60 protein-coding genes, 1 pseudogene and 1 riboswitch (2 of these 62 cut by a window edge) are annotated in these 57,671 nt (G+C 41.5%); of the genes and pseudogenes, 10 read left to right on the plus strand and 51 right to left on the minus strand.

Features of this window, described 5'->3' with window-relative positions; genetic code table 11:
- Both dapF and NSQ72_RS14605 read right to left on the minus strand, forming a co-directional pair.
- Positions 1-726 carry the 5' portion of a diaminopimelate epimerase gene (dapF, locus tag NSQ72_RS14600; RefSeq protein WP_341084381.1) on the minus strand. 129 nt of this gene lie to the left of the window's left edge, so the window shows 726 of its 855 coding nt (coding positions 1-726); its start codon is at positions 724-726; its stop codon lies beyond the left edge, outside the window.
- Between the two features lie 270 nt (positions 727-996).
- The gene (locus tag NSQ72_RS14605) at positions 997-1,233 is read right to left on the minus strand and encodes a YuzB family protein (protein ID WP_008346813.1); all 237 of its coding nucleotides are present in this window, start codon (positions 1,231-1,233) and stop codon (positions 997-999) included.
- A gap of 255 nt (positions 1,234-1,488) precedes the next feature.
- Here NSQ72_RS14605 and NSQ72_RS14610 point away from each other — a divergent pair, with 255 nt between their 5' ends.
- Positions 1,489-2,556 (plus strand): NAD(P)/FAD-dependent oxidoreductase, encoded by a 1,068-nt coding sequence (locus NSQ72_RS14610; protein WP_034282611.1) that lies wholly within the window; start codon positions 1,489-1,491, stop codon positions 2,554-2,556.
- Positions 2,557-2,606: 50 nt separating this feature from the next.
- On the opposite strand, the gene NSQ72_RS14615 is transcribed toward NSQ72_RS14610, so the two are convergent.
- Together NSQ72_RS14615 and NSQ72_RS14620 are read right to left on the minus strand one after the other, a co-directional pair.
- On the minus strand, positions 2,607-2,837 hold the full coding sequence (locus tag NSQ72_RS14615; protein WP_039181181.1) for a hypothetical protein: 231 nt from the start codon (positions 2,835-2,837) through the stop codon (positions 2,607-2,609).
- A gap of 99 nt (positions 2,838-2,936) precedes the next feature.
- The gene (locus tag NSQ72_RS14620; RefSeq protein ID WP_047203329.1) at positions 2,937-3,266 is read right to left on the minus strand and encodes a YuzD family protein; all 330 of its coding nucleotides are present in this window, start codon (positions 3,264-3,266) and stop codon (positions 2,937-2,939) included.
- A 121-nt stretch (positions 3,267-3,387) separates the two neighbouring features.
- Between NSQ72_RS14620 and NSQ72_RS14625 the strand changes: the two are divergent.
- A pseudogene (locus NSQ72_RS14625) lies at positions 3,388-3,687 on the plus strand (NifU family protein).
- Between the two features lie 199 nt (positions 3,688-3,886).
- Here NSQ72_RS14625 and NSQ72_RS14630 read toward each other — a convergent pair.
- The 6 genes from NSQ72_RS14630 to yutH all read right to left on the minus strand — a co-directional run bounded on the left by NSQ72_RS14630 (position 3,887) and on the right by yutH (position 11,741).
- Entirely contained in the window at positions 3,887-5,857 is a 1,971-nt protein-coding gene (locus NSQ72_RS14630) for a S9 family peptidase (RefSeq protein WP_341084385.1), read from the minus strand.
- Between the two features lie 303 nt (positions 5,858-6,160).
- Positions 6,161-7,093 carry a homoserine kinase gene (thrB, locus tag NSQ72_RS14635; protein ID WP_058838100.1) on the minus strand — a complete coding sequence of 311 codons (933 nt, stop codon included), beginning with the start codon at positions 7,091-7,093 and terminating at the stop codon, positions 6,161-6,163.
- On the minus strand, positions 7,090-8,151 hold the full coding sequence (thrC, locus tag NSQ72_RS14640) for a threonine synthase (RefSeq protein WP_144490160.1): 1,062 nt from the start codon (positions 8,149-8,151) through the stop codon (positions 7,090-7,092). Before thrC ends, thrB begins: the two co-directional genes overlap by 4 nt.
- Complete coding sequence (locus NSQ72_RS14645; protein WP_151284711.1) at positions 8,151-9,452, minus strand: homoserine dehydrogenase; 1,302 nt, start codon at positions 9,450-9,452, stop codon at positions 8,151-8,153. The genes thrC and NSQ72_RS14645 overlap by 1 nt, the downstream gene beginning before the upstream one ends.
- Positions 9,453-9,675: 223 nt before the next feature.
- Positions 9,676-10,644 carry a 2-hydroxyacid dehydrogenase gene (locus NSQ72_RS14650; RefSeq protein WP_144490158.1) on the minus strand — a complete coding sequence of 323 codons (969 nt, stop codon included), beginning with the start codon at positions 10,642-10,644 and terminating at the stop codon, positions 9,676-9,678.
- Between the two features lie 74 nt (positions 10,645-10,718).
- A complete protein-coding gene (gene yutH, locus NSQ72_RS14655; RefSeq protein WP_059375953.1) occupies positions 10,719-11,741 on the minus strand; it encodes a spore coat putative kinase YutH in 1,023 nt (340 codons plus the stop codon).
- Positions 11,742-11,873: 132 nt separating this feature from the next.
- Between yutH and NSQ72_RS14660 the strand changes: the two genes are divergently transcribed.
- Complete coding sequence (locus tag NSQ72_RS14660; RefSeq protein ID WP_341084394.1) at positions 11,874-12,374, plus strand: phosphatidylglycerophosphatase A family protein; 501 nt, start codon at positions 11,874-11,876, stop codon at positions 12,372-12,374.
- Positions 12,375-12,413: 39 nt separating this feature from the next.
- Here the strand turns inward: NSQ72_RS14660 and NSQ72_RS14665 are convergent, their stop codons facing one another.
- The 3 genes from NSQ72_RS14665 to NSQ72_RS14675 are packed head-to-tail and all read right to left on the minus strand — an operon-like array spanning position 12,414 to position 13,935.
- A complete protein-coding gene (locus NSQ72_RS14665; protein WP_099663641.1) occupies positions 12,414-13,187 on the minus strand; it encodes a TIGR01457 family HAD-type hydrolase in 774 nt (257 codons plus the stop codon).
- An 18-nt stretch (positions 13,188-13,205) separates the two neighbouring features.
- Positions 13,206-13,640, minus strand: a complete 435-nt coding sequence (locus tag NSQ72_RS14670) for a DUF86 domain-containing protein (protein WP_039181197.1) — start codon at positions 13,638-13,640, stop codon at positions 13,206-13,208.
- 19 nt (positions 13,641-13,659) lie between these two features.
- A complete protein-coding gene (locus NSQ72_RS14675) occupies positions 13,660-13,935 on the minus strand; it encodes a YutD family protein (RefSeq protein WP_039181199.1) in 276 nt (91 codons plus the stop codon).
- A 120-nt stretch (positions 13,936-14,055) separates the two neighbouring features.
- Here NSQ72_RS14675 and NSQ72_RS14680 point away from each other — a divergent pair, with 120 nt between their 5' ends.
- The gene (locus NSQ72_RS14680; protein ID WP_268465225.1) at positions 14,056-14,691 is read left to right on the plus strand and encodes a YhcN/YlaJ family sporulation lipoprotein; all 636 of its coding nucleotides are present in this window, start codon (positions 14,056-14,058) and stop codon (positions 14,689-14,691) included.
- 39 nt (positions 14,692-14,730) lie between these two features.
- Here the strand turns inward: NSQ72_RS14680 and lipA are convergent, their stop codons facing one another.
- Positions 14,731-15,627: a lipoyl synthase gene (lipA, locus tag NSQ72_RS14685; protein ID WP_008360456.1), complete on the minus strand. Its 897-nt coding sequence runs from the start codon at positions 15,625-15,627 to the stop codon at positions 14,731-14,733.
- Positions 15,628-15,953: 326 nt separating this feature from the next.
- On the opposite strand from lipA, the gene NSQ72_RS14690 reads away from it, so the two are divergent.
- Positions 15,954-16,901 (plus strand): M23 family metallopeptidase, encoded by a 948-nt coding sequence (locus NSQ72_RS14690; RefSeq protein WP_228280212.1) that lies wholly within the window; start codon positions 15,954-15,956, stop codon positions 16,899-16,901.
- Between the two features lie 27 nt (positions 16,902-16,928).
- Here the strand turns inward: NSQ72_RS14690 and yunB are convergent, their stop codons facing one another.
- The 4 genes from yunB to NSQ72_RS14710 all read right to left on the minus strand — a co-directional run bounded on the left by yunB (position 16,929) and on the right by NSQ72_RS14710 (position 20,433).
- Positions 16,929-17,699 carry a sporulation protein YunB gene (yunB, locus tag NSQ72_RS14695; protein ID WP_082672222.1) on the minus strand — a complete coding sequence of 257 codons (771 nt, stop codon included), beginning with the start codon at positions 17,697-17,699 and terminating at the stop codon, positions 16,929-16,931.
- A 69-nt stretch (positions 17,700-17,768) separates the two neighbouring features.
- Entirely contained in the window at positions 17,769-18,074 is a 306-nt protein-coding gene (locus NSQ72_RS14700; RefSeq protein ID WP_024425980.1) for a YunC family protein, read from the minus strand.
- A 67-nt stretch (positions 18,075-18,141) separates the two neighbouring features.
- A complete protein-coding gene (locus tag NSQ72_RS14705; RefSeq protein WP_341084397.1) occupies positions 18,142-19,515 on the minus strand; it encodes a bifunctional metallophosphatase/5'-nucleotidase in 1,374 nt (457 codons plus the stop codon).
- A gap of 66 nt (positions 19,516-19,581) precedes the next feature.
- A complete protein-coding gene (locus tag NSQ72_RS14710; RefSeq protein WP_064498081.1) occupies positions 19,582-20,433 on the minus strand; it encodes a DUF72 domain-containing protein in 852 nt (283 codons plus the stop codon).
- A gap of 305 nt (positions 20,434-20,738) precedes the next feature.
- On the opposite strand from NSQ72_RS14710, the gene NSQ72_RS14715 reads away from it, so the two are divergent.
- Both NSQ72_RS14715 and NSQ72_RS14720 read left to right on the plus strand, forming a co-directional pair.
- The gene (locus NSQ72_RS14715; RefSeq protein WP_064498080.1) at positions 20,739-21,908 is read left to right on the plus strand and encodes a PucR family transcriptional regulator; all 1,170 of its coding nucleotides are present in this window, start codon (positions 20,739-20,741) and stop codon (positions 21,906-21,908) included.
- A 64-nt stretch (positions 21,909-21,972) separates the two neighbouring features.
- On the plus strand, positions 21,973-23,130 hold the full coding sequence (locus tag NSQ72_RS14720; RefSeq protein WP_341084399.1) for an oxalate decarboxylase family bicupin: 1,158 nt from the start codon (positions 21,973-21,975) through the stop codon (positions 23,128-23,130).
- A gap of 64 nt (positions 23,131-23,194) precedes the next feature.
- On the opposite strand, the gene NSQ72_RS14725 is transcribed toward NSQ72_RS14720, so the two are convergent.
- The 3 genes from NSQ72_RS14725 to NSQ72_RS14735 all read right to left on the minus strand — a co-directional run bounded on the left by NSQ72_RS14725 (position 23,195) and on the right by NSQ72_RS14735 (position 26,804).
- Complete coding sequence (locus tag NSQ72_RS14725; protein ID WP_039181218.1) at positions 23,195-23,923, minus strand: NPP1 family protein; 729 nt, start codon at positions 23,921-23,923, stop codon at positions 23,195-23,197.
- A 286-nt stretch (positions 23,924-24,209) separates the two neighbouring features.
- Positions 24,210-25,412: an MFS transporter gene (locus NSQ72_RS14730; protein ID WP_341084400.1), complete on the minus strand. Its 1,203-nt coding sequence runs from the start codon at positions 25,410-25,412 to the stop codon at positions 24,210-24,212.
- A gap of 156 nt (positions 25,413-25,568) precedes the next feature.
- Entirely contained in the window at positions 25,569-26,804 is a 1,236-nt protein-coding gene (locus NSQ72_RS14735; protein WP_268465215.1) for a pyridoxal-phosphate-dependent aminotransferase family protein, read from the minus strand.
- Positions 26,805-26,975: 171 nt separating this feature from the next.
- On the opposite strand from NSQ72_RS14735, the gene NSQ72_RS14740 reads away from it, so the two are divergent.
- A complete protein-coding gene (locus NSQ72_RS14740; protein WP_341084401.1) occupies positions 26,976-27,854 on the plus strand; it encodes an endonuclease I family protein in 879 nt (292 codons plus the stop codon).
- 12 nt (positions 27,855-27,866) lie between these two features.
- On the opposite strand, the gene NSQ72_RS14745 is transcribed toward NSQ72_RS14740, so the two are convergent.
- From NSQ72_RS14745 to NSQ72_RS14780, 8 genes are all read right to left on the minus strand, one after another.
- A complete protein-coding gene (locus NSQ72_RS14745; protein ID WP_341084403.1) occupies positions 27,867-28,610 on the minus strand; it encodes an IucA/IucC family C-terminal-domain containing protein in 744 nt (247 codons plus the stop codon).
- A 21-nt stretch (positions 28,611-28,631) separates the two neighbouring features.
- Complete coding sequence (locus tag NSQ72_RS14750; RefSeq protein WP_039181233.1) at positions 28,632-29,669, minus strand: FecCD family ABC transporter permease; 1,038 nt, start codon at positions 29,667-29,669, stop codon at positions 28,632-28,634.
- Positions 29,662-30,678: a FecCD family ABC transporter permease gene (locus NSQ72_RS14755; RefSeq protein ID WP_064498075.1), complete on the minus strand. Its 1,017-nt coding sequence runs from the start codon at positions 30,676-30,678 to the stop codon at positions 29,662-29,664. Before NSQ72_RS14755 ends, NSQ72_RS14750 begins: the two co-directional genes overlap by 8 nt.
- A gap of 73 nt (positions 30,679-30,751) precedes the next feature.
- A complete protein-coding gene (locus NSQ72_RS14760) occupies positions 30,752-31,708 on the minus strand; it encodes an ABC transporter substrate-binding protein (protein WP_039181238.1) in 957 nt (318 codons plus the stop codon).
- 139 nt (positions 31,709-31,847) lie between these two features.
- Positions 31,848-32,756: an alpha/beta hydrolase gene (locus NSQ72_RS14765; RefSeq protein ID WP_341084407.1), complete on the minus strand. Its 909-nt coding sequence runs from the start codon at positions 32,754-32,756 to the stop codon at positions 31,848-31,850.
- Positions 32,757-32,980: 224 nt separating this feature from the next.
- Positions 32,981-33,409, minus strand: coding sequence for a phosphate-starvation-inducible protein PsiE (gene psiE / locus NSQ72_RS14770; protein WP_039181241.1), 429 nt, complete (start codon positions 33,407-33,409; stop codon positions 32,981-32,983).
- 37 nt (positions 33,410-33,446) lie between these two features.
- The gene (locus NSQ72_RS14775; RefSeq protein ID WP_341084409.1) at positions 33,447-34,760 is read right to left on the minus strand and encodes a HAMP domain-containing sensor histidine kinase; all 1,314 of its coding nucleotides are present in this window, start codon (positions 34,758-34,760) and stop codon (positions 33,447-33,449) included.
- Entirely contained in the window at positions 34,741-35,442 is a 702-nt protein-coding gene (locus NSQ72_RS14780) for a response regulator transcription factor (protein WP_341084411.1), read from the minus strand. Before NSQ72_RS14780 ends, NSQ72_RS14775 begins: the two co-directional genes overlap by 20 nt.
- Before the next feature lie 250 nt (positions 35,443-35,692).
- On the opposite strand from NSQ72_RS14780, the gene NSQ72_RS14785 reads away from it, so the two are divergent.
- Complete coding sequence (locus NSQ72_RS14785) at positions 35,693-36,895, plus strand: DUF418 domain-containing protein (RefSeq protein ID WP_341084412.1); 1,203 nt, start codon at positions 35,693-35,695, stop codon at positions 36,893-36,895.
- A gap of 83 nt (positions 36,896-36,978) precedes the next feature.
- Here NSQ72_RS14785 and NSQ72_RS14790 read toward each other — a convergent pair whose 3' ends face one another.
- Complete coding sequence (locus tag NSQ72_RS14790; protein WP_247543708.1) at positions 36,979-37,911, minus strand: helix-turn-helix transcriptional regulator; 933 nt, start codon at positions 37,909-37,911, stop codon at positions 36,979-36,981.
- Positions 37,912-37,993: 82 nt separating this feature from the next.
- Between NSQ72_RS14790 and NSQ72_RS14795 the strand changes: the two genes are divergently transcribed.
- Positions 37,994-38,638, plus strand: coding sequence for an FMN-dependent NADH-azoreductase (locus NSQ72_RS14795; protein ID WP_247543711.1), 645 nt, complete (start codon positions 37,994-37,996; stop codon positions 38,636-38,638).
- Positions 38,639-38,805: 167 nt separating this feature from the next.
- Here the strand turns inward: NSQ72_RS14795 and NSQ72_RS14800 are convergent, their stop codons facing one another.
- The 21 genes from NSQ72_RS14800 to gcvH form a co-directional block, all read right to left on the minus strand.
- Positions 38,806-40,662 (minus strand): alpha/beta fold hydrolase, encoded by a 1,857-nt coding sequence (locus tag NSQ72_RS14800; protein WP_341084416.1) that lies wholly within the window; start codon positions 40,660-40,662, stop codon positions 38,806-38,808.
- A gap of 57 nt (positions 40,663-40,719) precedes the next feature.
- Positions 40,720-41,286 carry a TetR/AcrR family transcriptional regulator gene (locus tag NSQ72_RS14805; RefSeq protein ID WP_341084417.1) on the minus strand — a complete coding sequence of 189 codons (567 nt, stop codon included), beginning with the start codon at positions 41,284-41,286 and terminating at the stop codon, positions 40,720-40,722.
- Positions 41,287-41,419: 133 nt separating this feature from the next.
- Entirely contained in the window at positions 41,420-41,794 is a 375-nt protein-coding gene (locus NSQ72_RS14810; RefSeq protein WP_341084420.1) for a RidA family protein, read from the minus strand.
- Positions 41,795-41,982: 188 nt separating this feature from the next.
- Positions 41,983-43,452 carry a Na+/H+ antiporter NhaC family protein gene (locus NSQ72_RS14815; protein WP_341084421.1) on the minus strand — a complete coding sequence of 490 codons (1,470 nt, stop codon included), beginning with the start codon at positions 43,450-43,452 and terminating at the stop codon, positions 41,983-41,985.
- Between the two features lie 357 nt (positions 43,453-43,809).
- Complete coding sequence (locus tag NSQ72_RS14820) at positions 43,810-45,069, minus strand: threonine synthase (protein ID WP_341084423.1); 1,260 nt, start codon at positions 45,067-45,069, stop codon at positions 43,810-43,812.
- 561 nt (positions 45,070-45,630) lie between these two features.
- Positions 45,631-46,302 carry a helix-turn-helix transcriptional regulator gene (locus tag NSQ72_RS14825; RefSeq protein ID WP_341085037.1) on the minus strand — a complete coding sequence of 224 codons (672 nt, stop codon included), beginning with the start codon at positions 46,300-46,302 and terminating at the stop codon, positions 45,631-45,633.
- Between the two features lie 217 nt (positions 46,303-46,519).
- Entirely contained in the window at positions 46,520-47,917 is a 1,398-nt protein-coding gene (gene sufB / locus NSQ72_RS14830; RefSeq protein WP_017368012.1) for a Fe-S cluster assembly protein SufB, read from the minus strand.
- A gap of 17 nt (positions 47,918-47,934) precedes the next feature.
- Complete coding sequence (sufU, locus tag NSQ72_RS14835; RefSeq protein ID WP_039181277.1) at positions 47,935-48,381, minus strand: Fe-S cluster assembly sulfur transfer protein SufU; 447 nt, start codon at positions 48,379-48,381, stop codon at positions 47,935-47,937.
- Positions 48,371-49,591, minus strand: coding sequence for a cysteine desulfurase (locus NSQ72_RS14840; RefSeq protein WP_107163084.1), 1,221 nt, complete (start codon positions 49,589-49,591; stop codon positions 48,371-48,373). Before NSQ72_RS14840 ends, sufU begins: the two co-directional genes overlap by 11 nt.
- On the minus strand, positions 49,591-50,904 hold the full coding sequence (gene sufD / locus NSQ72_RS14845; protein ID WP_024423399.1) for a Fe-S cluster assembly protein SufD: 1,314 nt from the start codon (positions 50,902-50,904) through the stop codon (positions 49,591-49,593). Before sufD ends, NSQ72_RS14840 begins: the two co-directional genes overlap by 1 nt.
- An 18-nt stretch (positions 50,905-50,922) precedes the next feature.
- Positions 50,923-51,708 (minus strand): Fe-S cluster assembly ATPase SufC, encoded by a 786-nt coding sequence (gene sufC / locus NSQ72_RS14850; RefSeq protein ID WP_007500355.1) that lies wholly within the window; start codon positions 51,706-51,708, stop codon positions 50,923-50,925.
- Between the two features lie 213 nt (positions 51,709-51,921).
- On the minus strand, positions 51,922-52,056 hold the full coding sequence (locus NSQ72_RS14855) for a hypothetical protein (protein ID WP_254965641.1): 135 nt from the start codon (positions 52,054-52,056) through the stop codon (positions 51,922-51,924).
- 215 nt (positions 52,057-52,271) lie between these two features.
- Positions 52,272-52,640 carry a carboxymuconolactone decarboxylase family protein gene (locus NSQ72_RS14860; protein WP_003212803.1) on the minus strand — a complete coding sequence of 123 codons (369 nt, stop codon included), beginning with the start codon at positions 52,638-52,640 and terminating at the stop codon, positions 52,272-52,274.
- A 306-nt stretch (positions 52,641-52,946) separates the two neighbouring features.
- A complete protein-coding gene (metQ, locus tag NSQ72_RS14865; protein WP_024423400.1) occupies positions 52,947-53,768 on the minus strand; it encodes a methionine ABC transporter substrate-binding lipoprotein MetQ in 822 nt (273 codons plus the stop codon).
- Between the two features lie 14 nt (positions 53,769-53,782).
- The gene (locus tag NSQ72_RS14870; RefSeq protein ID WP_079919062.1) at positions 53,783-54,451 is read right to left on the minus strand and encodes a methionine ABC transporter permease; all 669 of its coding nucleotides are present in this window, start codon (positions 54,449-54,451) and stop codon (positions 53,783-53,785) included.
- Positions 54,444-55,469 (minus strand): methionine ABC transporter ATP-binding protein, encoded by a 1,026-nt coding sequence (locus NSQ72_RS14875; protein ID WP_024423402.1) that lies wholly within the window; start codon positions 55,467-55,469, stop codon positions 54,444-54,446. Before NSQ72_RS14875 ends, NSQ72_RS14870 begins: the two co-directional genes overlap by 8 nt.
- A gap of 154 nt (positions 55,470-55,623) precedes the next feature.
- A riboswitch (SAM riboswitch) is annotated at positions 55,624-55,732 on the minus strand.
- Positions 55,733-55,834: 102 nt separating this feature from the next.
- The gene (locus tag NSQ72_RS14880) at positions 55,835-56,176 is read right to left on the minus strand and encodes an SCP2 sterol-binding domain-containing protein (protein ID WP_024423403.1); all 342 of its coding nucleotides are present in this window, start codon (positions 56,174-56,176) and stop codon (positions 55,835-55,837) included.
- A 120-nt stretch (positions 56,177-56,296) separates the two neighbouring features.
- Positions 56,297-56,599 carry a thioredoxin family protein gene (locus NSQ72_RS14885; RefSeq protein WP_024426005.1) on the minus strand — a complete coding sequence of 101 codons (303 nt, stop codon included), beginning with the start codon at positions 56,597-56,599 and terminating at the stop codon, positions 56,297-56,299.
- 13 nt (positions 56,600-56,612) lie between these two features.
- Complete coding sequence (locus NSQ72_RS14890; RefSeq protein ID WP_024423404.1) at positions 56,613-56,957, minus strand: toprim domain-containing protein; 345 nt, start codon at positions 56,955-56,957, stop codon at positions 56,613-56,615.
- Between the two features lie 131 nt (positions 56,958-57,088).
- The gene (locus tag NSQ72_RS14895) at positions 57,089-57,325 is read right to left on the minus strand and encodes a YusG family protein (protein ID WP_039181284.1); all 237 of its coding nucleotides are present in this window, start codon (positions 57,323-57,325) and stop codon (positions 57,089-57,091) included.
- 44 nt (positions 57,326-57,369) lie between these two features.
- Positions 57,370-57,671 carry the 3' portion of a glycine cleavage system protein GcvH gene (gene gcvH / locus NSQ72_RS14900; RefSeq protein WP_008347039.1) on the minus strand. Its footprint extends 82 nt past the window's final position, so only the last 302 of its 384 coding nucleotides appear in the window; its start codon lies beyond the right edge, outside the window; it ends in the stop codon at positions 57,370-57,372.

A 57,671-nucleotide genomic window follows, 5' to 3' on the forward strand; every position in this document is an offset into this window, starting at 1 on the left:
CTGCCCATTCACAATTGTGGATACAGCCGCAGCACAAGCCCCTGTTCCACAAGCCTGTGTAATGCCTGAGCCTCTTTCCCACACACGAAAATGCAGCTCTGTTTCACTGACAACTTCAACAAATTCTACATTGACGCCTTCTGGAAACATATCGTGTTTTTCAATGATCGGCCCAAGTGTATGAAGAGGCGCTTTTTCAATGTCTTCTAAATAAAAAACGATGTGCGGATTTCCCATTGAAACGGCTGTTCCATTTAAATTCGCAGTGCCAAAATCAAGCGGCTCATTAATTGTTGTGCTGGCCGGTTCACCACGCATCGGCATCGCTTCTCTTTCAAAACGCGGTTTTCCCATATCTACTGTGACTAGCTGAACATGACCATCCTGAGCGTGAACGGTAGCTTCAACAAGTCCTGACAATGTCTCAATCTGGAACGTTGTGTCCGTCACAATTTGATGCTCATACACATACTTTGCAACGCAGCGCAGCCCGTTACCGCAGTTTTTGCCCTCTGAACCATCATTGTTGAAAATGCGCATCTTCACAGGTGCAACATCTGATGGGCAAATCAGGATCATCCCGTCAGAACCGATTCCTGTATAAACAGAAGAAACGCGAATCGCTATCTCTGATAGCTGCTCTTCTGGAAGCTGTTCCTTCATCTGATTAACGTAAATATAATTATTTCCTAATCCGTGCATTTTCGTGAATTGAAATGATGTCATGAGCTTCCTCCAAAAATGTTGTTTCTTTATAGTATAAAAGGAGTCGATTCAGGAGACAATCTTATCATCCCCCGTTTTTCATACATAGAAGCTCTTTGCTGCCATGGCAAAGGGCTTTTATTATGCATATGCCTCTTTTTCTCTCGTGTGATGTTTCATATTGATGATATTTTATTAGCATAACATATTGAATACGCTTTCCATTCATTCTCCTTAAAAATGGAAGGTGGAAGAGTGAAAAAAATGCACCTCATGACCCATGTGGTGCATTTAAAACATGTCGTTTTCCTCTATAAAAGCATAAATACGCTCGACTAGCTGCTCTGCATTTTCTCCTGAAACAAATTCTCCATTCACAAGTGCAAATGGGGAGTCCATACATTTGCCGCAATAGCTTAAACAGCCGTATTCCATTACGTCTAGGTTTGGGTCTTTTTCAAGCTTCTCTTTTGCTTCTTGAGACCCTTGTGCAAGATTACTTACACAAAATTCGATCAGTGGAAACACTGTGCTTCACCTCACATTGCCTTACCATCCTACCGAAATTCCTTGTATTAGTCAAAATATGAGCTTCATCTGTATCGTTACGCCTATTCCTCGTAAAATGTTTTACTATTTAGGACTAACTGATGAATATGTAGGTTATTTTGAAACAATTATTGTGGTTTCACAGTAAATTCGATATAATTTTATTTGGTATTTTAACTTAAAGTTTTTTAGTATAAGTGTTTTTCAATGTCTACGGGGAAAAGGAGAATCGTCATGAAAAATTTAGTCTTGATCGGCGGAGGTTACGGGAATATGCGGGTTCTCCACCGCTTATTGCCAAATCAATTACCTGATGATGTCACTATCACATTAATTGATCGAAATCCTTACCACTGTTTAAAAACAGAATATTATGCACTTGCTGCTGGAACGATCTCTGATCATCACATTCGAGTATCTTTTCCAGAGCATCCGAAGCTGGATATTCAATACGGGGAAGTAGAAAAAATTGATATTGAAAACAAACAGATCTTATTCAGCGACCGTGAACCGATTCCGTATGATGATACTGTGATTGGACTCGGCTGTGAGGACAAGTATCATAATGTCCCTGGTGCAAAAGAACATACATACAGCATTCAAACCATTGATCAGTCAAGACATGCGTATAACAAATTAAACAATTTGAGCGCAGGTGCAACGGTTGGCATCGTCGGTGCTGGACTTAGCGGGGTAGAGCTGGCCAGTGAACTAAGAGAAAGCCGTGCTGATTTAAACATTATTCTTTTTGACCGCGGAGAGTTGATACTATCAAGCTTCCCAAAAAGATTAAGTTTGTATGTGCAAAAGTGGTTTGAAGAAAATGACGTAAAGATCATTAACTGTGCCAATATTACAAAGGTTGAAGAAGGTGTCGTTTACAACCATGATGACGCAATTGAAGCAGATGTCATCGTGTGGACAGCAGGAATACAGCCAAGCAAAGTGGTACGAGAGATGGATGTTGAAAAAGACGCACAAGGCCGCGTCGTATTAACTCCTCATCATAATCTTCCAGGGGATGAGCATGTATATGTCGTAGGTGACTGCGCAAGTCTGCCTCATGCCCCAAGTGCACAGCTTGCTGAGGCGCAGGCAGAACAAATTGTCCAATCTCTGCAAAAACGCTGGAAAAATGAGCCGCTTCCTGAGGCTTATCCACAGTTTAAGCTAAAAGGTGTTTTAGGTTCTTTAGGGAAAAAAGCCGGCTTTGGCTTAGTGGCTGATCGTCCACTTGTTGGCCGGGTGCCAAGACTCCTGAAATCTGGACTCCTTTGGATGTACAAGCATCACAACGGCTAAAATCATGTGAATTTTTTCTCAAAGCTCCTTCGTGACGAGGGAGCTTTTTTCTATGAAACGGCATGTGCCGATGAGTTGGTCCATTTGATCGGAGCAAGGGCAAGAATGCAGTCTTTACGAAAGGTTCTCATCGTCTTCTTCGATAAACAATACGCTTGGATAAGCTGATCTGTTTGACGGTGTACAATGATTTTTCTCTTCGTGCACTCTCCATTTTTCTTCATATAAATCATCTCAATCGGTACTTGCTGATGAAGAGATTGTTTCAGTAAATAATTCATGATGCTCACGCTCCTTTCATTTCATTATAAACGAACAAACGTTCTTTTTCAACACAAAAAGGAACATTTGTTCGTTTTATTCTTCAAAAAAAGAACAGCTTATTCACTGTTCTCCTTGTACCCGTATTTCTCCATTTCTTGATAAATGTCTTTTAATTTCGGATTGCCCTCTCCAACGATTTGATCCTCTACTAAGACAAGTGGATAAAAAAATTCATCATCAAGAATTCGTTCAGACAATTCCTTTTGTTGTTCGTTTTCTGGCGGGTGCTCAATATCAATATATGTGATGCGAAATGGCTGATTCGGATATTTTCGTTTTAATGCTGCATCTAACCATTCAAATGTATCTTTTGAAGAAGGCAGATTCACGCAGCTAGCGCACAGTACATCTCTTCCATATACATAAAGATCGACAGTTTTGTTCATTTGACAAGCCCCCTATTCTTTCTTCATTTTAGCTGAATTTTCTGGATGAAAAAAGTCAAAATCACTTTTTGTTTCAAGGTGAGATTGTGCTATAATGAGAAGGAAACTTTGAAACCAATCAATAGATTTTTATCGTCCAGATGAATATAATGGTGATATGTTGTGAAAGGAGCGATTATATCTAATGACTGAAGTCGAAATGAAAGACCAAGTACAGGAAGTACTGGACAAACTTCGTCCATTTCTATTACGTGATGGTGGAGACTGTGAGCTTGTAGACATTGAAGATGGCATTGTGAAATTACGTCTTCTTGGTGCATGCGGCAGCTGCCCAAGTTCAACCATTACATTGAAAGCCGGTATTGAGCGCGCATTATTAGAAGAAGTGCCTGGCGTTGTAGAAGTTGAACAGGTTTTCTAATTCATATATGACATGAAAACGACCCAATTAGGGTCGTTTTTTTCATGATTGACAAAGGCTTTAGCCCTTTGTCTTCTTTTCAGCGTGATAAGAAAAGGACGAGTACTGGCGCGGAGCGAATTTTCTATTCGTGAGCACCAGCACGCAGGACTGATACCGAATGCGAGGGTTTGTCAGCACGCTGAAGGGTCGTTTTTTATTAGGCTAGCTTTTCTCTAAACCATTCCTTTATAAAGGTCAGTCTTTGAATGCGCTGTCCCGGGTGTCCGCTTCTGGACAAATCATGAGATGCCTTCGGGAATTTGACCAATCTTGTGTCTTTCCCAAGCTCCTTCAATGCCACAAAAAGCTGTTCTGCTTGATCAACTGGGCAGCGATAATCTTCATCGCTGTGCAGGATGAGAAGCGGCGTGTTCATCTGCTTCACATATTTTAGCGGCGAACGATCCCATAGCTTATCGACAGAATCATAAATATCCCCATCAATCTGCCACCTTGTAAAGAAATAACCGATATCACTAATGCCATAAAAGCTAATCCAGTTTGAAATGGAGCGCTGTGTGACAGCTGCGCGGAAGCGGTCGGTCTGACCGACAATCCAGTTGGTCATAAAACCGCCATAGCTCCCGCCAGTCACGCCGAGTCTTGTTTCATCAAGGAAATCATAGGCTTTGAGCACATGATCAACAGCCTGCATAACATCGTCATAATCAACGTCACCATAACTTCCTCTCACACGGTCGGTAAACATCTGTCCGTATCCATGACTTCCGTGCGGATTGATATACACGATGGCATAGCCTTCAGAAGCAAGCATTTGAAATTCATGAAAATACGTATAACCATACATCGCATGCGGTCCGCCATGAACCTCTAGAATAAGCGGATATTTCTCCCCCTCTTCCATCTTGGAAGGCTTCATAAACCAGCCATGCACCTCGTCGCCATCTTTTGACTGAAAAGAAAATGGTTCAGGTTCGGATACGACATACTCCTTTAGAAAATCATGATGCTCAAACGTGATTTGCTTCAGTTCTGTCTCCCCTAATGTCAGCTCATATAGCTCGCTTGGTGAAACAGGTGAAAGCCGGCTGAGCAGCAGTTTGGATTCATCTGGATGAAGGCTGAAATTGGTGATATGTTCCGCCTCTAGTCGAACTGGATAGGCTAAACCTTCAATAGAGAAATAATAAATCCCTGTACTGCCTTGATCAGAAACAAGCGTATAAAATCCTTGGCTGTCTTTTGTCCACTGTGGAACTTGATAGGCCTCTCCCATCACGCTATCTCCTGCCATACAGTTTCCAACATACATATCGAGCATTTCTGATAGCTGAACCGCCTTGTCTTCTTTCAGATCATACAGCCATAATGATGGGAAGGTGGCATTTTGGAATTCACGCTCATGTCCAATATACAAAAGACTCTCTCCATTTGGAGAAAAAGATACGGTGGAATAAGCGCCGTTTGCTTGTGTGATCTTTTTTGTCTGACCATCTTCTAATGACAGAAGACACACGTCACTTATGTAAGGTATCTGTGGATTTAATTGAATAAAGGCAAGCCATTTTCCACACGGGGAAACGGTATGATTCATATGATGAACCTGCTCGCTCGTGATAGGCTCTACCTCTCCTGAACGGATATCCACTTTCACGATCTGTGTGACACGCCCATCTAAAAAGCCTCTTCCATCTGCTTTATAGGTCAAATCATCATATACCGCTGGAGCAAATTCATCTTGCTCTTCCTTTTTTTCATCATGAACAGATTCTGATTGTTTCAATGACACAGCCGCATAAATGAATGCTCCGTCGGGAGAAAAGACAGGGTGAGATACTCCGTATGGAATCTTCGTTAAAGTACGCACGCCGCCTCCTTCGCTCTTTATGAGTGCGAGCTGAGGGACTTCCTTTGGCTTTTGCAAAATAAAAGCAAGCTGCCTGCCGTCCTTTGACCAAACTGGTTGATGATGCTTTCCATCCTCAAATGTCCATTGTGCCAGCTCCTCTGTCTCTTCATCTCGAACCCATAAATGGATATTGTAATCGTCCTTTTTCTCATTCACAGTGACTTTTGTAAAGACTGCCTTTTTTCCATCTGGTGAATAAACCGGATGAGAAACAGAAACAATCTTCGTTAAATCTTCTGCCGTCATCAATTTCTTCATGAATGAATCTCCCCCTTATATGCATAAAAAATAGTTCGATCCTCTAAATAATAATCCCTGCTTCTTCCCATAAAAACAAGCATAAAAAAGAACGTGCAGATTCACAGCACGTTCTCAGATTGCTGAAAAAGGGCTAAAATGATCTTTATTTTAGCTCTTTTTCTTCTTTTCAGCGTGATTGAAAACCCTTGAAGTCTAGGAAGAACGAGCACTGGCGCGGAGCGAATTGAACATTCGTGAGCACCAGCGCGCAGGACTGACAAAGAATGCGAGGGTTTGTCTACACGCTGGGAACGTGCAGATTCACAGCACGTTCTTTACTTGATTAACAGGATGATGCTGCACGACAACACCTTCTACAGGTACCGTCAGCAAATCGACTTCGCAATGCGGGAAGTTTTGGGCAAGCTGTTCTTTCAGTGCTTCTCCCTTCCCTTTTTCCACTAATGTGAGGATCGTCGGTCCAGCACCGCTCAAAGCCGTTCCATACGCTCCTTTGAGCGAAGCGACATGCTCTACCTTCGACAGCTCTGGAACGAGCATTGTGCGGTAAGGCTGATGAAATAAATCCTTATTCATCATTTCTCCAACAAGCGGCCAGTTTTGCGTCATTAAAGCGGCAACAAGGACGTTGCTTACAGCACTCGCACTAACAGCATGCTTATAGGAAAAATCCTCTGGCAGGACATCACGGGCATCCTTTGTGAGCACTTCATAAAAAGGAATGACCACGACAACATCTACATCCACATGCTGCACTTTAACGGCATGGGTTTTGTCTTCTTCATGAAGACCGATCAGTAAACCACCGAATAAAGAGGCACCCGCATTATCTGGATGACCTTCTACCTCACTTGCATAAAAGAGCTTCTGATCATCTGTCATATTTAATTCAAGAAGCTGATTGGCGAGTTCAATGGCGGCAACGATGGCAGCAGCACTGCTGCCAAGCCCCCGTGCCAATGGAATATCACTCCACACTTTGACATGAACAGGCGGGAGTGTTTTTCCAAAGTCATCTGCGACCTTTTTGGCTGTTTGATAAATCAGGTTGTCGGTGCCTGATGGAATTCCAGCTACGACATCTGTTTCTGCTTCAAACAGCCAGCTATCATGGTCATAGACCGATAGCTTTAAATAGCGGCTGAGTGCCATTCCAACTGAATCAAAGCCTGGTCCTAAATTGGCAGTGCTTCCCGGTACTGTGATTGAAAAAAGCATGGAGGCTTCACTCATACGCGTGCGGCCTTTTCTAAGTGTTCAAGAATTTGATCTTCATCTGCATCGAGTGTGACCGGCTTAATTTGCGAAATATCAATAGCCGTATTTGGATCTTTCAGTCCGTTACCTGTTAGTACCGCAACAACTTTACTGCCTGGCTTGATTTCACCAGATTTCACCTGCTTTAACACGCCCGCAATCGATGCACATGAGCCCGGTTCTGCAAACACACCTTCTTCACGTGCGATCAATTGATACGCATGAAGAATTTCCTCATCAGTCACTTCATCAATCTTTCCGTTTGATTCATCTGCGGCTGCCACAGCTTGTTTCCAGCTCGCTGGATTTCCGATACGGATAGCTGTTGCCACTGTTTCTGGCTGCTCAATCACTTCATTTCGAACGATTGCCGCTGCACCTTCTGCTTCAAAACCACGCATGACAGGCAGTCCAGTTCTTTTTTTCTCGTGATATTCCTTGAAGCCTTTCCAGTAGGCTGTGATGTTCCCGGCATTTCCAACAGGAATCGCCAGTACGTCCGGAGCAGAGCCTAGCTGCTCACAGATTTCAAATGCTGCTGTCTTTTGTCCTTCAATTCGATAAGGATTGACGGAGTTCACAAGGGCGATCGGCGCTTTTTCACAGATACTGCGGACGATTTTCAGTGCATCATCAAAGTTGCCGTCAATGGCAATGATCTCTGCTCCGTACATGACAGCCTGTGCAAGCTTACCGAAGGCAATTTTCCCGTCTGGAATGATGACAATACATTTCATATCAGCACGGGCTGCATATGCCGCTGCTGCTGCAGAAGTATTCCCTGTTGAAGCGCACATGATTGTATCATTGCCTTCTTCTTTTGCCTTAGCAACGGCCATGACCATTCCTCGATCCTTGAAAGAACCTGTTGGATTCACGCCTTCTGTTTTCACATGAAGCTCGATTCCCAGCTTTTCTGAAAGCTTGGCGAGATGGATCAGCGGTGTATTCCCTTCATTTAATGTTAGTTTAGGTGTAGATTCGTTTACTGGTAAGAATTCTTGAAATTCTTCAATGAGTCCATTCCATTTCATTAGCTTAAACCGTTCCCTTCTACTCGGTACGTGCTCTTCACTTGAACCACCACGTCGAGGTCGTTTAATTTTTGCAGGATATTTGAGAAATCTTCTTGTGAGGTCTGATGTGTAATAATTACAATTTCAGCCAGCTCATCGTGTCCTTTCACAGGAAGCTGAAGGATCTTTTCAAAGCTGATGCCTCTTTCAGAAAAAATAGATGTAATGCGGGAGAATGCCCCGACTTGATCTCTGACATGAATTCTTAAGAATTGCTGAGCAAATACTTCTGATGACGATTTGATCTTCTTCTCAAACTGCGGTGCGATAAATCCGCTTCCGTTCACGCCAAGGCGCATGTTTTTCATTACTGCGACTAAGTCTGATACAACAGCTGTTGCCGTTGGCAGACTTCCTGCTCCAGGTCCGTAAAACATCGTTTCTCCTACAGCACTTCCGTAGACATACACCGCATTAAATTCATTGTTAACGGATGATAATGGATGATGATCAGGAAGTAAGGTTGGCTGAACGCTGACCTCTACTTTCTCTCCGTCCCGCTGAGCAATTCCAATCAGCTTCATTGTATAGCCAAACCGCTTACTGAAATTAATATCCTCATCAGAGATATCAGAAATACCTTTCACCTTGACGTCCTCTAAATCTACATTCATGGAAAAGCCGAGTCTTGCAAGAATCGCCATTTTCCTTGCTGCATCCAGTCCTTCTACATCAGCTGTCGGATCCGCTTCTGCAAAGCCAAGATCCTGTGCTTCTTTTAAGACATCCTCATATGCGCTTTTATCGACATTCATTTTCGTTAAAATAAAATTCGTTGTACCGTTCACAATCCCCATCATCTTGGTGATTCGGTCAGAGGCGAGCCCTTCCTCCAGCGTGCGCAAAATCGGAATTCCTCCGGCAACACTTGCTTCATAATAAAGATCACAGCCATTTTCTTTCGCTACATGTAAAAGCTCCGTACCGTAAAGCGCCATTAAATCTTTATTGGCTGTAATGACATGCTTCTTCTCATTCAACGCATCTATTAAATATTGTTTTGTCTCTTCAATGCCGCCCATCACTTCAATGATGACGTCGACCTCTGGATCTCTAATCACATCGTATACTTCAGTTGTGAAGACCTCTCTTGCGACATCCACATCTCTTTTTTTATCGGGATTGCTCACAAGCACTTTTTGTATTAATACCGGACAGCCGATTTGGTGCATTAATTTATCCTGATGGTCTTGGATAATTTTTACGACACCGCTCCCCACTGTTCCTAATCCTAATAGCCCAACTCGAATTGCCTTCACCTGAAATTCCACCTTTCTCCGTAAATGTCCTCTCTAAAAAGACATTTGTTAACCTTACACAGACATTCAATGTACACACATTATAAAGGGGTATCCTCATTTTGACAAGGTAATAAAATAAGAGATTGTCAGAATGAAACCGCTTAACAGCTATTTATATCAAGATTCTATATTTTCAAAATATTTTTGTCAGAAAAGCTCCCGAACACCGGGAAGCTTTATATTATGAACGAACCGGCGTTTTGGCTGGCTTGTCTTGTAAGACAAGTGCAATATTCTCAGCACATAAACGCATCATCGTTTTTCTCGTTTCGACACTAGCACTTCCAATATGAGGGAGGACTGTGACGTTAGGTAATGTCGTTAATGGATGAGATGGACTGACAGGCTCTTGTCTAAATACATCTAGACCTGCTCCGGCAATTTTTCCTGTCGTGACAGCCTCGTATAAAGCATCCTCATCCACAGTCTGTCCTCTTGATACGTTAATGAAATAAGCAGAGTTCTTCATCAGATCAAATGCTTGTTCATTAAACATGTCTTTTGTTTCCGGGGTTAACGGCGTCAGACAGACGATGAAATCAGACTGTTTGAGCAGTTCCTCAAAATCCGCATATGTCACACCAAGCTGCGCTTCTGCCTCGGGTTTTCTGGAACGATTATGATAAAGGATATTCATATTAAAGCCTTTGGCCCGCTTGGCTAGTGCTGTTCCAATGCTACCCATTCCGACAATCCCGAGCGTTTTGTGATGAACATCCGCACCGGCAAGAAGAAGCGGCCCCCAGCCTGTCCAATTTCCATCCTTAATCCAATCACTCGCCTCAACAATGCGTCTAGCTGACGCCATCAGTAGGGCAAAGGCTAAATCAGCCGTCGATTCTGTTAAGACATCTGGTGTATGACATACGGTGATTTCGCGCTTTTTGGCTGCTTCAACATCAATATTGTCATAGCCAACAGCAAGGTTTGCGACCACCTTGACATTAGGGGCCTTTGATAAAAGGGGCTCATCTATTTGATCTGACAGCATGGTGAGAAGCGCATCCGCTTTAGCAGCCTGTGTTTCTAACTCTTCTCTTGGACACGGCTCATCCTCGCTTGGCCACATCTCAACATGAGCGACTTCTTTTAATGGTGTAAGTGATGCTTCATCAAGCTTTCTTGTGATATAGACATAAGGTTTCGTCAAGAAGAACACTCCTTTAATCGATTTCTTTAAGCATAACGAAAAACGTCTCAAGAGAAAAGAGACGTTTCGTCTGTTCACTGAAACTTCAAATCAGCTGCAGGCTGAATCCAGCCAATAGCCGGAATGGGGCTACCACCGCTTCGCATGGCGCTCATTTCTTGAAAAACCTTTAGAAAGTATTCATAACGATTGGCATCATTTAAAACGTAATCTAACCTCTCTTCATAATATGCTTTTTCATTTTCTCCAGACATGTAGTAGCCCTCTACAATTTCAAAATAATGAAGCGGGAACAGCAGACGGCTGTATAATAAACGCTTTGAAAAGGAGGAAAGAGGTGTCACCTGTTCATATTGCTGAAGAAAGGAAAAGCCCTCTTCAATTAAATCTTCCTTATGCTGCACAAAAGTCTCTCTTAAGTATTCGGCAATATCGCGGGTTGGATGATCAAAGACCCAATCCACAGGTATACGAAGCGGCTGCTCATGCGGCCATGTCATACGTGAAAAGCGCTGATGACAGACAGTGCCTGAGTCACCTTCTTTCGGTTCATCATCGAGCTCAGTATCGACTAAATATTGAATGGCATTCTCCGTTAATCCAAGATAATACGGAAACGATTCAATGAATTTTTGTTCAAACCGTTCCAGCGGTTTTTGATGCATTTGCTGCATCCAAAAGCCTTCAAGCTGATCTAATCGTTTTGCCCATAATTCCTTCCAGGCACCGACACGTTTTGTTTCGGATACTTCATATGGAAAGCCTCTTCCCCTAACATGAAAGGCCGCCAGCTCTGACGCTTGCTGAAACGAGCGGCTTGAGATCGGAGGCGCTGCTTTTAATAAAGCGTACTGCTCCTTCCCATGAGTAAAGGTGGGCTTTTCTTCATTTGTTAATTCAAACACAGCGACGTATGGGTCTCCAGCATTCAGTAAATACTGACTGATATGATACATCTCTGCGAGTTCTTCTTCTCGCAAATGAGACACAGGAACAATGAGGAAGAGAGCCTCCGCCGTTTGAAAGCTCTGATAACTGCCATATGGCATAAACTGACGAACATCAATACCAAATGTGTGATAAATGGTTTCTTTCATGTTTTCACCTGCGTTCCTATGATCAATCTCTTATCATATCGTAGTCGCAGGTTGAGGGATTTATGAATACTATTTACTATCCGAAGCTTTTTACACGTTGTGGACAAATTAAGAGGATTGGGTGAGGAATACATGCGGCATCATCATGAGATGAACGAAGTAGAAAAAACAGCAAGACGCCGTTTACAAGAACGAGGCGTAACCATTCAAGATATAGCAGACCTTGTCTACTTTTTACAGGAAAAATATCATCCTGGCTTAGACATGACAGAGTGCATCCACAATGTGGAGCGTGTCATCGCAAAACGTGAAGTCCAAAATGCGATTTTAACGGGCGTCGAACTAGACGTACTCGCCGAGCAAAAGAAGCTGACTGAGCCGCTTCAATCAATACTTGAAACGGACGAAAGCCTGTATGGCGTTGATGAAATTTTATCCTTTGCTATCGTCAATATTTATGGTTCGATCGGCTTTACGAATTACGGATATATCGATAAAGAAAAACCGGGAATTCTCGGAAAACTCAACGATAAATCCACAGGCGAATGCCACACCTTTTTAGATGACATCGTCGGCGCTATTGCTGCTGCCGCATCAAGCAGGCTGGCACATAGTGCGAGAAATGCAGAATAAAGAAAAAGAGGACGCGCGCGTAACGCTTGTCCTCTTTTTTTATGATAATCGCTCAATCCACTCGGATAATGAATCAATGACATAGGTTGGCTGCTTTTCATACTGCTGAAGCAGCTCTTTTGTTGTCACACCTGTATGGACGAGTAATGTGTCCATCCCTGCATTCATTCCTGCCATAATATCCGTATCATAGTTATCACCCACCATGAGCGTCTCAGACACATCTGTTCCAAGCACACGCATCGCTTGTTCCATAATAATGGATTCTGGCTTTCCGATAAATGTCGGCTGAACTGTTGTTGTCACGGTCAGTACAGATGTTAATGAACCGTTCCCTGGCAAAAGCCCTCTTTCTGTTGGGATAGCAATATCTCCATTTGTTGAGACAAATTGTGCGCCTTGACGGATGGCAATCGCACCTACTGCTAATTTTTCATATGTAATGCCCCGATCAATTCCAACAACAACAAAATCTGCGTCTTCCTGACCAAACGTCAGCCCTTTTTCTTCAATCGCCTGCTTGATTCCTTCTTCACCGATCACGTAAACTGACGCATCTTTCTTTTGCTCAGCAATATAATTGGCCGTCGCCATACTTGTTGTGAAAACTTGTTCTTCTGTGGCTGGAATATCGAAGGAAACGAGTTTTTCCGCTACCTGCTTTGGCGTGCGTGATGAGTTATTCGTGACAAACAAGTAAGGGATGTTCAACTCATTTAACTTCTGAACAAATTGACCTGCTTCTTCGATCTTTTCTGTTCCTTTATACATTGTCCCGTCTAAATCAATTAAATAGCCTTTGTATTTCATGATGCTCACAACTCCAATGGTTTATTTAAACGCTGATACTGGGCCAAGCTCCTGCTCCAAGTAGGTACGGATGCGGCTTGGAAAGACCTCTAGCGCCTGCTCTACTTCGCTGATGACCTGCAATAAGTCATGATGATCCACTTCCTGATATTGCTGCACAAGTGTTTTGCGGGATGAGACAAGCTTTTTCAGCTGACTGCCTTCACCTTCTGGTACGACCTTTTCATCAACAAGGATATCCATGATGTCATCATAGCTTCCTGGGTCACGCATAATAAAGCCATCAATCATGTCATTTCCAGTATCAAGAATACATTCGACGAGCAAATGAACAATTCGTTCCAGTGCTTTTTTTTCTAAAGGGCTTGTCCATGTTTGATGACTTTGCATCAACTCATATTGCTCCTCGAAAAAACGTAATGTCTCTTCAATCTTTTTTCTGTCTACGAAATACATTATGACGCTCCCCTTTGCGTTATTTTCTGATTCGTTTTAAGACAAAATAGGCACAGCCAAAATTACAGTATTCATAAATGTATTCATCGAGTGTGCTGATTTTAGTATCAAATGTGGCCTTTTGGTTTTGGTCATCAAAGAACCCTTTCAGCCTGAGCTGATTATAGCCCCAGTCCCCCACAATATAATCATACTTATTTAAAATATCTGAGTACCTTGCTTTAAACGCTTCTTCATTAAAGCCGTCTTTGATATCTCTTACAAGATCAAAGGTAGCATTCTGAATGACGATCATCTTCTCACCTCTTTTTAAACGATCCATCTTTAATGATAATTCATTGGAAGAACTCCATCAATTGCTAAAGCATGTTTTTTCCGATTTAGCCGAAGCTAAAGGAAAAAGGAGGTCACATTTATGAAGAAACAACTGACAGCCGCGATTCTCCTCAGCATACTTTTAGGCGGGTGCGGCTTTCAATCAGGTATGAACCGGCAAGTGGATGAAGATTCTTCAAGTAAAACCATCCGTCTGTCGGATCGTCATGAAGGAAATAATTCCAACATGCCAGAAGCAGACACAAACAAAGCAGGATATGTTCGTTATCAGCGCCAGCAAGTAACGGATCAGAAAGAAAGAACCCCTGCTTTAAATCGTGAGCATCTTGCCCACGTGATTACAAGTTTAACGGTGCAGCTGCCAAACATCAAAGATGCAGCGACACTTGTGACAGATGAGGATGCACTCATCGTGTATCGAACAGGAAACAAAAACCGTGATGAATCTGCCGATCAAGTAAAGAAAACGGCGGTTTCTGTTCTCCCTCGTTATTATCATGTATACGTCTCTGATAATCCAGAGCACTTTCAATCCATTGCCAATTTTTCACGTCTTCAAACCAATTCACGTGATTTTGACCAGATTTTAACCAAAACGATTCAGCAAATGAAGTATTCCCCTCAAGGTGGAGATATTTCAACGAAAGAAGATGCAAATGGGATGACGAATTCCGACCGTACGATGAGAAGAAACACCCCTTATGGCCAAAATTAATATGAGAAAAAACGCCAGAGAGCTCTGGCGTTTTCTTTGTTATGCTTGCGCCTGACGCTTTTTAGACGCTTCGTTTACTTGTTCATCTGCATGGTAGGAAGAGCGCACAAGCGGCCCAGCTTCACAGTGGCTAAAGCCTTTTGACATCGCAATTTCCTTCAGCTCTGCAAACTCATCCGGATGATAGTATTTTTGAACTTTCAAATGCTTTTTCGAAGGCTGTAAGTACTGCCCAATCGCCATAATGTCCACGTTATTGGCAAGAAGATCATCCATGACTTCAATGATTTCTTCCTTCGTTTCACCGAGTCCAATCATAATGCTTGATTTTGTTGGAATGTCAGGCTGCATTTCTTTTGCACGACGCAAGAATTCTAATGAACGATCGTATGTAGCACGCGCACGAACTCTTGGCGTTAATCTGCGCACTGTTTCAATGTTGTGATTTAAAATGTCAGGACGAGTGTCCATTAACGTCTTCAAGTTATCATAATTACCGCCCATGTCTGAAGGGAGAACTTCAATTGTCGTGAATGGGCTTTTTCTTCTAATCGCACGAACGGTTTCAGCGAACACACCTGCTCCGCCATCCTTTTGATCATCCCTTGCAACCGCTGTTATGACAGCATGCTTTAAGTTCATTAATGCTACTGAATCTGCCACGCGTTCTGGCTCTTGTAGGTCAAGCTCAGTTGGAAGTCCAGTTTTCACCGCACAGAAACGGCATGCGCGCGTACAAACAGATCCAAGGATCATAAATGTAGCGGTTCTTCTCACTGCCCAGCATTCATGAATATTCGGACATTTTGCTTCCTCACAAACGGTATGCAGGTTGTTTTCCCGCATCATTTTCTTCAAACCGGTATAGTTTTCATTCGTATTCAGCTTAATTTTAAGCCAGTCCGGTTTTCTTACGTGCTCTTCCTTCTTTGCCAATTCCATCATCTCCATATGAATTCGTTAAAGGTGCATCTACAAAAATCTTCCTGCTATATACGATGGATGCAGCCAAGAAGCTGCAAAAAATTGAATCTTCGGCCTAAAGCCTTTTCTTTAGACACTTTAACATAGTACAGATTGAACAACAAGGGAATGAGCTGCAAAAATACCCAAAAGCCTCCTAAAAAAACCGAAGAAAATTACTAACATTTTCTTCTTATGAAATAGAGTGATCTAACCACACTAAACGGTAGAAGACGATGCTCGATGAAAGGAGATGGACGTTTGTGAAAGTGGTTTTAGCCATCATGATTGCTCTTTCAATGCTCCCTTTACCTGTTCATGCAGAAGGGACCGGCAAGCAGCCAGATGAATTGAAGCAGAGAATGGCCCTATATGAAAAAGTCTCCATCACAACACAGGTTCCATGGTATGTACTTGCTGCAGTTGATCAGTATGAACACAATATTCGAAAAAGCAGAAGAGATTTACCGAAACAAAAAGGCGTCATTGGCATCTACATTCCCCGGGAAATGTGGATTGGACCAGAAAACCCGAATAAACAGGATACCTCTCCTTTAAGCATTAAAGTGTTTGATGGAATTGGGCTTGATGGGAATGGGGATGGCAAAGCAAGCAGCGATGACGATGAGGATGTATTATTCACGTTTGCTCAATACTTGCTTCACTACGGCAGCAGCATTGATCAATTAAAAATTGGCTTATGGGACTATTATGGACGTGATCAAACCGTTGGAATCATTTCATCTTTTATGAAGCTATATAAGCACTACGGCCATCTTGATCTTGGAAAGCATGCTTTTCCTCTACCAGTTGGAGCTGACTACAGCTACCGAAGTACATGGGGAGATGCGAGAGGATTTGGAGGAAGAAGAATTCATGAGGGAACCGATTTATTTGCCCATTATGGACTTCCCGTTCGTGCGACATCGTATGGCGTGATTGAAATGAAAGGCTGGAACCGCTTTGGCGGCTGGCGGATAGGCATTCGAGATATTCATAATCATTATCATTACTTCGCTCACTTAAATGGCTTTGCAAAAGGACTTAAGACAGGTCAAATAGTTGAACCAGGTCAGGTGATTGGATCTGTCGGAAGCTCCGGTTACGGCCCTCCAGGCACCGCAGGAAAATTTCCGCCGCATCTTCACTATGGCATGTACAAAGACAACGGCAGAACGGAATGGTCATTTGACCCATACCCTCATTTGAGGGCGTGGGAAAGAGCTGAACGGAAACGAAAATCGTAAAAAAACAGCCCAATCATTGTTGGGCTGTTATTCCTTTTTCTCCTTTTTCTCTGGGAGAACAATTGGTGGAGCACCTGAGTTTGTTCCGCTGCCATTATAATAATCTGGTACGTCTCCTTGAACGGCTTGTATGGAGACAGGAACAGAGTTTTTGACTACGATTGTTTCAGAAGCAAATGGGATAATGACTCTTACCTTAACCTCGATCAGAACACTAATATCAATCAACGCATTGTTGATGCCATAAGGCTTAATGTTTTTCTCAACGTCCGTGTGCGGATCACCAATCACACTAAAGCGTACAGGTACTTTTGGTCCGAGGTTGGCGATGAGTGCATTTCCGGATGCCTGACCGAGCGGAATGTTATATATAATGCCGTCATGTCCATCTGCTTGATCCTTTAACGCTTCTTTTGCCTCTTTTTGAAAGTTCCCCTTTTCAATGTCCTCTAAATTTTTCTGAAGATGACGTGATAGGTCAGCCATGGCTTTCGATGTTGCTTGCGCATTAAAATCGATGGTCGTCACTTTTCCGTTCTCACTTGTATTCATGACCACCATATCCTTCATATTCTCCTGATCGTCTGCAAAGTCTTGCACTGAATATTGTATGAGGTGATTGGCGATGCGCTCTGTTTCTAGTTCAGCAATGTGAATAAGGGTTGGTTTAATGGATCGGTTGATAAAAAACAAACTAATCACGGTTGAGAGCACAAAGAATACGATGGCAAGCAGCATGACGTAACGAAATGGCAAAGGGCCCTTTTTGTAGGGGCGATAACGGCGGTTCATTCTCAATAAAAAATCCCCCCTTCTCCATTACATGTGTATGCAGACAGGCGGGGGGATAGGAATCATCTCTCTATTTTATTTCACCATTTTTAATAATGCATCTCTTCCAATTGTTCCAGCTGAGATGCCTAGCGCTTCTGCGGCGTATGTCACAGATTCTAAAGGAGCATCGAGCAATTGCTCAATGGTTCTTACACCAACTGCTCTTCCTGCAATAATTCCTCTATCTGCAAGCTTTTCATTCAAGAGCCCGACATCAAGTGCACCGCACATGATATACCCGTGTTCATTTGTTACTGCCATGAAATTTGTCTTCGGCAGTTTGACGGTGACCGCTGTAAAGGAATGGCCATCAATTGTAATAGGTGTTAAATTCACCAAATCCCTTCACTCCTCTCATCACAATCTATGTGAAAAGAGGGCGCGTGTTGTTAGGCTGAAGCGGATTTCATGTGGCTTCCTTCAAGCGCCATGTCAGAACATCACGTAAAAATTCAGGCATGAAATATTCAATGTGTTCGTGATCACGGATATGCGGAAAAAGAGAGCCTAATGTATACATATCGACTGTGCCAACTGTATAGGAGGCGTCTTTTTTGATCAATTGACCATGTACAAAGACATCCTTCACCCGTTTGGCCTCGCCTTTTTCTAACGTATAGCTGAGTCCGCTATATAGCATTTTCCCCATCAGCTCACCTCTAAAGCCGAAGCCTTTAATGCGCAGCTGTTCCATTTTTTCTTCACAGCCCCGCCGAACCGTTTCGATGAGCTGTTGACCGGTAAGCGTCACCCGAATGGGATTAATAGGATGCGGACATATCCGGTGGATTTCTTCTCTTGTGACGATCCCTGCCTCTAATGAATCAAGCACCATACCTGCATTCATCATGCCAATATCTGCTCCGCACCAATCTTTAATGGCATCTGTTAAGAGCTGCGGAAGCGGAGATTCGTCGAACCACTTCGTTTCTAGCTTCGACTCAATTGTTGTGACTTTTTCCTGCATGAGTGCTTTCGCTCTTCTTTCTGCCTGCTGTAAGGTGGTGATGGCTTCATCTGATTCACTGATGAGCTGATCCACTGACTGCACTGTCGCCTTTTTCTCTATCAGCTCTTTGCGCGCTGTATCGATTGTCAGCTCGACGCAGCCAATATAATGCCCATACTTTTCAGCGCATGCAAGAAGCACCCCATTGTCCATTTCGCCCTGTTCTAACAGATGATGCGTGTGTGATCCTAGGATGACGTCGATTTCAGGGAAATCACGAGCGACCTCCCGATCATGGATAATACCGAGATGGGATAAGAGCACAATGACATCTGCCTGCCCCTTCACTTCCTGCAGCATGTCCCGTATGCTGTCAAATGGATCAGTAATGTTCCAGCCCAGCTTTTCATAAACAGGTGTATACGCAATGGTCACGCCTAAGAGACATATTCTCAGTCCGTTTTCCATTGTGATCATATGATAGGGCTTTGCCCATGATGGCCTTTTGCCTTTCTCAAATAGATTAGACAGGACCACAGGAAATTGTGCATTCTCATATAGGTGATCCAGCTGATCATGAGGCAGCGTAATGCCTTCATTATTCCCGATCGTAACTCCATCATAGCCAAGCTGATTGAGGAGCTTGACATTTACCTTTCCATAATCAGCTTCGGATACGAGGTTCACTCGATCCATATGGTCGCCAATATCAAACAAGAGCATCTGATCGTGAACTTGACGCTTTTCTTCAATATAAGCTGCAATTTTTGGCCAGTTCTCAAAGTGGCTGTGCAAGTCGTTTGTATGATATAACCATAGCTTCTGCAGCATGTTGATCTCTCCCTCAAGTTGTCACTGACCGTCTCATTCAGGTTGAAAGCTTCAGTCAGCTCTCGGTTAACTAAATAAATCTAACTGCTTCGGAGACAGGCTTGAATACGTGATATCCAGCAAATCAATCATCTGCTGTCCATTTGCCGCTGCATCTCCGCCGGAGTTATTATTAAACACGACATAGACATCTTTCGATTGCTGATGCAGGATGTCGAGATTCTTTTTCCACTCTTTTAATTCAGCTTCATTATATAAATATAAGTATCTCACTTCACGCCAATTCTCATGGTCTGCCGGGTGAAGCCAGCCCTGTTTATTCCTCCCGTGAAATCGGACCAATGTTTTATCACGGTGTGTAGCTTGTATGACTGGCGGAATGGAGCCTTCTCCGACTTGCGGTTCATCACAGACGGAATGAATCCATCCTTCCTTTTCCATAAAGGATAAAGTCTGCTCATAAAATTCCTCTGAAAACCATGTACGGTTTCGGAATTCGAGAGCACAAGGAATATCACCCATCTTCTCCTTACACCATCTTAAATAGTGGACGTGCTCTTTTTTGCAATCAAACCAAGGTGGAAATTGAAAGAGCACCATGGCGAGTTTCCCTTCACGAATGAGCGGAGTCAGCGAAAGAATAAATGCATCAAACATGTCCTCCTTCGAAGCAAACGGAATCTCCCCCCTTTGATGTCCAGTCATCCCTTGGTATGCTTTCACAACAAACTGAAAGTCATCCGGAGTATCCTTTATCCATTTTTCATGATTACGCTCAGGCTGAACCGCATAAAAGCTGGCATCTAGTTCCACAATGGGAAACGTTGATGCGTAGTGAAACAGCTTTTGCGCGCTGCCAATTTTCGGCGGATAAAGACTGTCATGATCTCCCCAGCCAGTTAATCCGATATAAATCATGTTTCTCACCTCTTGCCACTCTCATGTATAGACGGCTTCCTCACATCAAAGCCTTTGTTCCTTGTGATACCCATATTTCTGAAAGAAATTCTTCTGTCTACAACATATCATATTTGCTCGTAATTCTGAATGAAGATGACTGGCGGCACGTGATTTTATCCTGACGCTCTGTTTGTTTGTCATATTAATTAACAACTTTCTATCTAAAATGATTTTAGCTGATAACATAAAATGCATATCAGAGATGTTGACAGTGATTGTCCATTTTTTTATTCATCTTCACCAATAAAGGAGATTGAGTGGATATGAACATAGACGATAACCAGTTTGACATATTACAAAAAATAGCCAGAAATATTCACGAGCCTGTCTATTTGTTTAACCAGTATGGACGTATACTGTATACCTCGAACTCCATGACGACGAGCCCAGAATGGATGCACATTCTCCCCTTTTTTCGAAGCAGGACAACTCATTCTTTTTCGATGATACATGCTAAACAAACCTTTTCCATCTTCCCGATTGATTTAAACGAACAAACATGTGATTACCTCGTCATCCTTTCTTTCATTCACCCGCAGAATAAAGCATTGCATGGGATGCTTGCAAAAGCAGTGAACGAAATGTCGATTGCTCGTATGAGACAATATGCCGCCCTGCAAACGGCCAAGCGTGCTAGAAATGAAGGTTTTCGCAGATGGATAGAGAGGGCATCGTTTTCCCAGCAAGATCATTTACATTTCGCTCAATCGTTTGGATTAAGCGCCGAATGCCGCTATCTATGTATGATCTGTCAGCTTGACCAGCGTAGTGATACCACATGTTTTATGGAGCAGCAAATGGTTTTAGATCATGTGATTGATCTGCTCGAAAGTGCACTTCTAACCTGCCCATTTCCTGCCTTTCTGTTTGTCAAAGGTGATATGGGTGTTGTATTGATGGAGGAGACTGGCAGTTGGCCGGAGGTTAGCGGCAGTCTCATCTCTTTTTTAAAACAATTGCAGCTGCTTGTTAAACTGCAATTGAATTACACCATTTCTTTTGGGGTGAGTTTGACCGCCTGCCTAATCCACCATCTGTCTGAGGGCTACAATGAAGCATTAGAGGCTCTTCAAACCGGACATCTCTCATCGCGAACTGATTATATTCAATTTTATCAGGCGAAGGATGTACCAGATTTACTAAGGCTTATTCCAAGAAAGGATATGATCACGTTTCACCAGCTGCACCTACACCCGTTATCTGAACCATCACAAGTCGATCAAAGTCTTCTTCACACCTTGTCTGTCTATTTAGAAACCCATTGCCACATTTCAGAAACAGCCAAACGATTGTCTATTCATCGCAACACGGTCATTTATCGCCTTGAGAAGTGTGAAGAATTGCTTCGAATCAGCTTAAAAGATCCTGACGCAACATTGCGGCTGCGCTTAGCCTTCCGTATTCAAAGGTTTCTCACATCCCATCCTGATTGAATTTTTTCTTCCGAAGCTTCATATAGTTTGGAAGAGAAAAATGAGTCTCGAGGAGGGATGACAAATGGATGATGAGCTCCGTCACATCCCGCAGCCCATTCGAAAGGATGGCGCGGGTGCCACCGACTTAGGCCCGCGTGATGTCCTTCGAGATATAGAGAACCCAGATATGCTCGTTCCCCCTAAAACCGATGCCGGAACCATTCCTAATTTAAAATTTTCATTTTCTGATACACACATGCATTTGAATCACGGCGGCTGGTCGAGGGAAATTACGAAGCGGGAACTGCCTGTTTCAACAACGATTGCAGGTGTCAACATGCGGCTCACACGCGGAGGTGTTCGTGAGCTTCATTGGCATAAACAGGCGGAATGGGCGTATATGATTTTAGGCAAAGCCCGCATCACATCTGTAGATGAAGAAGGGCGAAATATGATCGCTGATATAGAAGAAGGTGATTTGTGGTATTTTCCACCTGGTATCCCGCACTCCATCCAAGGGCTTGAGGATGGATGTGAGTTCCTTCTTGTATTTGATGATGGCGATTTTTCTGAATTTGATACATTCACGATCACAGACTGGTTTGCCCATACACCGAAAGAGATTCTATCCGCCAATTTTGGTGTTCCTAAGAAATTGTTTGACCGTATACCGAATAAGCAGCGCTATATGTTTCAAGGCTCACCGCCGGCATCTTTAGAAAGCCAAATGGTATCTGATCCATACGGGAGCATTAAGCCGCCATTTACGCACCAGCTTCTTCGTCAAAAGCCGCTAACGACCTCAGGCGGAACCGTCCGAATTGTCGACTCACAGAATTTCCCGATTTCAAAAACGATTGCGGCTGCACTTGTCGAAGTAAAACCTGGCGGCATGAGAGAAATGCACTGGCACCCTAATAATGATGAGTGGCAATACTATTTAACCGGCACGGCCAAAATGACGGTCTTTGGAGCAGGAGGTACTGCCCGCACCTTTAATTACAGAGCAGGTGATGTTGGATATGTTCCTTTTGGTATGGGGCATTACATCCAAAATATCGGCCAAACGAGCCTTTGGTTTTTAGAAATTTTTAAAAGTGACCGGTTTGCAGATATTTCGTTGAATCAGTGGATGGCCTTAATCCCGCCTCAATTAGTGAAAGAGCATTTACACGTAGATGATGCGATGATTCGTGCGCTTCATAAAGAAAAATCACCTGTCGTGAAATATGAGAGATGATGCGATTGTATTGATAAAAAAACCGATCATTTTTTAGATGATCGGTTTTTTATCATGGCTACCCTTATCGATACCATGCTTTTGCTAAATTGTTTTTAAAGTTACTATCTTTGAAAGGTACGTTTGCACTACCAAAGTCTGTTGTATTCAATGCATGTCTTGCTGCCGGCGTTAGATCATCCCAGCCAATTAAAGGCTGCATCCCTTTACCGCTCACATTGCCGCTTACATCCAGCTCGTGGTTCAATGGCCAGTTGCTATCATAACCAACCAAAGGATTTGTTCCTAAAATACTTGCGGCACTCGGTGCTGCTTTCTTATATTGCCCATGACCTGAGTAAGCTATCGATTGAACACGCGGGCTCGCTACAGCTGGGTTGTCAATCCAAACGACAATGGATTCCCAGTCATGACGGTGACCGAAGCCTGGTGAAGGATTATCTTTTGGGAAATACCAAGCATACATAATTGCCCAGCTGCCATTGTACCAATCTGAACGTGAATATACTTGACCGATATTACTGCTGCATCCACCATTATGTGAACCGCTCGTTTTTAACCCTCTACTTGTGTTTCCAGCAGCATCTACAGCTGGGAATGGTACACATCCATGCCATACTTTCAAATAAGGCTGAAATTTTTTCGCCGCTTTTTGTGTAACAGTTGTTGGATTGACTTCTCTAAAACCAACTACCTTGTCATGATCAATTTCTGCCGCATGAACTGCTGATGGCACTGCTGTACTAAACATGGTGACGATAAAAAATATAATGGCAAACATAAACTTCTTCATTTTCTATCCCCTTTTCTCTTGATTATCTCAGTTACCTCATGCTGTCGAGATTGATGTTACCATTGCGGAAAAAACCAATCAATCACTTTTTACACAAAATGTATATTTTAGTATTTTATTAACAAGTTTTTATTGATCTCAAAGACCTAAATTTATGGATTTCTTCTCAGTAAAAGGTGTAAATATTGATAAACTATACTATTCATTTAGATAAAATATAAAACATATACTATTTCTAATTGGAATTTTTCTAAATGTATTTCATTCAATAAAAAAAGATTGTAGATCAACTACAATCTTCCTTGCGCTGCATGAGCATGCTGCACTTTTTCCCCCACACGATGGATGCAGCGAAGCTGACGCAAAGCACCAGTGTTCCAAACATAAAAGGAAACTCAATATTCACATCAAATAATATTCCCGCAAGACTCGGTCCGACGATATTGGCAAGGCTCATAAAGGATGTATTGAGACCGCCTGCTATCCCTTGCTGATTGCCTGCCATCTTGGACAGCAATGTATTGAGGGCTGGTCTGACAAATGACGTAGCCGATAAAAATAAAATCGAACCTGTAAAGATCAACCAAAAGGAAGGCGCATAACGGCAGGCGATCAGCATGAAAGCCGCACCTAACAGCGCATAACGCACGACTCTCATCTCTCCAAATCGTTTCACACAGGCATTCACTAACGCACCTTGGACAAGCACCCCAGCGAGACCCGCAACCGTAATCACAAAGGCAATATCCTTCGGTGAAAATCCGTGTTTTTGGTCTACATATAAGCCGAAAATCGATTCAAAGTGAATGATCCCGAAATTGAGGACAAAGGCCAATATAAACAAAAAACCGTATGATGTCTTTAGAGCCTCGATCATTTGTACAAAAGGATTGAAATGAATGTCCTTGTTGAGCCGCGCCTCTTCCTGCTTTTCCTTTGTTAATGTTTCAGGTAAGAATAGGATGGATAACAAAGTAGAAAGGGCAGCAAAGGAACCGGCAATGAGAAATGGAAATGCGATCCCGTACTCAGCCAAATAGCCGCCTACGCCCGGCCCAATGACAAAACCTAGTGTCATCGCTGCACTGAATAGACCCATTCCTTTCCCTCGGTCCTTTTCACTTGTGATATCAGCGATGTATGCAAACATGGCCGGCATGAGCAAAGCCCCGGCAGCACCGCCTAAAAACCGAGACACAAACAGCATCCAAAGCTGATCAGCAAAAGCAAAAATAAACTGAGCAATCGTAAAGCCGGCAATCCCGGCAATGATCAATTTTCTTCGTCCAAATCGATCGGTCAGTGCGCCGGCGATCGGCGATAACGCAAATTGTGTGAGGCCTGTTGCAGCGACAAGAAAACCGAGTGTTTTTCCTGTTGCGCCAAAGGCTTCGATGTAACTCGGCATAACAGGTACAATGAGGCCAAAACCAAGCATGGCAATAAAAATATTGAGCATCAAAATGTATAATCTGCCCATCTTCTTCATACAAAAAACCTCTTTCTGCAAAATAAATGAAAATGATGACAAAAAGGATGAGAACTTCTCCAGTATAGCGATAACCTTATCTATAAGTCTAGTTTTTCAAAAATTAGCGTTCTTTTCCAAATAAAAAAATACCCGCCAGTGGCGAGTATGATGTATCTATTCAGCATGTTCATAGATAGAAAGAGCCGCCTGAAGCCCTGCTCCGCAATGGATAGATGCACCGTGTTTGATGAGAATCGCTTCCAGCCCTGCTAACACAAACAGCACATTTTCCTTTCGGCAGCTGTAGCCCATTGTCCCAATTCTCCATATACGGCCGGCAAGCGGTCCAAAGGAGCTTGCAATCTCAATTCCAAAATGATGAAGCAGGTCGAAACGGACCGCTTCTCCGTCAATACCCTTTGGAATGACAACACAGGTCACAACCGGCATTTTACAATCTGGATCACCAAACAATTCAAGCCCCATCGCTTCAAGACCTTTCATCAAGGCTTTTTCATGATACGTGTGTCTTTGAAAACGTTCAGACAGCCCTTCTTCCAGCACAAGACGAACCCCTTCTCGCAGTGCATAGAGCATCGTTGTCGCTTCTGTATGATGATTTAATCGTCTTGGGCTCCAATAATCCTGAAGCTGGCTTAAATCAAAATAATTGCTTTTGATTGGAGAAATATCGATCTGTTTTTGTAATTCATCCTGTGTCGCTATCCCTTTTTCTACTTTCTTTCTCGATTCAATGACAGCTGCGACTCGGTCATTATATGTAATAGGTGACATGCCTGATGGAACAGATAAACATTTCTGCGTGCCGCCAATCGCCGCATCAATTTCCCATTCGTCCACTTTTACCTCGACACCGCCAATGGTCGCCACAGCGTCTACAATGAACAGCGCATCAAGAACCCGGCATGCTTCACCGATTTGCTTGAGCGGCTGCAACCGTCCGGTGGATGTTTCACCATGAACCATGGCAACGATTTTAGGCTTGACCTGCTTTATTTCTTGGATGATGTCGGCAGGATCAAAAACCGTCCCCCATTCACATTCCATAGTATGTACCTCAGCACCGTAGCGCTGCCCTATTTCAATGAGCAGGTGACCGAAGCGTCCAAAGACAGGCACAAGCATCGAATCTCCCGGCTCAATCACACTGGCGAGCACAGCTTCAAGCCCTGAACGGGACGTACCGTCAATTGGATAAGCCCATTTGTTTTCTGTTTGAAAAAGTGACCGCAATAAGGTCATTGTTTCGTTCATTATGTGTGTAAATGCTGGATCAAATTGACCGAGAATAGGGGTGCTCATCACACGGAGCACTCTCGGGTCTACTTCTACGGGCCCCGGTGTCATTATCGTTCTCGAAGGTGTTTGCAGTTCTTTCACGTTATCCATCCTCTCCCTTGCTGTCCATCCTTATAAGCCCACTTATACAGGAATGCTCCTAAAATAGCAATCTCTTTTCCTACGAACTCATTACATAAAATTTACGAGAAATCCATTTATTTCTTCATGACAATATGATAGAAATAAAGAGAATACATTCCCTATCAAGGAGGAAATCGAATGAAAAGAACTTTATTTGGAACTGTGGCCGCCGGAATCATGATATTCGGCACATTCGCCGCCCCGCTGCCTCCAGCTGCAAACGCTCAAGGTTTCAATCTGAATGAACCTAGTCAAACGATCACCTTTTCCCCGTTACAGCTTCAAAACGAAACATCTGCACAACAAACGCAAACTGCCGCCACAAGTCAAATCGATTCCTATTACCAATCTGCTGCTGGCAAATCAGGACCCGCTCTTAAAAAGGCTTTACACGATATCATTGATGATCATACGCAGCTATCCTACAGCCAGGTTTGGGATGCATTAAAGAAAACAGATGAAGACCCCAATAACCCAAACAATGTGCTGCTGCTTTATAGTGGTGCCTCCCGCTCAAAGCAAGCGAATGGCGGGAATGTGGGCCAGTGGAACAGAGAGCATGTCTGGGCAAAGTCTCATGGCAATTTTGGGACAAGTCAGGGGCCTGGGACAGATCTCCACCACCTTCGTGCGACAGATGTGCAAACGAACAGCACACGTGGAAATTTAGATTTTGATACAGGCGGTAATGAATACAAAGGGGCGCCGGGCAATTTCTACGATAGCGACTCCTTCGAACCTCACAGCCGGGTCAAAGGAGATGTTGCGAGAATGCTCTTTTATATGGCGGTTCGCTACGAAGGTGATGACCGCTTTCCAGATTTAGAATTAAACGACAAAGTGAATAATGGAAGCTCGCCTCTTCACGGCAAAATGTCTGTGCTTCTCAAATGGCACAAGCAGGACCCAGTCGATCAAATCGAACGGAACCGCAATGAGATCATATATCAAACGTATCAGCACAACCGCAATCCTTTTATTGATCATCCTGAATGGGTAAGTGAGATTTGGGAATAAAAAAAGGCACTGCTATAAACAAGCAGTGCCTTTCTTTTGTTCAAGAGGACAAACAAGACAATAATCAAGACTCTCTGATTTTTTCTCAAGCTTATAATACATACAGCAGGTTTTCCGGTTGGATGTTTCAAGTAAGCCGTCGTCTAGGTTTAAACTGTGCTGAAATGGATTTTGCTGAGCTCTAAATACATCCCCAGCCGCCTGCTTTAGATACAGATAATCCTCCCGCACGCGCTGCTTCACCGCAGGTTCTTCCGCTTCCCGCATCATGCTTCGATAAAGAGAGTTGATTCGAACGGCTACATTTTCCCATAAAATACGATAAGAGAGTTTTGATGTGCGGTTCAGCACGTCTAAAAGAGGCGTGACACACTCCGTAAACAGCGCACGTACAACCTTCTCTCTCCATTCATGCCGATCTCCTTCTAGTGGAACAAATGAACACGCCGCCTCATCAACTTCAATTTTCCGATCCTCTCTAAATGCACATGCTGCTGGTGAAAACTGATAGACACCGTCATACAGCGTCATCAAATATAAAGAGGAACTGACGGCTAAATAGGCATACCGCTTTGAAAACATAGAAGCTGCTACCGCAAGATTGGGTGCATGCATCGCTTCCTTTTCAGCTTCTAATAAACGTATGACGGCTGCTTCTGAAAAAAGCGCAGCAAGTGTGCGATCAGATGTCATTGGTCCATTTGTGATGTGTACCCCGAAATCAAGTAATTCTCTCTCAACCCACTCTGGCCTCATATCAAAACCCCCATCTTCTATTTATCGATTGCGCTGTTGATATAACAAATAAATAAAGAACGGTGCACCAATAGCTGCCGTAAATACACCTGCTGGGACATCTAACGGTAGAAATGCGGTTCTAGCCACAAGATCAGCCAGCATCACAAGAATACTTCCAACAAGCGCAGATGCTGGGACAAGTGCTATGAATGAACGTCCAATGATCATCCGTGCAACGTGCGGCGCCATGAGTCCAACAAATTCAATGCCGCCTGCAAATGCGACTGCAACACCAGCCAATGTCACACTCATCAGGAGAAAGAATAATCGTTTCGCCTGCACTTTTACCCCGAGACCTGTTGCAAGATCATCTCCAAGTTCTTTTACATTCATCGTTCTTGCTAACACCATGACAATCGGTAAAATAATCATCACCCAAGGAAGCATCGCCGTGACGTCTTTCATCGTAGAACCATATAAGCTGCCCGTCAGCCAAATATATGACTTTGTCGTTGTCATCGTATCACTAAGAACAAGCGTAAACGTCACACATGCCTTCATAATGGCAGAAATTCCTATTCCCATTAGGACAAGTGTGATCGGTTTGACCCCTTTTTTCCATGACAGCAGATAGATCAGGCACGATACCGCAAAAGCACCTGCAATCGCCCATAAGGATTGATAAGCAATAGGCACAGTGCCCATCCAAAAGACGATGAACATAATCGCACCAAACGAAGCACCACTCGTAATCCCAATAATGTCAGGTGAGGCCAGCGGGTTGCGAATCAATCCTTGCAAAATAAGCCCTGATACCGCAAGGGAGGCTCCGACTAAGACAGCCAGCAGCGTTCGTGGAATCCTCAGCGTATTTAACACAAAGGAATTGCCCTCTCCCTGACCGATTAAATGAAGCAGCACATCCACCGGCTGAATGAACCGGCTTCCCATACTGAGACTGAGAATAAATAAACCAAAGGCAATGGCCGTCAATAAAAGTAAAATCAAAAACGTCCGCTTTGAAAATTGAAATGAAATGCGCCCGCCTTTAGAACGCACTGTATATGTTTTAGCCACCTGTCTTCAACCCCTTGCGCACGAGATAAACAAATAGAGGCGCTCCTGCTACCGCCGTCATGACACCAATCGGCACTTCCTGCGGCATGATCAGAAAACGAGCCGCCAGATCCGCGGCAAGTAAAAGCGACGCCCCCACAACGGCACAATACGGCAGTACCCAGCGGTGGTCAGGTCCGACAAGCTTTTTCACAATATGCGGCACAAGAAAACCAACAAAACCAATTGAACCGGCAACAGCGACCGAACCACCTGCTAAAAAGACGACGAGTACACCCATCGTGATTTTCAGCAGCAGTGTACGCTGGCCAAGTCCTTTGGCAATATCATCTCCTGACAAAAGAACATTAATAGAACGTCCTAGAAGCAGCGCCACAATCGTCGCACCTAAAATATAAGGCAAAACAGGGATTAACATATCAATGCTTCTTCCAGACACTGAACCCGCCATCCAGAACAAAATACTTTGAATCGACTGCTCATTCACGATTAAAAGACCTTGTGTAAAAGACGCAAACAGTGCAGATATCGCCGCTCCTGCAAGGACAATTTTGACCGGCGTCAATCCATCTCTTCCAATGGAACCCAATAGAAAAACGAGCATCCCTGCAATCGCTGCGCCTAGAAAGGCTGTCCACATATAGCTTGTTAACGACTCTGTTGAAAAGAAAACAATCGAAATCACGATAAAAAAGAGTCCACCTGCATTAATTCCTAATAAATCAGGCGCCGCAAGCGGATTTCTCGTCAATGCCTGCATGAGTGCACCTGAAATCGCCAGGCTAGATCCAACGACCGTTGCGATTAAAGCTCTTGATAATCTGGATGTCATGACAATGACACTGTTTGGATCCGATTCATCAAATTGAAGAAAAGCATGGATGGTGGCTTTGAGGGAAATTGAGGTTTGCCCAAGGGAAATACTGAGCATAAAAAAGACCAACATCAACAAAATGAATCCAGCAAAAAGCAGTGCCTTGCTTGAATCCTTTTTTAATAAACTTCTCATCTGATTCCCGCTTTCAATCTGTTATGGAAAAAAGGAGAAAATGGTATGTTCACATTTTCTCCTCTGTTATGACTTATTTATCAATTCCTAGACGATCATAAATATCATCAAGCATCATGTTTGCAGCGATAATACCGCCGCCCATGTTCCAAGTGATTTCATCTACTTTATGCACTTGTTTCGCTTTCACTGCGTCAAGCTGCTTCCATAAAGGATGACTCGTCCACTCTTTATATGCTTTCTCAACCGCCTTATCTTGATCATCCATGAAGTAATAGATCACATCTGCATCCATTTGCGGAATGCTCTCTTTGTCTGTCAGTGTAATAATGTCTTGCTTTTTATCTTTGACATTCTTAGGTCCTTTAAAGCCTAACTCTGTTAAAATCGACCCTGCGAAACCAGTTTGATAGATTCTAGCATGGTCTGCACGGAAGTTCACCACAGACACACTCATTGGCCAGTTTTTGATGTCTTTTTTCGCTTTTTCTTTGAAGTCAGCGACGCGGTCATCCCACTTCGTCAGCAATTCTTTTGATTTGTCTTCCTGATTTAACGCTTCACCCATCAACTTCACTGTATCTTTAAAGGTGAACACTGTTTCTGTTGCAACAGTTGGAGCGATTTCTTGCAGCTGATCAAAAATTTGCTCGTGGCGGATTTTTGATGCAATGATCAAATCAGGCTTAAGCTTTTCAATTTCCTCTAAGTTTGGCTGTGTTTCCTGCCCAACAATTTTAACATCCTTTAAGTCATCTCTTAAATATTTATACGTAGGTGCTTCAAGCCAAGATTCTACAACACCCACTGGTTTAATGCCCATAGCGACTGCTGCATCCGTTGCTCCTTGGTACAGCGTCACAATACGCTTTGGTTTATCCTTAATATTGTCAGTTGAACCGATAGCGCTTTCAACAGTCCTTGTTTTCTCTTTATTACCTGACTTGCCGTCACTGCTATTGCTGCCGCAAGCTGCAAGTAAAACGATGGAGAGCACAACTAATAGCGACCAAAAAGATTTCTTGAACATGTACCTCACCTATCCATTCTATATGTAGTCATATCGTTTGATAACGATTCTCATTATCACATTATGATTTTATCATAGAAAAGGATGGTGTCAATGTAAATTTTTAATTAAATGGGAGAGTATTGACTAGTTGTTCATACTAAATAGAAGGATTCCACATTTGGATCGTCCTGCCAATCTGTTTTCCCGCTTCTAATAAAATCGACAAATGGGTATGTCCTTCCAGCACTTGATAGACTGATTGTTTTTTGATTGATTCCTTCGGCAGCTCATGATAGGCGAGAAATGTCTCGACGTCATACAGCTCATCCTTGCTGCCTACAAACATGCCATACGGCCGATCCACCTTCGCAAATTGTTTTTTAGGTGCAGATGGGGTTAAGGCAAGAGATAGATTGACGGTGATAGCCGTCAATAGAAGCGGATCCTGCTCAACTGCCCATGCAGGATAATGAAAACGTACCGCTTCAGAATGACTCATCAGACTCCCTTTTGTCATCGCAGACAGAATGAATTTCCATACTTGAACGGTGGCAAAGGGAATTTGATCAGCCCTTGCAGTACCTGATTTATAGCCAAATTCAGGTGCGATGAAAAAGTAACCGTCCACTTCTCTTTTTTTTGGCCAAGACAAGTAGTTAAGCAGCAGGCCTGCTCCCGAAGAATGCCCACAAAGGTAGATGGCACCTTTATGATCCTGTTTAATGGCATCCACAACCTGCGACATATCTTTCCATACATCCGTGACACTAGGTGTATCCCCTTTTTTTCCTTGTGAATGGCCATGGCCTCTTAGATCAAGTAAAAATACATTTACGTGAAAATCATGTTGCAGTGTGTAAGCGATATGCTCATAACCAGCCAAACTATGAGCACCACCGCCATGAATCAAGATCACATTGGCCTGCGTGTTCTTTTCTGATAAAAATGGATAATACGCAAGGCTTGTACCATCATGTGATGAAATGAATTGTCTTTCTGGAATATGTACAGGGGCTGCCTGCTGCATACTTGTAAACGAGAATGCTTCTGTCTTGGTGTGTGTCAATTGATTTCGCTCCTTTAGCCAGAAATGAGAATGACTAAACCGAATTAGTCATCCTCCTCTGCATCCTATTCATTCATATCTTGCAGAGGGAAGGCCTTACTTTTTCTAAAGCATACCATAAGAACATGTCAATGAAGTCGGTGCTTTGTCAAACGCCTTTCATCATACTGTACATCTCTTTATGAATGAACAAAAGACGAACGTCCATCGTTCGTCTTCTTTCCTTACTTCACTTCCTCATGCTCTTGAGCAGCATCTCTTTTGCTCGCGATAAAGAGTGCACAGGTCATAGCAAGAATGGCCAGCGCCCACCAGAAGGTCGATACCGCCTCTTCATGATCAATGATAATTAAACGGATGACTGCTGTGATCCCTATATAAATAAAATAGCGAAGCGGAAAATGAAAGTTAGATTTAAAGTATTTAATAATTAAGGCAATAAACTCAAAGTACATAAAGAAGATCAGCAGTTCCCCAAGCATTCCATAATAGCTTTCTCCTTTATTGAACAGTGTCTTATAAACAAATTGGACAATGTACCATGTTTCACTGATTAAGAGAACACTTAAAGCGATGGCCAAAAAGAACAGACAGATATTGAGAAGGCCTTGTAAGAGATCAGGTATCTTTTGGAAGTTGTTGAATCGTTTCATTGAGTTGTCTCTCCATTCCAGTATATTCATTTGTTTTCTACATTTTGATGTTCCAAAATCGCAGCACGATGTAGTAAACATCGTTCCTTTCTATACTTTCAAACTGCCCGTGCATGCGGGACATCATTCGTTTGATGCTTCGTTCACCAAGTCCAGTACTTTCCTGCGTGTCATTTGTCTCGTTTATCGCATTGCTGATATGGATCTCAAAGATTTCTTGATCGGATAAAAACGTGAGGTTGATATCCTTTTTAGGATCTGCGTATTTCCTTAAATTGGACATCACATTATCAAATACTCGGCCAAGCAGCTCGACATTCACATTGATATAGCTGTCAGGCAGCTCTCCTAAAAGATGAACCTTAAAGTTCTCTTGATGCAGAATGGCCACTTGATCTGACAGGAGATCGTAAATCACCTCTTTGACTGCAACGGTCTCAAGCTCAGATTCATGTTCTTTATCCAGCAGAAAATAGGCAAACAGATTGTCAGACAGATTTTTTAATTGCAGTGCTTTCCCGTAGGCACTCGCTATATATTGATCTTTTTGGGTATCCGCTCCAGTCTCTTCTTTTTTCGCAAACTCCAGATTCATCATCAACGACGTCAGCGGTGTCCTCATATCATGGGACATTTCGGTGACCAAGCTGCGGCTCTCTTCTTGCAGGTCATCAATGGCTTGAAGCTTGTCCAAAAAGGCTTTTCGCAGATCCTCAATACTTTTGGCAATCATCGCTAATTCATCATGCCCTTTTACCGTCATCTCATAGTCCAGCTCTCCGCCTTCAAGAATGTGAATCTCTTGATGAATCGTTTGCAGGTAGCGCAGACTTTTGCGAATGCCAAGAAGAACTATGAGGAGAAATATAAGCGTCGCCCCGAGCAGCTCGAGTGTAAAGGCAAGATCGTGGTAACGAGATGAATAGAAACCATCCACCATGACGCGGCCATTACCGTCGCTAAACTGAACCCGATACGAATGATGCTTAGCGTACTGGGTCATCCTTTCTTTTCCGTACGCCGATTCATCGGCAGCGGAATAAATAGAGTCATATTGCAGCACTTGATCCTTGAAAATGGTCAAATTAATGTAATTCTCTTTTTTCACCCACTCACCAAACGCTTTTCGATCCGTTGAAGACAGCTCATTCTCAGACACGTAGCGGCTGAATTTTTGTATATACTTGGCTGACTCCTGCTCGTAATACTCGTCTGAACTCAAATATCCATCGATCAAATCATTGGTGATCTTTTGCAGTGTCAAAAAGACAATACCACTTACGATTGCAGCCGCCAAAATCAACAGTGCCAGCTTTTTGGCCAGTGTATATTTACGATGTGGATGTGCCAAATCGATATCCTCTTCCCCATTCAGTTTTGATATATTCAGGACGTGCAGGATCATCTTCAATTTTGGCACGAAGCTTTCGAATATGCACCATCACCGTATTATTGGAACAATAGAAATAGGGCTGCCCCCACACGCTTTCATAAATATTTTGAGCAGAAAATATTTTGTTTCGCCTGCTCATGAGCAGCTTTAACATCCGATATTCTAGATCAGACAGCTTAATTTGCTGGTTTTCTTTCCATACTTCATTAAATTCTTCACTTACCCTCAGCTTACCCCCAACTAGAAAAGTCTCTTCCTGCTCTTTCTTTTCCTGATAGACGGTATACCTGCGTAATTGTGCAATGACTCTAGCATGAAGCTCCTCTTCTGAGAAGGGCTTTGTCATATAATCATCCCCACCGGCAAGTAATCCTTCAGTTTTATCGAATGTACTCGACTTGGCTGTCAGAAATAGAATCGGAACGTTAGATGAGGATCTTATGTGCTGGCATGTTTCGATGCCTGAGAGCCCTGGCATCATCACATCTAAAATCACCAAATCGAGCGAATCATCCACAAGCTTCAATGCTTGCTCGCCATTCATCGCTCTTAGCACCTCATATCCTGCACGTGTAAGGGATTCCTGCAGAAGTTCACCAATATCCTGATCATCTTCTACGACTAATATTCGATGGGTCATGTCTCTCACCTCATGAAATGTGATGCTCTTTCTTTTATGTCTTTACTATATATCATCTAGCTATGTGAAAAGATACAGCATAAACCTTAACAGTTTATGAAGTTGAACATACGCCATCAATTTGTCACATTTATTTTCAAAAAATTGGATCTTCATAAATCGTTAAGAATTGGGCCGTATATTGATTCATAATAAGGATCAATGAATTGATCCGAATGACATTTATCATAACAAGAAAAGGGGCACGGATATGAATGCAAACAAAGTAGCACACGGACAACCGATGAGTCTGCGAGAAAGGGTTCATTTCTTGGACATCGTACGAGGATTCGCCTTAATGGGGATTATTCTAGTCAATTACTTTTTGATCGTGGATTCGGCCAAGGGATTTGACATGGAGTCAAATGATGTCTTTCACAATGTGGTGAATTGGTTTGCCTCGGGGAAATTCATTACACTGTTTTCCTTTCTATTCGGGGTTGGTTTTATGATTTTTATGGACCGAGCTGCTCAGAAGGTGGACAGCCCAACCAAGCTGTTTGCACGCAGGTTAACCATTCTCTTAGGATTTGGCCTTCTGCATCTGACCTTTGTTTGGATTGGTGACATTTTGGCCTATTATGCAGTCGCTGGCTTTTTATTGCTTTTCTTTTACAAACGAACAGCCAAAATCATCCTATACTGGCTGATCACACTCTTTGTGATTCAATTGCTCACACCTATTTTCACGATGCTGTTCAATACCATGAACACAGCATCAGGCAAGCAAGATTTTGCTGATTTCGAGCTGACCAGCCACAACAGCCTGACTTATTTAGCATCTATTGGTGATCGGTGGACAGATATGGTCACAATGGCTTCCAGTTCTTTTTCTACCGTCTATTCTATGTTCTTCATGTTTTTACTTGGTGTTTATTTTGTGAAAATGGAGTTTTTCAAAAACATGGAGGCGAAAAAAGCGATTTGGAATCGCATTTGGATCATTTGTACAATCGCGTTTCTCATCACACAAGGCAGTACGATCATTACAGCGGTCAATCCTTTTGAAAATACGCTCTGGATGAATATTGCCTCTGCCCTTGAACAAAACGGCGGATTAACTGGCAGTATGTTCTATATGAGTACACTTGCAATGCTGTTTCTGCACGTTCCTCAGCTGCGAGGTGCTTTGATGATCTTTACCAAAGTTGGACGGATGTCGTTGACCTGTTATTTGCTTCACTCCATCATTGGCACAATGCTATTTCTGAGATACGGAGCCGGACTTGCCAATCATCTTCAGCCAGCTGGCACGTTTATGATTGGGCTGGGGGTTTATGTCTTCCTAGTGCTCTTCAGTACGCTATGGTTAAAGCGGTTTAAATATGGCCCGATGGAGTTTATTTGGCGTCAGCTGACGTATGGGAAGGTCGATGATAAATCGAAAACAAGCACGATGCATGTGGCGAAGTAACTGACATCATAGTAGTTAAAAAGAGTGAGAAAAGGCGAACTTTAATGGTTCGCCTTTTCTGTAGTATATTAGTTTTTTGTGATTTAATACTGGTCAATCACTTCTCGCAATTGATTCAAATAACTTTCTTTCAATTCATCTGGGTATTCAATTTTCACATGTTTCCCGAATGACATCAAATAGTGTGTCATATATGATAATTCTTCTTGATTGTACCCACCCACAATATAAGGAATATGATCAACGATCTCCAATTTCATATTCGGGTAATGATGCTTCAAAAACTTTTCTTTTCCTTGTTCCGTTAATCGACATTTAAAAGAGATATCATGATAAGTTTTTTCGTACGCGAGTTGCAGTTCTTTTAATTCTTCCTTCGTAAATGTATCTCTGATTTCTTCTTCAATCACCATGTCCTTCATAAAGTCACATCTATAGATGCCCCACTTTTTATTTTGAACATCATATGATTGAGAAAACCAAATTCCATTTCGATAAAACAACTCAAGAAATTGCAGCCTGATCCTTTTATTTTCATATTGAGTGTACGTCATCTTCACGATTTGATCTTCCATCATCGCCTGTAAAATCAATTCCAAATGATTTTGTTCACTAACTGGTGCGACATTATAGTAATGAATCACATCCAAAGTCTCCGTAATCATTTGCTTTCTCTCATCAGACATTGTGGCAAACAGCTTTTGGCGAATTTGTGAGTAGGATTTTTTAAATGGTGTTGCTGACACCAGGTCTAGCGCTTTAAGAGCGAAAAAAATAGCTTGGACTTCTTCTATATTGAAATAAATAGGAACCAATGGAGATTGATTAACCAATCGATATCCTCCGTGTCTGCCATTTTCAACGTAAAAAGCTAAGCCCATTGACTCTAGCTCTTCTATATCCCTTAAAGCCGTCCTTTTAGAAATGCCAAATTCGGATTGTAAATCCTTTAACTGAAAAGAGTGTTTATCACTTAAAAAAATAAGTTCTTGGTTTAATCGTTCTGATTTTTTCATTTGTATTCCCTCTTAAAAAGGTGACTTATTTTGTCACCTTTATCATTTATACTCAGCTTATCAAAAGAAAAGGAGCATGTACATGCAAACATTAATCATTAACGCACACCCAGATTTCACTCATCGAGAAAGTTATTCAAACAAACTGCAAACACTATTTTTAGAACAGTTTAAAGAAAGGTTTCCTCATGAAGAACCAACCATTTTGCATTTATATGGAACTGAAATTCCTCGTATCGAAAAAGAACAGCTGCTAGGTATTTGGGATAAGCAAGCATCCGAACAAACATTAACGGCTACCGAAGAAAAAATCGCCGCTGCGTCATCTGCTTTATTGGCTCAATTCAAAGCACATCATCGAATTGTGATCGTGTCACCTGTTCATAATTTCAATGTGACTTCACGAATGAAAGATTATATAGATAATGTCTTTATTGCGAGAGAAACGTTCAAATATACAGAAAATGGTTCTGTTGGTCTGATGACTAACGATTATCGTGTACTTTTGCTTCAAGCAAGCGGCTCAATTTTCACAAATAACGATCGATATACACCTCTGGAATTTTCGCATCATTACCTAAAAGAAATATTCCAAAACTTGATGGGCTTTCAACAATTTCATATTGTCCGAGCACAAGGAACAGCCATTTTAGAGCAAGATGCGATCTTACAATCTGCATCTGATGATATGACGAAAACCTTAGAGGAGTTTTATGCACCTAGTTAACTTCTATTTAATCAAAAAGACCCAAAACGAAAAATCGTGCATTTTTTGATAAAAATCACCTTTTTCGTTTTAGGGTGCTATAAAATCTTTCAGTTGATGTACATCGGCGAGACCCCAAGCACTGCGACTTCATTTCAATTACGACATACTTTATTTATCCCACATTCTCAACTGCTAGTAAGACTATTTTTTATAACCAATACTGCCGTTTCACGCGGATGGCTAAGAGGAAAATGATGGCCATACGGAACTAAATCAACCTTACCAAGATGCGATGGAGCAGAATAGCCTTTGTCATACTCCCCCCAAATCATGTGAAGATTATGCTTTGTTGCTTCATTGAAATCACCGTGATCGTTTTTCAATAGTAAATGGCTAAGCTGAACCGTCGTATTTAAAATTCTAGGAGAAGTAAAGCTGTTTCTGATTTTTTCAATATAATGTTCCGGGATGCTCTCCGTGCTTTCAAACAAACCGTTACTTAATAAATAACGCTCTATCATTTTAGAAGTTGCTAATTTTAATGTCCATTTGTTCATCCATTGTGGAACATTTAGCGATTTAGCATTTTCTTTAGCAACAGGCGGCTGAAGTAAAGTGATTGAATACTTCTTATCTATGTACCCTTGTCCCAATGCTTCCAGTAAGATAAACGCACCGAATGAATGACCAATGAGATGTGCACCATTTGTCGCTTTCTCCAATAACTTTTTCACTACATTTAAATAGATATCTAGAAGATGTTTCTCTCGTTTAAAAGGGGAACGCCCTAAACCAGGAAGATCCAAGATCCATATAGGCTGACCCGTTTTTTCATGAAGCTCTTCTGCTAAAGGGAATAAATCCTCTCCATCACTCAATAAACCATGTAATAAAATAAACGGTTTCCCCTCTCCGTGTAATTGGTAAACCGTAGTGTTATCGCATAATGTTCGCTCAAATAAATGATGCTGCTCACCATGTTGATCCATCATTCGATAATCCAGATCAGCTACTACGGCAGGTAAAAATTTCATGACGCTCGTCTTCTTAAACCAATTCCCTCCCATTATGTTTTTCACTGAAGCATTTGAAAATGTTCGTTTAGTCATAAAATTGAGCCCATCAGAAGGAATGTTTGTTATTTTACTTACTCCACTTTTCATCATTGCTTTCATAAACGGCATTGGGACAGAGATTTTTGGTGCTCTCATATTCATACTTTCTGACATCACACTTAATAATTCAGCAATGTTCGGATCGTTCTCTTTGTCGTCAACAAGTGTATATGTTTGAATAGTGGGCTGTTCGATCCTGAGAACCTGCACAATAAATTTTGCAAACTCATCGTTTGAAATCAGTGGCAGTCTATATCTTTTACCTCCAGGAATCACCGGCATGAGTCCTCTTCGTATACTTGTCACAAGCAAACCTAATCCTGCTATCTGCTCTGTACTCCCTGTTTTACTACTGCCGACGACAGTTGGCGGATTAATGACAGACAGCGGATAACCTAGTGCTGTTGCCTGTTGACGGATATAAAGGTCTGCTAAAAATTTTGTTCTCTCATATGGATTTTTGATTTTCAAATAATTGTTTCCTTCTTTAAACACATCAATGACAATCTTGCTATTCTCATCATCAAAGGGACTCATATAACCGACAACATGAATAAATTGCTGCAAGCCCTTCAATTGATGAATATTTTTAGCTAATTCACCAATATATTTGGCGCCATTTAAAAAGACAGAAGCTGCCTCGTTACTTGTCGCTTGAATATCCATGGGGCCTCCTGCGTGAATCAGCACATCCGTTTTCAACACCATCTCCATATCTTTAGCACTTAGACCTAAATCTATTTTCGTCAAATCACCTTCAATAAAGTGCATCACTTCCTGTTTTAAGATGCCCCTTTCTTGAAAAATGCGTGTCGCTTTACTTTTCGACCTCACTAAAAGAAGAATGTTCACATCCTCTTTGGCTAATTCTTCGACTAATTGCTTTCCAATAAAGCCTGTTCCACCTGTTAAAAATACTGTTTTCATATAAAGTCTCCCTTTTAGTACTAATTAGTACTAATTTGATGTAAAAAAAATGCTTCTTTATCGAAGCAAGTTAAATAAATGATCTGCTGTTTTTGTAATGACAGTGGCATCCTTCAATGTTTCTGAAATAAATAACGCTCCTTCAAGATTTGTAATAAAAAGTGACGCCACCTCATCAATATGAATCGTATTTCTGAATTCTCCATTCTCTACCCCTTGTTTCAGCAATAGAGAAACTTTCTTTTGTAATCCTGTGAAAAAAAGACCTATTTTTTCTTTTATTTGCGTGGCCTGTGCAGGACTTTGAATATAAAGAGTAATAAATGGACAGCCGCCCTTATACTCTCTCGACTGAACTCCTTCTGATAATTGCTTTAAAAACAATTGGATACGATCTTCAACTGAAAATTGGGTCTGAGACATTACGTCGTCTATTGCAGCTTGATACATGTCAATCCAATAATCAACGACCCCTGCTAATAATTCCTCCTTATTAGAAAAGTGATAATACACATTCGACTTTGATACTTTGCTTACACGAACTAATTCATCCATACTTGTATAAGCAAACCCTTTTTCCAAAAATAATGTTGCAGCTACTTCAAGCACACGTTTTTGATTCATTAATTTTACCTTTGTCATAATTAGAACTATACAGTACTAATTTAAATGTTGCAAGTATTTATTTTGAATAGTGTAATAGGTTGGACTCAAACTTTTTTCAAATCCAACCTATTAGCTCAGCCCTGCCTTTTCGCTATTTTACACATGCAATTACTTCTACTTCTACTAAAACTCCTTTGGGTAACTGCTTTGCAGCAACACAAGAACGGGCAGGATTAGATACAAAATAATTCCCATAAATTTCGTTGAATTCCGCAAAGTTCGCCATATCAGTTAGAAAACAAGTTGTTTTAACGACTTCTTCTAAAGAAGAATTTGCAGCTTCAAGTACTGCACCTACATTTTTCAAGACTTGTTTAGTTTGTGCATTGATTTCCTTTCCCACAACTTCCCCAGTCAATGGATCTAAAGGAATTTGCCCCGATAGATAAGCCATTCCGTTTACCACCTTTGCTTGGGAGTAAGGTCCAATTGCTGCAGGAGCCTGTTCTGTACTAATTGTTTTCATAAGTAAAACCACCATTCTATTAGTATGACTATTCCGAAAACAATCAATATTCTGAAATATTAATTGTTTATAGAATATAGTTTTTATGACTATATTTTATCTAATGAAATATAGTTTAGTCAATGTATATTATTTTATTTGTTGGTATTTTTTATTGAATAATATTTTTTAGTCAGATCAATTATTTGTTAAGAGTTTGCTACATCTTTAAGTATTACATTCGGATCGTTTTTTAAACGCTCTGAAACATCTACATATTTTTCATCAGGGTAAATTTTTAGCATTTTAAATTTTGTAATTGCAAAGATCATGATAATTATAGGTGTAATATACACGATCACAAGATATGGAATGAACTCTCCCGCTGAAACTCCAAGAACTGATGCGGCGAAAACGGTATTAACATTCCATGGGAAAAATAATGCACCATATGTTCCGCCCGCCTCGACATCTCTGCAACACACTAATAATTTGAGGTTATATTTTTTGTATACCGGAGACATTAAAGTTCCTGTCATGACAATAGCAAAGTTCTGGCTTAACGCTATTGCGTTTCCAAGGAATCCCATGAAAAGATTTAAAAATGTGAGACCTACAGTTGTACGTACACGTTTTACCATTGCCTCTGCAAGCTTCTCTAATACCTTAATGTGTTCCAACATCCCGGAAACTGCGAAACCGAACAAGGTGATTCCTGCCAATGACCACATGCTTTCAATGCCTCCGCGATTTAAGAGAGTTTCCATCACTTGGCTTTGAGTTTGAAAACTATATCCACTATAAAATGTATTAAATGCACGAGCCACTGGAACACCCTGATAAAAAATAGCAATAAAAATTGCTGAGACTGAACCTGATAATATCGAAATCAAAGCAGGCTGCTTTTTAGCCAGGAAAATACCTGTGACCACTAATGGAATAAGCGTAGGAAGTCCAAGGTGGAAGTTAGTTTGTATCCCTTCTACCATCTCCTTTGTAGTAGATGAATTTATGCTTCCCCCATACTTGAAACCGATTACAAGAAAGAAAATAACGGAAATAAGATATGCTGGGACTTGATCATACAACGCAAATTTAATATATTTAAAAATATTTACTCCTGTAGTTGCAGAAGCAAGAACTGTCGTATCCGCCATTGGAGACAATCTATTTCCAAAAAAAGCTCCACAAATCACAGCACCAGCAGTGATTGCCGGTGGAACCCCAAGACCTCCACCAATACCCATCATTGCAATTCCAACTGTCCCAATTGTTCCAGCAGCAGATCCAGTAAACAAAGAAAGGGCAGAAGCTAATAGCAATGTTGTAACAAGGAAAAAATTAGGGTTAATAAATTGAATCCCGTAATAGATAACTGCCGGAGTTGTACCAGCGGCAATCCACGTTCCTATAAGTGATCCAGCTGCAAGCAAAATAAATACAGCAGGAAGAGATTTTTGTACAAAATTAAAAGAAGCCTTCATCAGATCATTGCTATTGTATCCAAAAAATGTTCCAATTGGGATCAGGAATAGCCAACAAATAAAAAACATGGATCCCATATCGCCATTAAACACGACCTTTTGTACAGCAATAGCTGCACTGAGTAATAAGAATATTAAAAGAGCCACACCGGCAGAAATCTCGCGTTTTTTATTTTGATTTTTGTTTTCTTCCATATAAAGTTGACACCCACCTTTTATTTAATTTAATGATTATCCCTTTTACTTAGAATGATATATTTCAAGAATAAATGTTTAGCAATAATGGATACTACTAATTGTTCTTGAAAGGGAGTTTAGTATTTTCAGCTACCAACAAATGATCCTCATTTCTTTCCAAAAAAAGTTCTCAACAGAAGGAGCTTGTCATGATCACCTCTTTTCATTGAAGTGGTCTAGCGGCTATTGCCTGTGAAAAGTGTGGCCACGATTGGTCTTTTGTGAAAAAATTGAATTCACTTATAAAATCGCTTGTCTTAAGCATCATAAAATTAGACAAGCGATTTTTCATTTTAAATACTACATAATATCATTTCAAAGCGATACACCATACTTTTTCTGCAATAGTTTGCCGAACTCTTCCATGGTTGCTTCACACTCAGGTACTTCACCCACATATTTAGAAGTAATTGTCGTATCTTTTACCCCGCTTGCTGTTATCAGCATCACAACTTTCTCCCCTCTCTTTATTTGTCCAGATGCAAGTAAATTCTTTACACCAACCAAAGTTGTCGCAGACGCAGATTCGCAGTAAAGACCTTCCTTTTGGGCAAGCTCTAACTGAGCTGAAGAAATTTGTTCATTATTATTCATAACAGCTGTTAATCCATTGTAATTGCGCACGGTATAAAGAGAATGATAAGTTCCATAAACAGTTGACATAGATGATGCAATACTTCCCCATGATTCAGTAGGATGAATGATTTTAGAATTTTCCTTTACCGCATTATGGACTGGGCCATAATCTTCTACAGCAACCATCTGTGGTAATTTTTCAATAAATCCCATGTTCTTTAATTCTTCAAAACCTTTATTTATACCGAATAATGCATCTCCAAAACAAATAGGCACTACAATTTTATCTGGTAGCTCTTCCATCTCAAGAAAGAGTTCATAAGCAATAATTTTGTAACCTTCAATAGCCCAAGGATTACTACCTACGATTGGAACTGTATAATTAGTTGCAGGGTACCATCCAAACTTATCAACACATTCTTTTAAGATGTTCCATCGTTCTGAAGTAGTTTTTACTCCAATTACACAAGCTCCATATGCCTGCATAAAAGTTTCCAACGTCTTATTAACACCTTTTACAGTTAAAACAATGCATGGCATACCTGCTTTTGCTGCATAAGCTGCGCCAGATGCTCCGTTATTGCCAGTAGATGCATAAATTACTCCTGGCGCCTTATGTTCAAGTGCTTTATTAATAAGAATCGCATTTAGACGATCCTTATGTCCCCAGGTTGGATTTCTTGTTTCATCTTTCGCATATAACTTGATATTCAATTCGTTGCTGATTGAATTCAAGTATGTAAGAGGTGTATTGCCTTCATTTAAGGTAATTAAATTTGTGCCGCTCTTAAATGGTAATACTGGAAGATATTTTTGAATTCCTTTACCTGAAAAAATATGATTAAATTCCTCCATTGTTCCATTTGTTTTGGGTAACTCATAAATAGGTGTTATATTAGAGACAAAAGAGTCAGTTTTGCAGAATGGGCATCCATCAAATATGGATTCATCCTCGAATACGTGCCCACACTTCAAACATTTTGATTTTCCTGTATACATATAAATTCCTCCTTGATATTTCTTACATCTACTTTCAAGCAATTGCCTCTATTTCTATATGTGCTCCCTTCGGAATTGCTTCTACCTGAACTCAAAATCGTGCTTCATTTACTTCCACAAAATCCTTTAAATCTGCTACAAAATAGTGGTTTTTACGTTCTTATTTATCTCCGTTTAGGCTTCTTTTAAAATAACTGAAATATTGTCCATGTATCGCCTTATCAAATTCCCAATATTACCATACGATAAATCCCGCGTTGTTGGATTTATATGGTCCAATTGCTGCAGAAGCCTGTTCTATACTAAGAGTTTTTATGATTATAACCACCCTTCCATTAGCGTTATTATTCAGAAAACAACTAATTTTCTGAAATATGAACTGTTAATGGGATAAGTTTTTATAACTATATTTTATTGCTGAAATATTGTTCTGTCAATGTATTTTATTTTACTTAAAGGCATTTTTTTTATTGAATAATATTTTTTTTAGTCTTTTCATAAAAATGAACTCTAGATTGTCAAAATCTAGAGTTCATTTCTTAAATTCGATTTAAAGCGTAACTATTTTTGCTTTGAGTCAGATGAATTAATTGCTCTTAAATGCATATATACTGTATTTTTCGAAATACCTAGAATATTTGCAATTTTAACTACGGCGTCTTTGAATTGGAAAATACCTTGATGATAAAGCATTGTAACAATTACTTTATTTTTCAATAAATGTGAAACACTTTCATCCATTTCAACCTCTTTCTGCACCTGACTCACTGCTTGGGAGATCAATTCTTCTACATTTTCTACAAATGTCTCTGATGCATATGTTTCTGCCGAGTCGCTGGAGTTACTTAAGTTTGAAATTAGCTCTGACAGTGGTGTATTTAAATAAAAGTTGATACATAAAAGCCCAATATTTTTATTATTATCACCTTTTATAAGAATAGTTGTTGCTTTTAGTGGCTCGCCTTTTTTATTTTTAACATTATATGAGATGTATCCTTTTTCGCCATCTCGTTGTAATTTTGAAAGCATGGATAATGCCAAATCTGTTACAGGAGCTCCTATTTGTCTGCCTGTATGATGTCCATTTATTATTTTAACAACAGATTCATTAAGATTTTCAAGACTGTGCAAGACAAATTCATAACCGCTGCCCAAATAATTTGCTAAACCTTCAATCATCATTTTGTATGATTCTAAAATAGCTCTATCATTTTCTGTAAAGGTAACATTCATTTCTTCCACTCTATCACCTAAATCATATTTTCTAATGAAATATTTTTCATTGCATTAAGTATAGCAATCAAATAAATTATTTACAAGTAGGTTCCTATTTTGGTTATAATTTTATCTATATGAATCAGCATAGTTTAGCTCAATAAGAAAGGCTGCTTGAGATGACAGCTAAGATAAAGAAAAACCCTTGGTATATTGTACCAAGGGTTTCTTAATATTAACCAATAGAACCTTCCATCTCAAACTTAATCAAGCGGTTCATTTCAACGGCGTATTCCATTGGCAGTTCTTTTGTGAATGGCTCGATGAAGCCCATGACGATCATTTCTGTTGCTTCTTCTTCAGAAATTCCGCGGCTCATCAAGTAGAATAGCTGTTCTTCTGATACTTTCGATACTTTCGCTTCGTGCTCTAATGAAATGTTGTCGTTTAAGATTTCATTGTAAGGGATCGTATCAGATGTTGATTTGTTATCCATGATGAGTGTGTCACACTCGATGTTTGAGCGTGCACCTTCTGCTTTGCGTCCGAAGTGAACGATTCCGCGGTACGTTACTTTACCGCCTTGTTTCGAAATTGATTTCGATACGATCGTTGAAGATGTGTTTGGTGCAAGGTGAATCATTTTCGCACCTGCATCTTGGTGCTGACCTTTACCTGCAAGGGCAATACTTAATGTCATACCACGAGCGCCTTCACCTTTTAGGATGACTGCTGGGTATTTCATTGTCAGCTTAGAACCGATGTTTCCATCAATCCATTCCATTGTTGCATTCTCTTCACAAATCGTACGTTTTGTCACAAGGTTGAAGACGTTGTTTGCCCAGTTTTGAATCGTTGTATAACGGCAGTAGCCGCCTTTTTTGACGATGATTTCAACAACCGCACTGTGAAGTGAGTTTGTTGTGTAAACTGGAGCTGTACAGCCTTCTACGTAATGCACATGTGCGCCTTCGTCAACGATGATCAGTGTACGCTCGAACTGACCCATGTTTTCAGAGTTGATACGGAAGTATGCTTGAAGTGGAGTATCTACTTTTACGCCTTTTGGTACGTAGATAAATGAACCACCAGACCATACAGCCGAGTTAAGCGCAGCAAATTTGTTGTCAGTCGGAGGAATGACTTTTGCCCAGTGCTCACGGAAGATGTCTTCGTTCTCTTTTAATGCGCTGTCTGTATCTTTAAACACAATGCCTAGATCTTCAAGATCTTGTTTCATGTTGTGATACACAACTTCAGATTCATACTGAGCAGATACACCTGCTAAATATTTTTGCTCTGCTTCTGGGATACCAAGCTTATCAAAGGTTTGTTTGATTTCTTCTGGTACTTCATCCCAAGAACGCTCAGAGCGCTCTGATGGCTTTACGTAGTACGTAATTTCATCAAAGTTTAATGCATTTAAATCTCCGCCCCATTGTGGCATCGGCATGTTGTAAAAGTGCTCAAGAGATTTCAAACGGAAGTCGAGCATCCACTGAGGCTCTTCTTTCATACGAGAAATTTCTTCAACGATCTCTTTTGTCAGTCCGCGCTCTGAACGGAAAATGGAAACGTCTTTATCAGAAAAGCCGTATTTATATTCACCAACATCTGGCATTTTTTTAGCCATCCATTTTCACTCCAATCTTATGATTTGCCGTTATCTTCGGCAGATGCGCCTTTTTCAAGCGCCTTCCAGGATAATGTTGCACATTTGATGCGAGCTGGGAATTTTGCCACTCCCTGCAGCGCTTCAATGTCACCAAGATCAATGGAATCGTCGTATTCTTTTCCTTGCATCATATCGGAGAAAATCCGAGACATTTTCAAAGCAGTTTCAATATCTTTCCCTTTAATCGCCTGCGTCATCATTGAGGCAGATGCCATCGAAATCGAGCATCCTTCTCCTTCAAATTTCGCATCAGTGACTTTTTCGTCTTCGATTTTCATCGTAAGACGAATACGGTCACCACACGTTGGGTTGTTCATATCGACGACAATACTGTCGTTTAACACACCTTTGTTTCTCGGATTTTTATAATGATCCATAATCACTTGTCTGTACAGTGTGTCTAAGTTTACATTAAAAGACATTCGTAAAATACTCCTTTGTCTTACGGAGCGCTGCAATAAGTTGGTCAATCTCTTCTTCTGTATTATACAGATAAAAGCTTGCTCTTGCAGTCGCTGATACACCAAGCCATTTCATGAGCGGCTGTGCACAGTGGTGTCCAGCACGAATGGCGACACCTTCCGTATCCAGAACAGTTGACGCATCATGCGGATGGACGTCGTCTAAGTTAAACGTCACAAGCCCAGCTCGGTGCTGCGGTCCATAAACAGTCGCACCTTCAAGCTCCTTAAAGCGCTCAAGCGCGTAAGTGGCAAGCTGATGCTCGTAACGGCTGACTTCCTCCATACCAATGTCATTTAAGAAGTCAATTGCTTTTCCTAGTCCAACTGCTCCAGCAATAATCGGTGTTCCCGCTTCAAATTTCCACGGCAGCTCTTTCCATGTGGAATCATACAGATCCACAAAGTCGATCATTTCACCGCCAAACTCAGCAGGCTCCATATTATTCAACAGGTCCTTCTTCCCGTAAAGCACACCGATGCCAGTCGGTCCACACATTTTATGCCCAGAGAATGCGAAAAAGTCACAATCTAGATCCTGAACATCAATTTGCATGTGCGGAGTGCTTTGTGCACCGTCGACGACAATGATTGCCCCATGTTCGTGGGCAATTTTGGCGATCTCTTTAATCGGGTTGATGGTTCCTAATACGTTTGAGACATGTGTGACAGCGACGATTTTCGTTTGATGTGTGATCGTTTGCTTCACATCTTCAAGCGATAGCGTGCCGTCTTCCTGTAACGGAATGTATTTCAATGTGGCGCCAGTTGCTTTCGCTGCTTGCTGCCAAGGGATGATATTCGCATGATGCTCCATATGCGTAATGACAATCTCATCGCCTTCTTTGAGGTTGGCTCTAGCATAGCTGATCGCCACTGTGTTTAGTGCAGTCGTTGTACCTCTAGTAAAAATAATCTCCTGGACAGATGAAGCACGGATGAATGCACGAACTTTCTCTCTCGCACCCTCGTATGCGTCCGTTGCTCTTGTGCCAAGGGTATGAACACCCCTGTGGACGTTCGAGTTGTAAGACCGGTAATACTCATTCATTGCATCAATGACCACTCTTGGTTTTTGAGAAGTCGCTGCACTGTCCAAATACACCAAATCATGTCCGTTCACTTGCTGATGAAGGATTGGAAATTGCTCACGAACGTCTTTGATATTCATTATTTTACTTTCCTTTCAATTACAGAAATCAGCTGCTTTTTAACTCCTTCAATCGGCAGTTCTTTCACAACTGGATTTAAGAAGCCGTAAATCACAAGTCTTTCTGCATCTTCTTTGGAAATTCCACGGCTCATGAGGTAGTACAATTGAATTGGATCGACACGTCCAACAGAAGCAGCGTGCCCTGCTGTCACATCATCTTCATCAATTAATAGAATTGGGTTTGCGTCACCGCGTGCTTTCTCACTCAGCATGAGGACACGTGATTCCTGCTCTGCATTTGACTTTGTTGCGCCATGCTCGATTTTGCCAATTCCGTTAAAGATAGAGGATGCTTGATCCTTCATCACACCATGCTTCAAAATATATCCTTCAGAGTTTTTACCGAAGTGGATGATGCTTGTTGTGAAGTTTTCAGTTTGGTTTCCTCGGCCGACAACAACTGATTTCGTATCACCGAATGTACCGTCGCCCATCAGTTTTGTGATGTTTTCAGACACAACGTCTCCATCATTCATCAGGCCAAGCGCCCATTCGATTTTACTGTCACGGCCATTTGCCATACCACGTCTGTTCACATATACTGTGACACCTTCTGCAAGGTTATCTACAGCGCCGTATGTGACGCGGGCGTTTGCGCCTGTGAATACTTCAGAAACGATATTGAAGATTGCTTCTTCTGGTTTTGCTGTACTGATGTAGTTTTCTACATATGTCACAGCACTATGATCGTCTGCTACGACGATGACATGGTTGAACAATGTCGTTTCGTCATTTTCATGAAGATAAACAGCTTGAATTGGTGCTTCAAGCTCAACGTTTTTCGGAACATAGAGGAAAGCTCCGCCATTGACTAAAGCAGCGTGTAAAGCTGTTAGTTTATGCTCATCCACTTTCACTGCATCTGTCATGAAGTATTGTTTCACTAAATCTCCATGCTCACGAATCGCTGTATGAAGATCAGTGAAGATCACACCTTTGTCTTTCGCTTCAGCTGAAAGAGACAAATAGGCCGGCGTTTGATCACGCTGAATGTAAACTGTCTTATCTGTGTCCTCTAAATCAATAAGAGATTTCACTTCTTCTGGAAGCTCTTCTAATGATCCAAATGGTGCACTTTCGACTGTATGCTGTTTGAAATTCGTTAAATTCCATTTTGAAATATTCGTTTTGTCAGGCTTTGGCATTGGGAGGTCTTCTGCTTTTTCAAGAGCCTGTAAGCGAAGGGAGCTCATCCATGCCGGTTCCTGATGCTTCTCGGAGAAGCTTTTGACATAATCTTGATCTACTGATAATTTCGTTTCTAATGTCATCAATAATCCTCCTAACGCTTACGCTTCTTGACCAACAGTTTCGTCTTCAATTCCTAACTCTTTTTTAATCCAATCATAGCCTTCTGCTTCTAGACGCTGCGCGAGTTCTGGTCCGCCAGATTTCACGATACGACCTTGCATCATAACATGAACGTGATCTGGTGTGATGTAGTTCAGTAGACGCTGATAGTGAGTGATCATTAAGCAGCCGAAGCTTTCGCCGCGCATTTTGTTAATTCCTTTAGAAACAACTTTCAGGGCATCGATATCAAGACCAGAATCGATTTCGTCAAGGATGGCGATCTTTGGTTCAATCATCATTAATTGAAGAATTTCGTTGCGTTTTTTCTCCCCGCCTGAGAAACCTTCGTTTAAGTAGCGCTGTGCCATATCTGGGTCCATTTCAAGGAACTCCATGTTTTCGTCCATTTTGCGGATGAATTTCATAAGAGAGATTTCATCGCCTTCTTCTCTGCGTGCGTTAATAGCAGAACGAAGGAAGTCAGCATTTGTGACACCGCTGATTTCAGATGGGTATTGCATCGCAAGGAAAAGACCAGCTTGAGCGCGCTCATCTACTTCCATTTCAAGGACATCTTCGCCATCAAGCAAGATGCTGCCTTTTGTTACTTCATATTTAGGGTGACCCATAATTGCAGCAGATAAAGTAGATTTACCTGTTCCGTTTGGTCCCATTACTGCGTGGAATTCTCCACCTTTTATCTCGAGGTTTACACCCTTTAAGATTTCTTTCCCTTCAATCTCAACGTGCAAGTCCTTAATTGTTAATGTCGAAGCAGTCATATATCGATACCTCCAAAATAATCATTATTCTCAATTTATTCTCATTCTAATTTTATAACAAATTAAAACTGAATACAACACATTCACGATAAGCGTGAGAGGATGCTCTCAAAATTCTAACAAAAAAAGCAGGTAGATAAAAGGATTTATGTCGAAAAGACTGTTTTCATAAAGAAAGGGCGGGAAACTGTTCTCCCCGCCCCTCAGCTATTATTAGCCTCTTATATTCATTTTTGCGAGCTGTCTTTTCTCATCTCGATAGGACTGCTCTCGTTTATATTCCACTTTCATCCTTAAGTCATGGTCTCTTTCGTACTCTGCATAGCTCATGCCATGAGCTTGATGCATGGCCTTTTCCATCTCGGCGGTATAATCCAATCCCAGTGTACTATGGTCCGAACAAATAATAAACCATTCCCTTCCTTGAGTGTAGCTTTATTGTAGCAAACGTATGCGGCTTCACTCAAAAGGGATATGACGCTCTATGACGGCATATTTTCTCACACATTCGGATGAGAAGTACTCAACTCCTTGATATGGAAAAATACCTTGTTTTCCTTCTTTTAATGCGTCTGTCCTCCAAATTCATCAATACATTGCTGAACGACAGTGATTCCTTGGCTTAGTGCTGCCCCGCCGCCAAAAGCTGCCGCCACGCTCACAACCTCTAGCAGATTCTCTTCTGTCGCCCCTTGATCGAGCGCTCCCTTTGTATGATAAATCATGCAGTATTCATCCTGCGCATGAATACTGATGCCGAGGGCAATCATTTGTTTTTCCTTTTGCGTTAATGAATCGCTTTGAAAGCACTGCTCCGTAAATTCATTGAATTTCTTTCCAAACACCGGCATTTTCTTCTGGAATTCACCCATTGCGGTTTTATAATCAGTCAGTGATTGCTGCATGGATCCGCTCATATGCTGTTCATTCATTTTGATTCCATCCCTTCAGGTCATTTGTACGTTTTTATTATGAGCGAGATTTGAAAAAATACACAAAAAACCTCGCTTTGAAAGAAGCGAGGTTGCAGATTGTTGACAAAGGGCTAAAATGATCTTTATTTTAGCCCTTTGTCTTCCTTTCAGCGTGATAGAAAACCTTTGCATTCTAGGAAGGGCGAGTACCGGAGCAGAGCGAATTTGACATCCGTGAGCACCGGAGCGCAGAACTGACAAAGAATGCGAGGGTTTGTCTACATGCTGAAACCTCGCTTTGAAAGAAGCGAGGTCGAAATGTTGTTATTCAGATACAGGCAATACTGCACCGTCATATTTTTTGTCGATGAATTCTTTGATTTTATCAGAGTGAAGAACTTCCATTAATGCCTTGATCTTATCTGATTTTTCGTCACCTTTGCGAACCGCAACGATGTTTGCATATGGGTTGTTCTTTGTTTGCTCAAGTTCGATTGAATCTTTTTTCGGATTCAATTTATTTTGGATCGCATAGTTGACGTTGATAAATACAGCATCGCCTTCACTGTTTTCATAAGCTTTCGCAGTTAATTCAGGCGCGATTTTTTTGAATTTTAGGTTCTTTGGGTTTTCTTTAATGTTCTTTACTGTTGCGTTGATTGTATCAACCTTTGGATCAAGTTTGATGACACCAGCATTTTGCAGAAGGGCAAGCATACGGCCTTGTTCAGCTACGTTGTTTGTCATGATGATTGTGCCGCCGTTTGGAATATCTTTTACTGATTTGTATTTCTTAGAGTAGATACCGAAAGGCTCAAGGTGAACCGCACCAGCACTCACTAGGTTATAATCTTTGTTTGATTTATTTTCTTCGTTTAAGTAAGGGATATGTTGGAAAAAGTTCGCATCCACTTCTTTTTCAGCTAACGCTTTGTTGTACATTTTATAATCGCTAAGCACTTTCACTTTTAAATCGTAGCCTTTTTCTTTTAGAAGTGGTTTTGCTTCTTCAAGAATTTCGGCATGCGGCGTTTTTGATGCGGCAACCGTAATGGTTTTGCTTTCACTTGCGTTATTAGATGAACCGCACGCAGCTAAAATACCTGCAAATGCTAGAAATAGTGCACTTAAAATCAATTTCTTCATGAATAAATCCTCCCTTAACGTTTATCAATTTTATTTGTAATCAAATCACCGATTATTTGAATAATAAAGACGATGATCAGAATAAACACAGTGGCTACAAGTGTGACATCTGTATTACCAGATTGGTACCCTTCCACATAGGCGAGGTCACCAAGTCCGCCTGCTCCAATTGCACCTGCAATCGCAGTAGAGCCAATTAGAGCAATCGCTGTTACGGTAATACCTGAAATAAGGGCTGGCAATGATTCTGGCAGCAATACTTTGAAAATGATTGTCGACGTTTTCGCTCCCATTGATCGTGCTGCTTCAATGACTCCTTTGTCTACCTCACGCAGTGCAATTTCGACAAGACGTGCATAGAATGGAGCTGACCCTATGACAAGGGCAGGGAGTGCTGCATTTGGACCAAGAATCGTATGCATTAAGAATTTCGTGAACCCTAGTAAAAGAATAATTAAAATGATAAAAGGAATCGATCTGAAAATGTTGACGACAGCGCCGATGACAGCATTAATCGGTTTATTTTCCCAAAGACCGCCTTTTCCTGTAAGGAAGAGCAGGAGCCCTAGGATAATCCCGATGACAAAGGCAAATGCCAATGAAATCAGTGTCATATACACCGTTTCACCTGTTGCACTCCAGATGACGTCTAAATCAACGTTCGGAAACCATTTCTCAAACATGTGTCATCACCTCGATTTCAACCTGTTTGCTTTGGATATAGGCGATGGCTTTTTCTACCTCAGTCTCTTCTCCATTAATGTGGATAAAGAGTGTTCCAAACGCGCCTTCCTGCGTTTGAGAAATCTTCCCTTGAAGGATATTCACATCGACATTGAAGGATCGAATGATTTCAGTGATCAGCGGCTGCTCGGCAGAGTCTCCAATAAAGGACAACCGTACGACCTGACCTTCTTTTACTCGTTCTAAGACGTGCTCGATTGTTTCTTTCGCTTCCTCTGGTTCCGCAAGCTGTTTCACAAATCGCTTCGTCATTTCTTCCTTTGGCTGTCTGAAGACGCGTAATACTTCGCCTTCTTCAACAATACGTCCATTTTCCATGACTGCGACGCGATGACAAATTTTGCGAATGACGTGCATTTCGTGTGTAATGAGCACAATCGTGAGCCCTAGTCGTTTATTAATATCGGCCAAAAGCTCAAGGATTGAATCGGTCGTTTGCGGATCTAGCGCAGATGTCGCTTCGTCACATAGAAGAACCTTTGGATCATTCGCTAATGCTCTCGCAATGCCTACACGCTGTTTTTGCCCGCCGCTAAGCTGAGACGGATACGCATTTTCTTTTCCTTCTAAACCGACCAATTTAATCAGTTCATTCGCACGCTCTCTCCGTTTCGATGTCGGTACACCTGCGATCTCAAGCGGGAACATAATGTTTTGTCTCACCGTTCTTGACCAAAGTAAATTAAAGTGCTGGAAGATCATGCTGATTTCTTGTCTTGCTTTCCGAAGTTTCGCATTCGATACTTCATTGATCCGGTTGCCTGCCACTTCAACAATTCCTTCTGTTGGCAGCTCCAGACCGTTTAATAGGCGAATAAGCGAGCTTTTTCCTGCACCGCTATACCCGATAATTCCGAATATTTCACCTTTATCAATATCCAAGTTGACGTCTTTCACGGCATCAACATTTCCGCTTTTTGAATGATACGTTTTTGATACATTCTGTAAATGAATCACAGTCTGATCACCTGCTTTCTTGCTGAATCTATAGGTTTCCATCACATACGTTATTTATTCTTCTTTCTGTCATGACTCTAGCCTGACGTCAGGTCAGTAAAAAAGACCTAACTGCAACGCAAGCAGAAAGGCCTTTTATGTCAATTACGCCTTTCTCTCATCTTTCAAAGCGCTGCGGCTTTGAGTGAATTGGCACCAATTTCAGCTATGCTGACGGTTGCCGGGTTTCATAGGGCACGTCCCTCCACCTCTCTTAATAAGAGAAAATATGTTGTTTTATGTGATGTTCATGTTTTTACTAACGTAGAATATCATGCTATCTCAGATATGTCAACGCTGTAAATCGCTAATTTCCAAGTAAACAACTACGTTATCATTTTTCGAAAAAAACCGTTCGTCAGCCAAAGCACTGCCTCTAGTCTAAGGAGCGCACGGAATGACCCTTTGACTTTGACTTGTCCTCTGCTGATTAACTGCTGTAAGGACATATCTCCATCTAATAATTGTAGAATCTCTTTCCTCTCACCATAAAAGATGAGATCCGATAACTCAATTGCAGGTAGTTTCTTCACTTCACCACGTTCATCCACAATCAATGTACAAGAGTCAGTTTCCGCCTCAAATGTAATCTTCAAGGATGATGATGAGAGCAGCGGTTTTAATAGTAAACGCTGCCCTGTGTTACCATGGGCTTTCACATTTTCCACATGTATAACCTCCCTGTCATTTGGTTATACATAACATTTCTCTACAAACATCTTCTTGTCCTTTATAAATAACTCGACAAATTTTCAAATGAATTTCTTGAAATATGACAAAAAACCGCTTTATTTAGCGGTTTCAATCATTTCATGAAGATATGGAACTGAGTGAAAGGCATAGCCTTTTTGCACCAATTCTCCTTTTTTAAACAGTAGAAAGCAAGGAACACTCTCGATCTCAAATGCTTTTGCAAAGCCTGGTGAGTAGTTTAAATTGTTTTCGTAAAATGGTACATCCGGCTGCATGGCGTCTACGACTGCCAGCATTTTCTTTGCCAGCTGGCATGTTCCGCAAAACGGTGTATATAAGTATAAAAGAAATAAATCGTCCTCTATCTCTTTGAATTCGTGTTCTTCAATCTCTTTCATAATACGTCCACCCTCATAAATATTTCGAATGAACATCAATGTTTGCAGCTAATAGGATAGATGCAATGTGGGCTGACGGTGAAGCGGCCACTTCGCGGTACGTTCTGTCGACAAAAAGATGAAGTGCTTCAGGGAATTCTTTTCGAAATTGCTTCCGCAGTTTGTCGCCTGCATCGTCACTGTCTGCTAATATGTAAACGTCTTTCCCCACTAAATCGTCCACAAGCTGGTCCAGCTTCGATGTACTGATCGTGCCATTGGTGCAAATGATGGTAACAGGTTCACTTATGACTTCTTTCAGCTTTTGTTTGTCTGTTTTACCTTCTACAATGATGACCTTTTCTATCTCGACATTCATCACGATCACCCGGCCCTTTTGACGTTGATTCACTTCTTCCTTAGATTACAATCTTTCATTCAGGTTGTAAAGATTGGGCGCCTCGTCATCAAAAAGACTGCAGTTTTTGTTCACTGCAGTCTCCTCTGTGATTAGCACCACCCATTTTCATCGTCACAGTCTACATATTTTTCTGTCCCATCGGTCAATGTATCCGTTAGACGATAAAAACGATTTTGATCATAGGAATATCCCGATTTCAGCTCATATTGGTTTTCACTAATCATTGTGCCAATCTCTTCATTTTGATGATAAAGCACCATGCCGCTTTCTTTGAATCGTCCAGTGACATGCTCTGTTATATCCACCTGTTCTTTTTGAAAAGACAAATTGGACACCCCCCATAAAGGTAGAGTGTCCAATTTCACATGAATTAGTCTTCTTTTGTCATTTCTTCATATTGCTCAGCAGTCATTAAGTTCTCGATTTCAGATGCATCAGCTGGTTCTACAACGATCATCCATGCTTTTTCATATGGAGAGTCGTTGACGAATTCTGGGCTGTCATCCAGCTCATCGTTCACTTCGACGATTGTGCCATTGATCGGTGCATAAAGTTCAGAAACTGTTTTCACTGATTCTACACTTCCGAAAGGCTCGTCCGCTGTGATTTTGTCTCCTACTTCAGGAAGCTCAACGAACACGATATCGCCAAGCTCAGATTGAGCAAAATGCG

Source organism: Bacillus sp. FSL R5-0659 (assembly GCF_038008785.1).
GTDB lineage: Bacteria > Bacillota > Bacilli > Bacillales > Bacillaceae > Bacillus > Bacillus safensis.

Excerpts from the sequence above, each read along its gene's own strand:
- NSQ72_RS14885 (WP_024426005.1), bottom strand. The coding sequence starts at position 56,599 with ATGAAAGAGATTGAAGAACACGAATTCAAAGAGATAGAGGACGATTTA.
- thrC (WP_144490160.1), bottom strand. The coding sequence starts at position 8,151 with ATGAAATGGAATGGACTCATTGAAGAATTTCAAGAATTCTTACCAGTA.
- NSQ72_RS14735 (WP_268465215.1), bottom strand. The coding sequence starts at position 26,804 with ATGGATAACGTGAAAGAACTGCAAACACCTTCGAGAACGATAATGACA.
- NSQ72_RS14720 (WP_341084399.1), top strand. The coding sequence starts at position 21,973 with ATGGATGATGAGCTCCGTCACATCCCGCAGCCCATTCGAAAGGATGGC.
- NSQ72_RS14725 (WP_039181218.1), bottom strand. The coding sequence starts at position 23,923 with ATGAAGAAGTTTATGTTTGCCATTATATTTTTTATCGTCACCATGTTT.
- NSQ72_RS14890 (WP_024423404.1), bottom strand. The coding sequence starts at position 56,957 with ATGAATGTCGAGATAGAAAAGGTCATCATTGTAGAAGGTAAAACAGAC.
- NSQ72_RS14705 (WP_341084397.1), bottom strand. The coding sequence starts at position 19,515 with ATGCTGCAGAAGCTATGGTTATATCATACAAACGACTTGCACAGCCAC.
- thrB (WP_058838100.1), bottom strand. The coding sequence starts at position 7,093 with ATGAGTGAAGCCTCCATGCTTTTTTCAATCACAGTACCGGGAAGCACT.
- NSQ72_RS14800 (WP_341084416.1), bottom strand. The coding sequence starts at position 40,662 with ATGAAAACAGTATTTTTAACAGGTGGAACAGGCTTTATTGGAAAGCAA.
- NSQ72_RS14675 (WP_039181199.1), bottom strand. The coding sequence starts at position 13,935 with ATGATCGTCATTCAGAATGCTACCTTTGATCTTGTAAGAGATATCAAA.
- sufC (WP_007500355.1), bottom strand. The coding sequence starts at position 51,708 with ATGACTGCTTCGACATTAACAATTAAGGACTTGCACGTTGAGATTGAA.
- psiE (WP_039181241.1), bottom strand. The coding sequence starts at position 33,409 with ATGAAACGATTCAACAACTTCCAAAAGATACCTGATCTCTTACAAGGC.
- NSQ72_RS14860 (WP_003212803.1), bottom strand. The coding sequence starts at position 52,640 with ATGAATGAACAGCATATGAGCGGATCCATGCAGCAATCACTGACTGAT.
- NSQ72_RS14610 (WP_034282611.1), top strand. The coding sequence starts at position 1,489 with ATGAAAAATTTAGTCTTGATCGGCGGAGGTTACGGGAATATGCGGGTT.
- NSQ72_RS14740 (WP_341084401.1), top strand. The coding sequence starts at position 26,976 with ATGAAAAGAACTTTATTTGGAACTGTGGCCGCCGGAATCATGATATTC.
- yutH (WP_059375953.1), bottom strand. The coding sequence starts at position 11,741 with ATGAAAGAAACCATTTATCACACATTTGGTATTGATGTTCGTCAGTTT.
- NSQ72_RS14855 (WP_254965641.1), bottom strand. The coding sequence starts at position 52,056 with ATGCATCAAGCTCATGGCATGAGCTATGCAGAGTACGAAAGAGACCAT.
- NSQ72_RS14780 (WP_341084411.1), bottom strand. The coding sequence starts at position 35,442 with ATGACCCATCGAATATTAGTCGTAGAAGATGATCAGGATATTGGTGAA.
- NSQ72_RS14785 (WP_341084412.1), top strand. The coding sequence starts at position 35,693 with ATGAATGCAAACAAAGTAGCACACGGACAACCGATGAGTCTGCGAGAA.
- NSQ72_RS14795 (WP_247543711.1), top strand. The coding sequence starts at position 37,994 with ATGCAAACATTAATCATTAACGCACACCCAGATTTCACTCATCGAGAA.
- NSQ72_RS14670 (WP_039181197.1), bottom strand. The coding sequence starts at position 13,640 with ATGTATTTCGTAGACAGAAAAAAGATTGAAGAGACATTACGTTTTTTC.
- NSQ72_RS14815 (WP_341084421.1), bottom strand. The coding sequence starts at position 43,452 with ATGGAAGAAAACAAAAATCAAAATAAAAAACGCGAGATTTCTGCCGGT.
- NSQ72_RS14680 (WP_268465225.1), top strand. The coding sequence starts at position 14,056 with ATGAAGAAACAACTGACAGCCGCGATTCTCCTCAGCATACTTTTAGGC.
- NSQ72_RS14755 (WP_064498075.1), bottom strand. The coding sequence starts at position 30,678 with ATGAGAAGTTTATTAAAAAAGGATTCAAGCAAGGCACTGCTTTTTGCT.
- NSQ72_RS14810 (WP_341084420.1), bottom strand. The coding sequence starts at position 41,794 with ATGAAAACAATTAGTACAGAACAGGCTCCTGCAGCAATTGGACCTTAC.
- NSQ72_RS14620 (WP_047203329.1), bottom strand. The coding sequence starts at position 3,266 with ATGAACAAAACTGTCGATCTTTATGTATATGGAAGAGATGTACTGTGC.
- NSQ72_RS14820 (WP_341084423.1), bottom strand. The coding sequence starts at position 45,069 with ATGTATACAGGAAAATCAAAATGTTTGAAGTGTGGGCACGTATTCGAG.
- NSQ72_RS14630 (WP_341084385.1), bottom strand. The coding sequence starts at position 5,857 with ATGAAGAAATTGATGACGGCAGAAGATTTAACGAAGATTGTTTCTGTT.
- metQ (WP_024423400.1), bottom strand. The coding sequence starts at position 53,768 with ATGAAGAAATTGATTTTAAGTGCACTATTTCTAGCATTTGCAGGTATT.
- sufU (WP_039181277.1), bottom strand. The coding sequence starts at position 48,381 with ATGTCTTTTAATGTAAACTTAGACACACTGTACAGACAAGTGATTATG.
- NSQ72_RS14715 (WP_064498080.1), top strand. The coding sequence starts at position 20,739 with ATGAACATAGACGATAACCAGTTTGACATATTACAAAAAATAGCCAGA.
- sufB (WP_017368012.1), bottom strand. The coding sequence starts at position 47,917 with ATGGCTAAAAAAATGCCAGATGTTGGTGAATATAAATACGGCTTTTCT.
- sufD (WP_024423399.1), bottom strand. The coding sequence starts at position 50,904 with ATGACATTAGAAACGAAATTATCAGTAGATCAAGATTATGTCAAAAGC.
- NSQ72_RS14745 (WP_341084403.1), bottom strand. The coding sequence starts at position 28,610 with ATGAGGCCAGAGTGGGTTGAGAGAGAATTACTTGATTTCGGGGTACAC.
- NSQ72_RS14730 (WP_341084400.1), bottom strand. The coding sequence starts at position 25,412 with ATGAAGAAGATGGGCAGATTATACATTTTGATGCTCAATATTTTTATT.
- NSQ72_RS14615 (WP_039181181.1), bottom strand. The coding sequence starts at position 2,837 with ATGAATTATTTACTGAAACAATCTCTTCATCAGCAAGTACCGATTGAG.
- NSQ72_RS14660 (WP_341084394.1), top strand. The coding sequence starts at position 11,874 with ATGCGGCATCATCATGAGATGAACGAAGTAGAAAAAACAGCAAGACGC.
- NSQ72_RS14690 (WP_228280212.1), top strand. The coding sequence starts at position 15,954 with ATGCTCCCTTTACCTGTTCATGCAGAAGGGACCGGCAAGCAGCCAGAT.
- NSQ72_RS14790 (WP_247543708.1), bottom strand. The coding sequence starts at position 37,911 with ATGAAAAAATCAGAACGATTAAACCAAGAACTTATTTTTTTAAGTGAT.
- NSQ72_RS14870 (WP_079919062.1), bottom strand. The coding sequence starts at position 54,451 with ATGTTTGAGAAATGGTTTCCGAACGTTGATTTAGACGTCATCTGGAGT.
- NSQ72_RS14840 (WP_107163084.1), bottom strand. The coding sequence starts at position 49,591 with ATGAATATCAAAGACGTTCGTGAGCAATTTCCAATCCTTCATCAGCAA.
- NSQ72_RS14825 (WP_341085037.1), bottom strand. The coding sequence starts at position 46,302 with ATGAATGTTACCTTTACAGAAAATGATAGAGCTATTTTAGAATCATAC.
- NSQ72_RS14760 (WP_039181238.1), bottom strand. The coding sequence starts at position 31,708 with ATGTTCAAGAAATCTTTTTGGTCGCTATTAGTTGTGCTCTCCATCGTT.
- NSQ72_RS14805 (WP_341084417.1), bottom strand. The coding sequence starts at position 41,286 with ATGAATCAAAAACGTGTGCTTGAAGTAGCTGCAACATTATTTTTGGAA.
- NSQ72_RS14710 (WP_064498081.1), bottom strand. The coding sequence starts at position 20,433 with ATGATTTATATCGGATTAACTGGCTGGGGAGATCATGACAGTCTTTAT.